Source organism: Streptomyces atratus (assembly GCF_014648655.1).
GTDB lineage: Bacteria > Actinomycetota > Actinomycetes > Streptomycetales > Streptomycetaceae > Streptomyces > Streptomyces atratus.
Map to the genome: position 1 here is coordinate 1 of NZ_BMRN01000043.1, position 57,671 is coordinate 57,671.

Sequence of the window (57,671 nt, forward strand, 5' to 3'; positions counted from 1 at the left end):
CCCGGTGAGTTGTATGTCTCCGGTCCCGGCCTGGCGCGTGGTTACACCGGCCGCCCTGCCCTGACGGCCGGGCGTTTCGTGGCCAGTCCCTTCGGTGCCCGTGGTGAGCGGATGTATCGGACGGGCGATGTGGTGCGGTGGAACGCCGACGGGCAGTTGGAGTACCTCGGCCGTGCCGACGACCAGGTCAAGATCCGTGGCTTCCGGATCGAACCCGGGGAGATCCAGGCGGTGTTGGAAGCCGAACCAGGGGTCTCCCAGGCCCTCGTCGTCGCCCGGCGCCACCACGACGACGACCTGCGCCTCGTTGCCTACATCGTCCCCGAGGACCGCCTCGGCCGCTCCCTCGGTGCCCTGCGCGAATCGCTGAGCCGTCAACTGCCCAGGTACATGGTGCCGTCGGCGATCGTCGCGCTGGACGAGTTCCCGCTCTCCGTGAGCGGGAAGCTCGACCGCCGCGCGCTGCCGGAGCCGGAGTACGGCGGTGTCGGCACGTTCCGCGCGCCGCGCACGCAGACCGAAGAGGTCGTGTGCGAGCTGTTCGCCGGGGTGCTGGGTGTTCCGGTGGTGGGTGTGGACGACGACTTCTTCGATCTGGGCGGTCATTCGCTGTTGGCGACGCGGTTGGTGAGCCGGATCCGCAGGGTGCTCGATGTGGAGGTGCCGTTGCGGGCGTTGTTCGATGCTCCGACGGTGGCGGGTGTGGTGCGGCATCTGTCGGTGGGGGGTTCGCGTCCGGTGCTGGAGCGGCGTGAGCGGCCCGATTCGTTGCCGTTGTCGTTCTCGCAACGGCGGTTGTGGTTCCTGTACAAGTTCGAGGGTGCATCGGCGACGTACAACATGCCGTTGGTCCTCAGGCTCACCGGGAAGCTGGACGCCGGTGCGCTGGACGCCGCGCTCAACGACGTGATCGCCCGGCACGAGCCGTTGCGCACCGTCTTCCCCGACGCCGACGGACAGCCCTATCAGCGGGTGCTCGGCCCGGAGCAGGCGCGGATCGACGTCGCGGTGGAGGAGATCGGCGAGGAGCAGGTGCCCGAGCGGGTGGCGCGGATCGTGCGGCACGGTTTCGAGCTGGACCGGGAGATACCGGTCCGGGCCGGGCTGCTCCAGACAGGACCCGACGCGTCCGTACTGGTCGTGATCATCCACCACATCGCCGCCGATGGCTGGTCGATGGGACCGCTGGCACGTGACCTGGTCGCCGCGTACACCGCGCGCCGCGACGGCGCACGGCCCGAGTGGGCGCCGCTGCCGCTGCAGTACGCCGACTTCACGCTCTGGCAGCACGACCTGCTCGGCGACGGGTCCGATCCGGACAGCCTCTTCGCCCGGCAGGCCGAGTACTGGTCCGCCCAGCTGGCCGGGCTGCCGGAGCTGGCCACGCTGCCCCCGGACCGGCCGCGGCCGGCGCTCCCCTCGTACCGCGGCGACGTCACGCCGTTCCACATCGGTGCCGACACGCATGCCGGGCTGCGGGAGCTGGCACGGTCGGCGGACGCCACGCTGTTCATGGTCCTGCAGACGGGCCTGGCGGCTCTGCTCTCGCGGCTCGGCGCCGGGGACGACATCCCCGTGGGTTCGCCCATCGCCGGTCGTGGCGACGAGGGGCTGGACGATCTGATCGGGTTCTTCGTCAGCACACTGGTGCTGCGCACGGACACCTCCGGGGACCCGACCTTCGCCGAGCTGCTGGCACGGGTGCGGGAGACCTGCCTGGCCGCGTACACCCACCAGGATCTGCCGTTCGAGTACCTGGTGGAGAAGCTCAACCCCCAGCGTTCGACCGCTCATCACCCGTTGTTCCAGGTGGTGTTGGTGCTGCAGAGTGACGACGGCGCCCGCTTCGAGCTGCCGGGACTGCTGGTGGGGGCCGAGAAGGCGGGCGCCGGGTCCGCCAAGTTCGATGTCTTCGTCAGCGTCACCGAGACGTTCGGCGAAGACGGTGAACCGGCCGGGATCACCGGCCTCGTCGAGTACGCCACCGACCTGTACGACGCGACGACCATCGACGCGTTCACGGCGCGCTGGGCGCGGCTGCTGGACTCGGCGGTCGGCGACCCCCGGCAGCCGGTCAGGTCGCTGGAGATCCTCGCACCGGGCGAGCGCGGAAGGCTGCTCGCATGGTCCGGAGCCGACCGGGCCGACCTGCCGCCGGTGACCCTGCCGGAGCTGTTCGCCGCGGCGACCCGGCGGGCACCGGACGCGGTGGCGACAATTTCGGGCGAGGGCGAGATGTCCTACGGCGAACTGGACCGCCGCTCGAACCGTGTGGCCCACCATCTGCTGCGCCTCGGCGTCGGCCCCGGGCAGCGGGTGGCGTTGCTGATGCGGCGCGGTCCGGAGCTTGCCGTCACCATCCTGGGAGTGATCAAGACCGGCGCCGCGTACGTGCCGGTGGACCCGGACTATCCGGCCGACCGGATCGCGTACATGCTCACCGACGCGGAGCCTGTCGCGGTCCTCGACGACGGCTGGGCGGACGGGGTGGACCAGGAGGCGGTCCCCGACACCGACCCGGGCGTGCCGATCCATCCCGCGCACACCGCGTACGTCATCTACACCTCCGGCTCCACCGGCCGCCCCAAGGGCGTCGAGGTGACCCACGCCGGGTTCGCCAACCTCGCGCGGGCTCAACTGGACGCGTTCGCGCTCACGCCGGACAGCCGGGTGCTGCAGTTCGCCTCGCCCAGCTTCGACGTGTCCGTGTGGGAGCTGGTGATGGCCTTCGCCTCGGGAGCGGCCCTCGTGGCGGCCTCCGCCGACGCACTGGCCGGCGAGGCGCTGGCCGGGACGCTGAGCGGGCGGCGGGTGACGCACGTGACGCTGCCGCCGTCGGTCCTGGCGACCCTCGACGCGCGGGGGCCCGGCGTACCGTTCCCGGACCTGGCGGTGCTGCTGGTGGCCGGTGAGGCGTGCTCGCCGGACCTGGTGGAACGCTGGGCGCCCGGCCGCCGCATGATCAACGCGTACGGGCCCACCGAGTCCACCGTCGGCGCGGCCATGAGTACCCCACTGACCGGCCGTGAGACCGGGGTGGTCCCCATGGGGCGGCCACTGTTCGGCCTCTCGGGCTACGTCCTGGACGCCGGCCTGAACCCGGTGCCGCAGGGAGTCATCGGTGAGCTGTACGTGGCCGGGGCGGGCCTGGCCCGCGGCTATCTGGGCCGGCCGGGGCTCACGGCCGAACGGTTCGTGGCCAACCCGTTCGGCGGCCCGGGCGAGCGGATGTACCGCACCGGTGACGTGGTCCGGTGGAACGCAGAGGGTCAGCTGGAGTACCTCGGCCGCGCCGACGACCAGGTCAAGATCCGCGGTTTCCGGGTCGAACCCGGCGAAGTGCAGGCCGAATTGCTGCGACAGCCCGGCATCGTCCAGGCCTATGTGATCGTCCACCGGCACCGCGGCACGGATCCGCGGTTGGTCGCCTACGTGGTGCCCGAGGAGCTCGACGGCTTCTCCGTGACCGCCGTACGCGAGGCGCTGCGCGATCGGCTGCCCGGCTACATGGTGCCCGCGGCGGTGACGGCCCTGCCCGAACTGCCGCTCAGCCCCAACGGCAAGGTGGACCGCAAGGCACTGCCCGCACCCGATTACGGCGGTCGGGCCGGCCGCCCGCCGCGCACTCCGCAGGAAGAGGTGCTGTGCACGCTCTTCGCCGAGGTGCTGGGCCTGCCCGGGGTGGGCGTGGACGACGGGTTCTTCGACCTCGGCGGCCACTCCCTGCTGGCCACCGGGCTGATCAGCCGGATCCAGACGGTTCTCGGCGTCGACCTGCCGCTGCGGATCCTCTTCGAGGCGTCCACCGTCGCGGAACTCGCCCAGCGGCTCGATCACGACGTGGACGAGGGGGCCGGCCGAAGCGCGAGCTCCAGGGGACCGTCCAGTGCCTTCGAGGTGCTGCTGCCGCTGCGCACCAAGGGCGACCGGGCGCCCCTGTTCTGTCTGCACTCGGGCGGCGGGATGAGCTGGAATTACGCGAGCCTGCTGCCGCACATCGGCGCCGACATCCCTGTATACGGCCTCCAGGCGCGTGGCCTGTCGGATCCGGACGACCTGCCGGGGTCGGTCGAGGAGGTGGCCGACGACTGCATCGAGGCGATGGTCCGGGTGCAGCCCGAAGGGCCGTACCGGCTGATGGGGCACTCCTTCGGGGGCATCGTCGCCCACGCGGTGGCGGCCCGGCTGGCCGAGCGCGGTCAGCAGGTCGAACTGATCGTCTGCCTCGACGCGAAGCCCGCCGAGGACGAGGAGGACATCCCCGAGCACGGGCACGAGGAGTACTACCGGGGGATCCTCGAACTGCTGGGCGTGAGCACCGCCGAACTACCGGTGGAGGACCTGACGTTCGAGGATTTCGCAGCGGTGGCCCGGACGACCAACACCGTCCTCGGCAGCATCGAGGAGAGCGAGTTCCTCACCGTCATGCGGGTGATGGAGAACAACATCGAGATCACCAAGGGCTATCGGCACCGACAGGTCGCAACCGAGATGATGCTGTTCGCGGCCACGCAGGAGACCGACACCGTCCTGGAGCCGGATGTGTGGCACGATTACCTTGCCGGGCCACTGGAGTACCGGCGCATGGACTGCTCCCACGCCGGCATGCTCAAGCCGGAGGTGCTGAGCCAGATCGGCACGTTGATCCAGGACCGCCTGCGGCGCGGACCCGCCGGTTCCCGGTAGGCCGGCGGTACGTCGCGCCTCCGGGCATCACTTCGGCCGCTCTGCCCAAGTCCTGGGCGGAGCGGCCGAGATCCCTGAGGAGCGGGAGTCCGCGAGGCGTGCAGCGGAAGAGCCGACCCTATCCGGCGCGCAGCCGGACGCGGTCCGGCGTGAGGTCCTTGACCGAGGTGGCGCCGAGCAACTGCATGGTCTGCCGGACCTCCGTCGAGAGGATGTCCAGCACCCGGCGCACGCCGGCCTCACCGCCCGCCATCAGGCCGTAGAGGTAGGCCCTGCCGACGAGGACGGCCGTGGCACCCAGGCAGACCGCCGCCACCGCGTCCGCGCCGGACCGCACGCCTCCGTCGAGGTACACCTCCACCGCGCCGTCGACCGCCCGCACCACGGCGGGCAGCTCCTCCAACGGCACGGGCGCCCGGTCCAGTTGGCGCCCGCCGTGGTTGCTGACGACGAGTGCGTCCACTCCGAGGCCGGCCATCACCCGCGCGTCCTCGGCCGTCTGGACGCCCTTGATGATGAGCCTGCCGGGCCAGACCTCCCTCAGCCAGGCCACGTCCTCGGCGGTCGCCCCGGGATCGAACATCAGGTTGCCGAGATCCGCTGCGGTGCCCTGCCACTGGCTGAGAGAGGCGAACTCCAGCGGCGGGGTGGTCAGCAGGTTCATCCACCACCACGGCCGCAGCGCCCCGTCCAGGAGAGTCCGCGCGGTCAGCGCCGGCGGAATGGTCATGCCATTGCGCACATCCCGCAGCCGGGGTCCCGCGACCGGTGTGTCCACGGTCAGCATCAGCGCCTCGTACCCCGCTTCCGCCGCGCTGAGCACCAGGTCCCGGCTGCGGGACCGGTCCCGCCACAGGTACAGCTGGAACCAGCGGCGAACGCCGGGCACGGCAGCGGCCAGCGGCCCGGCCGCCGTGGTGCCCATCGTGGACAGCGTGTACGGCACGCCGTGGTCCGCCGCGGCCCGGGCCACGGCCGTCTCGCCCTCATGGTGCATCATCCGGGTGAAGCCGGTCGGGGCCAGCGCGATCGGGAGCGCGGACACCTCGCCCAGCAGGGATGCCGAGGTGTCGACCGACGAGACGTCCCGCAACACGCTCGGCCGGAACTCGATCCGGCGGAAGGCGGCCTGGTTGCGGGCGAGCGAGAGTTCTTCGCCCGCGCCCCCGTCCGTGTAGTCGAACACGGCTCTGGGCGTACGCCGGCGGGCGACCGCTCGCAGGTCCGCCACGTCGGCGGCGGCGGCGAGTCGTCGTCGGGCGCCGGCGAGCTGCGGTCGTCGCGGCCGCAGCAGTGGAGCGAGTTCCGCCGGGCGCGGGATCCGGCGCCGGAGGCGGTCGCCCACCGGTGGTGACGGGTAGTTGTCCATGGCCCCTCCTTCTTCTCAGGGGCCCCTCGCGGCCGGCCACGGGCGGCGCCCGGGAAGACCCGGGGGCCGGTCCTGCCACGTCACGGGCACTGTACGTCCGTGATGCGGCACGCGACGACAACTGTTCGGCTGCGCAGGCCTGCCGGAATTCCGCGGGGCCCGCGTACTGCTCGGAGGACCCGCACTTCGTCGGAGGGCCCGGTGCGTTCCGGGGCGGGGGAGAGGCCCTGTTCGGCGCGATGTCCAGCCGGTCGGCCGGTCCGGGTTCCTGTTCCGCGAGATGTCCGGCCGGTCCCGGGCGGGGCCCCTGTTCAACTGCGCAGGGGCCCCGCGGACCCCGCGCCTATCGTGACGTCATGGTTCTTCCCGAGGTGATCCGGATCGTCTCCCGTGACTCGCCCATGGCACTGGCCCAGGTCGAGCGGGCCCGCGCCGAACTCGCCGCCGCGTACCCGGGAACGGCGACCGAGGTGGTCCCGGTGCGTACCACCGGCGACCGATGGCTGGGCGACCTGTCGCTGGTCGAGGGCAAGGGTGCCTTCACCAAGGAGGTGGACGCCGCTCTGCTGGCCGGAGCGGCCGATCTCGCCGTGCACTGTGTCAAGGACATCCCAGGCGACCGCCCGTTGGCGGCCGGCACGGTCTTCGCCGGCTTCCTGGCCCGCGACGACATCCGTGACGCCTTGGTGGACCCCGCTGGCCGCACGCTCGACCAACTGCCGCCCGGCACCCGTATCGGCACCTCCTCCGTTCGCCGCACGGCCCAACTCGCAGCTTCCCACCCGCATCTGGAATGCGTACCGATACGCGGCAACGCCAATCGGCGCCTGGCCCGCATGGCCGCGGGTGACGCCGATGCCCTGCTGCTGGCGGTGGCCGGCCTGGAGCGGATCGGCCGCCCCGACGTTGTCAGCGAGGTCATCGATCCGGACGTGATGGTGCCGGCGCTGGGTGCAGGGGCGCTGGCGCTTCAGTGCCGCGAGGGCGACACCGAGCTGATCGAGGCAGTGGGAGCCATCGGTGATGGTGACACGCTTCGGGAGGTGACCGCCGAACGGATGCTGCTGCACGTCCTCCAAGGTCGCTGCAACAGCCCGATCGCCGGATTCGCCCGGGTGGCCCGGGAGGGCGCCCTCTCCCTGCGGGCCTGCGTCTTCAGCGCTGACGGCAAGACGATCCTCCAGGCTCACGAGCGGGCCGAGCCCCACGCAGCCAAGGATCTGGGCGCTTCGGTCGGCGCGGCACTGCTCCGCCAGGGGGCCCGTGACCTGATCGACGGCATCGGGTGCGGGCAGAGCCTGTCGGGGCGCGGGCAGAGCCGGTAGGGAGACCCGACGCACCGACGACGGCCGACCGGAAGCGATCTTGTGGGTTCAGGGCCGGACGCTGGGACCGAACCCCGTCCAACGAAGCTCCGCCGGCAGATGGCTCATGTCGTTGTACAACAGCAGTGACGGGGCCGCGCCGGTGTAGTACTCGATCGCCGTCACCGCCGCGTTTCCACAGCTCAGCCCCAGCCATCGTTCCCGCGGCGCCTCCAGGGCGTGCCGGAGGAGCCACGCCACCTGGTAGGCGTGGGTGACCAGGACCTCGTGCGTCTCGACCTCGGCATCGCGCGCGAACCGGTCGGTCAGCGCGTCCGCGAGACGCTCTCCCTTGGCCGCTTCTGCGGGGTCGTACCCGTCGAAGACCCCTGCCCACGCCGCCGGCGGTTTCTCCGGCACGTGCGGGATGTGGTCGATCAGCTCAGGCGCTTCTTGCACAGGGACTCCGCGCAGCCGTTCGCCGATGAGCTGAGCCGACCGCACGGCCCGCGGCAACGGCGAGTGCCATACGGCACCGATCGGCAGGCGAGCCAGGCGCTCCGCGAGCAGCTCCGTCTGTCTCTGTCCGACATCGGTCAGCGCCCCGAACGCGTCCGCCGCGCCGTGCCTGACCACGTACAGACGCCGAGTCGCCATGAAAATCCCTCCACAGGGGGCAGTCGGATGCTCTGGGCATCTGGATGTTACTAACATTTCGGCTTCGGGTCATGGGAGAGAACGAGGCCTGAGCGAGATCACCCGTTTCGATGTGTTCCTTGAAGTCGAAGCAGACGATCCCGCCGCAGGTGAATTCAAAACCTGTGTCCGGGAGCATCACCACGGAATCCGCTCTGTCCGGGTGAGCGACCTACTTCAGAAGCGCGGCGCCGTCGTGGTCGTCGGCTCGTGCGGTGAGGGAGGCGGAGTAGCGGCGCAGGAGCAGGATGGCGGTGGTGGCGAGGCCGGTGAGCAGGCCGAGCCAGATGCCCACGGCTTCGAGGTCCAGGGCGTAGGCGAGGAGCCATGCCGCGGGCAGGCCGACGGCCCAGTAACCGATGAGCGTGATGCGAAATCCGCTCTTGGTGTCGTCGAGTCCACGCAGCAGGCCGACGCCGATGTTCTGGGCGCAGTCGAAGAACTGTAGGAACGCGGTCACGATCAGCAGGTGGCCGGCGATGGTGAGCGCCTTGTCCGAGCCGGACTCCAGGAAGGGGGCCAGGACGAGCTCGGGCAGGGTGAGGTAGAGGATGCCGACGACGATCATGACGACGCCGGCGCAGGCCAGCGCGGTGTTCTTGATGCGTCGGGCGTCGTCGTAGCGGCCCAGTGCCAGTTCGCGGCTGACGTTGATCGAGGCGGCGTGGGAGAGGCCGACGGCGACCTGGAAGACGATGTAGACGAGTTGGTTGACGGCTGTGTGCGCGGCCAGTGCGGCGGGCCCGAAGGACCCGGCCATCAGCGCGGTGAGGGAGAAGAACCCCGCTTCGGAGCCGTAGGTGGCGGCGATCGGAATGCCCAGGCGCAGCAAGCGCTTGAGGGCTTCCGGATCGGCCTCCATCAGGTTCAGGGACAGCAGCGGGGCGAGGGTGGTGTCCTTCTTCGCCGACAGATAGAGAGCGATGAAGGTCAGCAGGTAGACGCTGGAGGTGGCGATGCCGACGCCGGTCAGACCCATGCGGGGCAGGCCCCAGGTGCCGTGGATGAGGATCCAGTTGAGACCCGCGTTGACCGCGACCGAGGCGATGGTGATCTGCAGCAGGGCCTGGGGGCGCTGCATGCCGACGGTGAACTGGCGGATCACCTGGAACCAGAGGCAGGGCAGCAGGCCGGGGGCGAGCGCGAAGATCATGGTCTGCGCGCGGTCGGCGACTGCGGCGTCCTGTCCGAGCCAGGGCAGGGCCTGCCCGATCAGGATCATGAGGACGGCGCCGGCGATGCCCGCGAGGGTGGCCAGCGCCATGCTGGCGCGGACGATGCCCCGCACCTCCTCGCGGCCTTGTTCCTGCCCGTCCTGGTTGGCATCCTGAGCGGCTTGTTCGGCGCGGGCTCCGGCGGCGGCGATCTGGTTGCCCACGGAGGTGACCAGGCCGACGCCCATAGTGCGCAGCTGGTTGAAGATGACGATGGCCAGGCCGCCCGCTGCCAGTTCCTGTGTGCCGAGGAAGCCCATCATGACGGTGTCCGTCGTGGTCAGGGCGACCTGTGCGAGCTGGGTGAGGATCAGCGGGACCGCGAGGGTGGCGAGGGCCCGGCTGTCGCGGAGGAGGGTGGTGAGCATCGGGTTACCGGTTCCTGCGGAGCTTGGTGAGGAGTTCGTCGATTTCCCGTTCCGCGTCGGGATCGAGGAGGCCGCGGGCCTGCATCCAGTCGTCGTTGAACACGGTGTCCATGTACTTCTCCCCGCCGTCATTGACCAGGGCGACCATAGTCGTCCCCGGCGGCAGCGAAGGCAGGCGGGTCAGCGCCTCGTGGACCACGCCGCCGGCGGAGCCTCCGATGAGCAGGCCGGTACGGGCGACGGCCCGGCAGGTGGCGAACGCCTCGACGTCGCCCACCTTGACGCCCTCGTCGATCAGGTCGAAGTCCACCAGGGCGCCGAGCCCGGCGCCCTCGGGGGTGCCGGTGCCGGACTGGTAGTAGTCGTGGGCCGGTCCGCCGAAGGCGATGGAGCCCTTGGGTTCGACTCCGATGGTGGAGAAGCCGGGTATGAGGGTGCGCAGTTCGCGGGCGGTGCCGCACAGTCCGCCGCCGGTTCCGACGGCGCCGACGAGGAAGTCGAGGTTTCCGTCGAGGGCCGCGTTCAGTTCGTGGGCGACGGGGAAGTAGCCGACGCCGTTGGCAGGGTTGTTGTGCTGCTCGGTGAAGATGGTGTTGTCCTGGCCGCGGGCCATGTCCGCGGCGAGTTCCTCGCGGGCGGCGGTGGCGAGTTCCGCGGTGCCGTCGTCGACGACGTAGACCAGTTCGGTGCCCAGGGTCTTCATGGCGCGGAGCTTGTCGGCGGCGGCGTGGTGGTCGACGACGGCGGTGAAGGTGTAGCCGCGCTCGGCGGCGATCACGGCGAGGCCGAGTCCGGTGTTGCCGGAGGTGGATTCGATGATGCGGCCACCGGGCCGTAGTTCGCCGGACTGTTCTGCGGCGTCGATCATCGCGCGTGCCATGCGGATCTTCGCGGTGCCGGTGGGGTTGAACATTTCCAGCTTCAGCAGCAGGCGGCTGCCGGTCTCTGCGGTGGCGAGTTCCAGAAGGGGCGTGTAGCCGATGAGGTCGGATACCTGGGAAACCACGGCTGGGCGGGCGAGAGCCGCGTTCATGGAAGGACTCCTGGGTGGGTGGGGGACGTCAGTAGGCGGTTCGGCGGTCCAGGCGCCAGCGCGGGCGGTCGTCCAGCCGGTCGAGGACGACCTTGGGGGGCAGCGGCAGGTCGTGGAAGGGCGACTCGTTGGAGTCCATCTGGTAGCCCGCGGTGTTCGGGTACACGAGGAGGTCGCCCACCCTGGGGCGGGCGGGCAGGGGAATCTTGCGCCAGGTGACCATGTCCGACTCCAGGCATGAGGCTCCGCCGACGCACGTGGGGTGGATCCCGGTGCCGCGGGAGCGGCCCGTGGGGGTCACCAGTTCCGGGTCGGGCAGGTATTCGCTGTTGAACCACTGCTCGGACAGGCTCAGGCTGGTCCCGTCGACGGTGGCGATCCGGTACCCGTCGCGTTCCTTGAGGCCCTGGATGGAGAAGACCGTCGAGCCTGCGCCGGCCAGCAGGGCGCGTCCGGGCTCCATCAGCAGCAGTGTCCCCGTCTCCTGCAGTCGCTCGGCCAGGCTGGTCTGCCCGCCCTTGGGGACGGAAGCCAGGATGGTGCGCAGGGCGTCCGCTCCCGCGACCGGGGAGTGGTAAGGGTAGAAGTCGCCGCTGTGGAACGTCTTATGTGCGTGATAGTGCTCGGGATGCTGCTTGGCGAGGAAGGTGTACCACTGGTCGGCCGGGCTGTAGTCGACGGCGAAGCCTCCTCCGATACTGATCCGGTCGGCTTGCAGTCCAACGACCCGGGCCTTGAGACACCACTCGACCAGTTCCGCCGCGAGGTCGGCACGCGGCTGGGTGGCGTAGCCGGACAGGTGGAAGCTGAAGCCTTCCATCCGCACCGCGTCGCCTGCGCGCACGCACCGATCCAAGGCGGTCTCCAGCTCACCTGTGTTCATGCCGAAGCGGCTGTGTGGCTGCGTGGGAGGCAGGCGGCGCAGCAGCAGTCGGGCCTGTCGCACGGCGCCGGTCAGTGCCAGGGTGATGAGCATGTCCAGTTCGTCCAGTGCGTCGACGGCGACCAGACAGCCCTGCAACAGGGCAAGCCTCAGCAACTCGTCGCTCTTGGCGGGGCCGGTGACCACGATGTTCTCGCCGCGTACCCCGTGGCCGAGTGCTTCCCGCAGTTCACCGACGCCGGCCACGTCGACGCCGGCCTGGTGCACAGCGCAGCGCTCCATCCATATGGCTGCCTTGTTGGCCTTCTTCGCGTAGTACACGAGCCCCTCAACCCCGGCGTCGCCGAGCGCGGTGCGGAAGGCGGCGAGGTTGGCGTCGAAGCGGTGCGGCAGCAGGAAGTGGAAGGGGCCGCCGAAGGCGTAGGACAGCTCGTGGAGGAGTCCGCTGTCCAGCACCCGGTCGGTGTCCGGGTCCGGGTGGGCTGGCAAGGTCGGCACATTCGTCGTACGCGGGGCGGTCACTGCCACAGCGGCACCTCGGTGCCCAGGCCCTGCGCGAGGGCGAGCTGCGCGAATCGGTGCCCGAGCGCGATGTCGGTGACGACGAGTCCGCTGTTGTAGGCGAAGATCCTTTCTTCGGCGCAAGAGCGGCCTGCCGTGAGGCCGGCGATCACAGGGGGCAACTCGGTGTCGACCGGGGGGAGTTTGCCGTCGGCGTCGGCCATGTCGGTGCCCGTGACGTTCATCTGGGCCTCGCTGGTGGCGATCACCCGGTCGGCGCGGTGCAGGGTTGAGGGGGCCAGGCCGTGGCCGACCAGGATCGAGAGAGCGCCCTCCTTGAGCCAGCCCGCTTCGACGGCGGCTGGGGTGTGGCCGCCGGCCGTGGCCACGATGACATCGGCGTCCGCGGCGGCAGCCCGTACATCCGTGACGATCTCCACGTCGCGTTCGGGGTGGTGCGTACGGAGTTGTTCACGCACCGCGGCGATGCCGTCGGCGTGCGTGCCGAAGACCATCAGCCGGTCCAGACCGGGCAGCGTCGTCAGCAGGAACGGCAGTGCCAGGCGGCCCTGGGTGCCGGTGCCGATGACCAGGGCACTGCGGGCGCCGGGGGCTGCGCATTCGCGGGCCAGCAGAGCGGAGACTGCCGGGGTGCGCAGGGAGCCGATGCGGGAGCAGTCCATCATGGCCACCGGCAGGCCGGTGACGTCGTCGTAGAGGGTGAGCGTCGTGTAGTAGTGCTGCTCCTCGCGGCCGACGTGGAGGCCGTGCTTGTAGGAGGTTTTGATGGCGACGACATCTCGGGAGCCGTCGCGGCCCAGCATCGCGTAGGCGACCGAGTGCTCGTCCTGCGGTTTGACGGTGAGTTTGCGGGGATTGTCGGACTGTCCGGCGTGCAGCGTGCGGTAGGCACCCTCCACTGTGGCAACCACGTCGGCCAGCGTGATGTCGATTCCGGCCAGGTCGCTCTTGGACAGGATCCGCAGGCGTGTGTCGTCGCCGGATATCGCGCCGTCGGTCTTGAGGGTCCGGGTGTCGGTCATGTGTCGAAATCCTTTATTGACGGGGGCGGTTCAGCCGGCGTGGGCTTCGATCGAGGCCTGACCGTAGCCGTGCTCCTCGGCCTCGGACAGAGGGCGTGTGCGGCGCCCGGGGACTCGGACGGAGGCGCGCTTGAGCCAGCGGTCGGTGCCGTCGTAGCGGGCCTGGAAGGGAACGCGGCCGTGAACGACCATGTCGTTGTCGACGACGAGGATCTCGCCGGGGCTGAGGCTGACCGCGACGGAGACGCGGGCCAGTTCCTCCTCCAGTCGCCCATAGGCTGCGCGGTAGGTGCCGTCGGCCTGGTCGAGGGGCGTGCAAGCGGGGTCGAAGCGCAGCGTCGTCCCGTCCTCGCCCGCGAACAGGGCGGGCACGGCGGGAGGTTCAGCGCCTGCGTAGCCCTGGGCCTCGGCGTAGGCGTCGTCGGGCAGGATCGGCACGACGGGCCGGGACAGGGTCTCCACGTGGGCGTCCGACAGGGCCGTCTTGCGGATGCTGGCCGCGGTGGTGGCGATGTTGTCGTGGTTGCGCATGCAGCCGAGCATCAGCAGGTGGGCGCGGCCCGGGTGGAAGGCGTCCTCGGTGTGCGGGCTGAGCAGCACGCTGCTGCTCGCGCCGGTCTGCTCGCTCTCATGGCCGGGCGAGGGCACGATGTTGTGGACGAAGCGGCCGTCCTGCTGCCCTTCCCAGGCGATCGGGTTTCCCATCACGCTGGCCAGCAGCAGAAGCATGATGTCGTAGAGGGCGCCGCTGTTGCCGGCGGCGGCCCAACTGTCCGGCGTGGCGCCGATGGCGGAGTCATCGACGTCCAGGCTCCGCAGCACGAACAGGCCGTCCACGGTATCGACGGGCCGGCAGGCATGTCGCAGGGCGTCACTGAAGCCGCTCGCGGCCTTCGCGACATGCTCCAGGAGTGCGGGAGATGTCGCCGAGGTATCGAATTCTTCGAGTATCTGCTCCGCTGCCGTGCGGAGTTCACCCACGGTGTGGGGGGCGAGCTGGCGGACAGGTGTGGCTGCCGTGCTCATGGCAAGAAGATCCGTTCCGTGCGGGGATGGCAGACGGTGCCGGCGGTGCGCAGCAGGGGGCGGTCGTCAACTGGCGGTAGCGCAGGGAAATTTAGCCAGCCACTGCGGGCGCTACGGCTCCCGGCGGCGATCGAACGCTAGCATCGAACTTAGGTAAGGCATACCTTGTTTTCGAGCTAGGATGGCTGGAACCCTTCAAGGCGGGATCGGCCGATGAGTGAGTGTGCAATCTCCTGCGCGTGAGCCATCCCGCCCCTTCTTGCGGAATTGATTGTCATTAGGGTAGGCAAACCTTAGACATTTTTAGGCTGCCCGGAACATGGAGCGAGGACGTACGTGGACATCAACAGACGCCAGGTGCTGTTGGCCGGCGGGGCGATAGGGGCGGCCGCGCTGCTGGCTGCGTGCTCCTCGGGTAGCGGTGACACCGCGGCCGACTCCTCCGGCAAGGGCGGCAAGCCCCGAAAGGGTGGCACCCTGCGCATCGGCGCGCTCGGCCGGGCCGGCGCCATCACCCGCGACCCGCATGGCACGCAGGCCAATGAGAGCGACTACCTGATTCTCGCGCTTACCTTCGACACGCTCGCCGTTCCGGGCGCCAAGTCCAACACCGTGCCCCGGCTGGCCTCGTGGGAGCCCTCGGCGGACCTGAAGACGTGGCGCTTCAAGGTGGCCAAGGGCGCTGTCTTCCATGACGGCACCCCGGCCACCGCCGACGACGTGGTCTGGTCGCTGCGTCGACTGCGCAACACGCCGGCCGGTGCAGCCCGCCTGCCCGGAGTGAAGAACGCCGACAGCATCACGGCCGAGGGCGCCGACACTGTGGTGGTCGTCTCCGAGTACGCCAACGCCGACTTCCCTCTCATGACGCGCTTTGCCACGTTCGTCATGAAGAAGGACACGCCGGACAAGGCAGTGGCGAAGGCGCCGGGCACCGGCCCGTTCAAGCTGGACTGGTACCGCAACGGCAACGCCCGTCTGGTGCGCAACGACAAATGGTACGGCGGCACCGTCTACCTCGACGCGATCGAGGTGACCATGTTCGAGACGCCGCAGGCCATGGCCAACGCCCTGTTCGCCGGGCAGATCGACGTCGCCTCCAACGCCGGCCCCATCGCCGCGCGCACCGCGGAGTCCCGCAAGGACATCCAGGTCGTCCGCCGCCCCGACGACATGTCGATGCCCATCGTCATGCGCACCGCCGACGGCCCATTCGCCGACCCGCGGGTGCGGGAAGCCATGCGCCTGGTCGTGGACCGCGAGGCAATGGTCAAGCAGGCCCTCTCCGGATACGGGAACGTCGCCAACGACATCATGGGCACCGGCGACCCCGACTACGCCAAGGACATCCCGCAGCGCAAGCGCGACCTGGCCAAGGCCAAACAGCTCCTCGAAGACGCCAAGTTCGACCTGTCCAAGACCTATGAGCTGTACACCACCGAAGACGTCTCCGGAATCGCCGACTCCGCGACCCTGTTCGCCTCGCAGGCGCGTGAGGCCGGGATCAAGATCAAGGTGGTCAAGCAGGAGTCGGGAACGTTCTACGAGAAGACCTGGCTCAAGGGCGACCTCTACACGAACTACTGGGGCACCAACGACTCGGTGCTGTTCTTCGCGTCCAAGACCCTGCTCAGCGGCGCCGGTCAGAACGAATCGGGCTTCGACGACAAGGAGTTCGACGCCACCTACCGCAAGGCCATCGGCACCACGGACAAACAGGCGCGGGCCAAGGCCCTGCACGAACTGCAGCAGATCGAGTACGACCGCTCCGGCTACCTGCTGTGGGGCATGGCCGACGGTGTCGACCTGGCCGCTGCGAAAGTCCAGGACCTGCCGAAGCTGCCCGGCTACGGCCGCGTCCAGCTGGAGAACGTGTGGCTGAGTTGAGCCACGCGCCCAAGGGCAGCGCGGTGGCAGCTCCTGCCGGCACAGGGGCGGCCACCGCGCGACGCCGCCCGCTGCCGATTCCGCACCTCGGCCGCTTCGCCGCGGCCGTGGGGCGGCGGGTCCTCATGCTGGCCATCCTGCTCGCCCTGGTGTTCGCCGCCGTCGAGCTGCTTCCCGGGGACGCCGCGACCGCGACTTCCGAACGCGGCGAGAGCGCCGCCGACATCGCGGCCCGCCGCCACCTGCTGGGACTTGACCGGCCGGTGTGGGAACGCTTCTGGGACTGGATGGCGGGGCTGTTCACCGGGGACCTGGGTGTCAGCGCCCGAGGCGAGAAGATCACGCAGATGCTGGCCGACCCGTTTCCGAACACGCTGCTGCTCGCGGCCCTCGCCTTCGTCCTGACCGCGGTGGCGTCCGTGGCCCTGGGGTGCTGGGCCGCCGCCCGCCCCGGCCGGCTCATCGACCGGGTCATCGGCCATGCCTCGACCTCGGCATTCGCCATCCCTGAATTCGTCGTCTCCGTCGGCCTGCTGATGTTGCTCTCGCTGTGGACCGGCTGGCTGCCCGCAGTGACCGTGGCCGGGGCCGACGGCAGGCCGGCCACATGGACCATGCTGATCACGCCGGTCCTCGCCCTGGTCATCCCGCAGACCGGATGGAACACCACCATCGTGCGCGGCGCTCTCGCCGACCAGGCGGCCACACCGCACGTCGAGGCCGCCCACCTGGACGGCCTGCCGGTGCGCCGCGTCATCTGGCGCCACGCCCTGCCCGGCGCCGTCCCGGCCATCGCCACCGGCCTCGCCACCTCCACCGGCATGCTCCTGGGCGGCACCGTGGTCGTGGAAACGCTCTTCAACTACCCCGGTATCGGAAGCGTGCTCGCCAGCGCCGTATCCACCCGCGACACCCCGCTCATCGCCGGAGTCGTCGTCTGTGCCGGTACTGCCATCAGCCTGGTCCTGCTGACCGCCGACCTCGTCCGCGCCCGAGTTCTGGGGAGTCACGCATGAGCACCGCCCTCACCACAGCCCGTGCACCGAGGGGCTCCGCGGGCCGAGGACGGGTGATCCGCCGTCTGGTCCCGGGCGTCCTGCTGGTTTTGCTCGCCCTCATCGGCCCGTTCCTTGCCGCGCACCCCCTCGACAAACCGGTCACCGCCCCCTTCGCCACCGCCGGCGACGGCGCACCGCTGGGTGGGGACCAGCTCGGCCGCGACGTCCTCAGCAGGCTCCTTCACGGCGGAACCGCCCTGATCGGCAGCGCCCTCCTGGTCGCCGCCGTCGTCACCGCGCTCGCCGCGTTGGCGGGCTGCTTCGCCGTCCTGCACCCGGCCGTGGGGAGGGCCGTGGAACGCACCGCCGACGTCTTCATCCTGCTCCCGCCGATCCTCGGCATCATGCTCATCGCGCTGGCCTGGCCCGGCGGCGGACGATGGGCCGTCATCAGCGCCGCCATCATCCTGGGCACCCCTTACGCCGTCCGCATCGTCGCCGGCGCAGCCGCTCCCCTCGCCGACGCCGGGTACGTCGAAGCAGCCCTCGCCGGCGGCGAATCCCTCATCTACACCGCCACCCGTGAACTCCTGCCGAACCTGCGCTCCACCATCCTCGCGCTGTTCGGCCTGCGTTTCGTCGAAGCCGTCTACGTCATCTCCATGGCCGGTTTCCTGCAGATCGGCCCCCAGCCACCTGCCGCGGACTGGGCTTTGATGATCCGGGAGAACTCCTCGGGCATCCTCCTCAACCCATGGGCGGTCGTAGCCCCCAGCCTGGCCATCGCCGCCCTCGCCATCAGCGTCAACCTCGCCGCCACCTCCCTCGCCCCCCGCTCCGCACGCAAGGCGGTGATCACTCCGTGAACAACCCCCTACCGTCGCCCACCACCAACGAGACCCCCGACCCTGCGTCAGCCGGCAAGGACAGCGCATCCGCGACAGTGGTGACGGTGACCGATCTCAGCATCCGGATCCCCGACGGACCCGTTCTGCTTCGGCCCACCAGCCTGACCGTCCGGGCCGGGGAGATCACCGCCCTGACCGGGGCCTCCGGATCCGGCAAGACCACCCTGCTGCGCACCCTGATCGGCCACCTTCCCGCTCAAGCCACCACCCACTGCACCGCGTTCGACGTCCTGGGCCACCACGTCCCCAGCCTTGACCCGACGGCACTGCGCACCATGCGCCGCACCCAGGTCGCCTACGTCGGCCAGGACCCCGGCTCAGCGCTCAACCCCCGGATGAAGATCCGCCACCTCGTCGCAGAAACCGCCCCCGCTGCGAGCGAACAGGCCGTGCTTGACCTGCTCCGCGAATGCAAGCTGCCCACGGACGGCGGATTCCCCGACCGCAGACCCACCGCGATCTCCGGCGGCCAGCAGCGCCGCGTCGCCCTCGCCCGCGCCCTCGCCCGCACGCCCGACCTACTGCTCCTCGACGAACCGACCGCGGGACTCGACAAAGCGCTGCGCGACGACATCGCCAGTCTGCTGCGCCACCTGGCCACCTCGCGCGGTCTGGCCATCGTCATGGCCTGCCACGACCCCGAACTCGTCGATGCCTGCGCCGACCACGTCGTACAGCTCACCACCGCGCAACCACGCCTCCCTCGACAACGCACACCGCTGACACAGCAGAAGGCCGAATCCGCGGACTCTCCCGTGGACGGGATCACGGCACAGTCCGTCAGCGTGACCTTCCGCGGCCGAGGCACAGCCCAACTGGCGCTCGACAAGGTCGACTTCGTAGCGGCCTCCGGCTCGGCGACCGCGATCATCGGGCCCTCCGGATCCGGCAAGACCACCCTGCTGCGCGTCCTCGCCGGCCTGCAGCGGCCCGACGCCGGATCCCTCGTCCTTGACGGGCACCCGCTGGCCCATGCAGCCCGCAAGCGTCGTCGCGAACACCACCGGCGCATCCAGCTGGTTCCGCAAAACCCACTGGGCGCGCTCAATCCGTCCCGCACCATAGGCGCGGCCCTGGCCCGGCCCCTGCGCCGGCACACCGAGCTGACCAAGGCGCAGATCGCAGCCCGGATCACCGAACTGCTCGACCAGGTCGACCTGCCGGCCGACTTCGTCCATCGCTACCCGCACGAACTCTCCGGCGGGCAGCGCCAGCGCGTCTCCATCGCCCGAGCCCTCACCGCCAACCCCGACTTCCTGCTCTGCGACGAGATCACCTCCGCGCTCGATCCCGACACCGCCATCGCCATCATGGAGCTCCTGCAACGCCTGCGCACCGAACACGACATGGCCATCACCCACGTCAGCCACGAGACCCACCTGGTCGCCGCCTACACCGACACCGTGCACATCCTGGAAACGGGACGACTCACCGCGCACGGACCCACCACGGCACTCATGCCAACCTGACCACCTGCGGTGCCTGCGGCACGCCGCAATCGCACCGGGGCACCGGCGTACTGATTGCGCCACTGCGTGCCATCGGCCCAGGTGGGGTGGCCGCCTGGGGCCAAAGTCCCAGAGAAGTCCCACAGATGCCGCCGCACCTCCTCTTGGCCTGCATTCGCGCAGGTCAGGAGAGGCGGCGGCCTCCGCCGGTCAGTTGTCCCGCAAGAGCCAGCCCGATGGGCGCTTGCGGAGCGCTGACCAGCATGGAGGGGCACCGACAGGGTGCGGGGGAGTGGCCTGACGGGTAGTGCCGTGCGTGCTCCCCAGACTTCCGCCAGCCGGCGCAGTTTCTTGAGGCCGTCACATCAGGGACTCTCGTTCGGATCAGGTCGGACCGGGGAGCGGGGCCTGAATCACGTGCCGGAGACCGCGCCGCAGCAGGCAGGACCGTGACGCCATTGCTGCGGGCTCCGGCGTACCGTCGCCCTGGCAGAGATCGCCGACCGAACCGGACCCGTGGCCGACTGCGGAACTCCGCTCGGCGGACCGCGTACTCGATGTCAGTGCTCTGCGATAGAAACTCCGGCAGCAGCGTGAACGCGACCGCGGAAGAGGGACCCACCATGGCAGACAACGCAATGTCAGACACCGCACCGGGAGAAAATGTGACGGATCCGGATCCGGTACACGGGCTGACCGGTCGCATCGGCGTCGTCGGTGGTATCGAGTCGCTGGCCCTCGACGGCCGCCGCCTGTGGTTCGGCTTCGATTTCACCTCCGACCAGGTGCTCTCCCCCCTGATCGACGACGCGGGGGCCATGGCGCGGTACGCCGCACGGCACATGCGCCAGCGCACAGGTGCCCACGACGAGTCCTACTGGGCCCAGCTCGTCCAGGCTGCCGTGGAAAACTCAGATCTGGTGCGGTATGACGAGCAGCGCACCTTCACCACGCAATCACTGGAAGCAGGGGACGCCGGCCCCGCACACGGGCACCTGCTCTACCTCCTCGACGCGGCAACGGAGGACTCTGCTGACGGCGACCCCGTCCACACCGGGACCGGATCCCAGGAGCCGGCCACCCAGTCCGGCCTCCGGCCCGACGAAGTGACCCCCGATGACGAGGACGGGGAGCTGGGGACGGCACTGGGCCGGACCACGGTCGGCAACTGGTCGCTGCTGTTCGCGCCGTACGCCCGCAGCGCACAAACCGCCTGACCGCCGGCTCGGACCCGCCGCGGTGTCGGCCCGCGGATCTCCGTAGAGGCAGTTTCGGCGTTCGACGCGCCGCCGCCAGCCGGCCGCCCGGCGCGCAACTGGCGCCGGGCGGCCCGGCCGGGCCGATGGCTGGACGGAACGGCCGCGTGCTCGTCCCAGTCGGCGAAGTTCAGCAACCGCTGGAACCGTCCGGGCGACGCCGGCCGGCCTGCTCAGCCGGCGTCCACCCATTCTTCCTTTCCCACCCCGACCCCGAGCAGAGGTCGCATAGCGTCGAGGAACTCCGAGAACTGATCAACCGTGAGCTCACTGAACCAGCAAAACCGCCGTGCACATCGTGCGGGCGACCTCGTCGAGCAGGTACCAGTCGTCCCTTAAGCTCTCTGTTGGGACAGTCAGCGCATCTTGTAGCAGCGGTTCTACGTGATTACCCCCGCTCTGGCGGCACTTCTCCGGCTTGGCCCAAGACGGGGCCGTGGACCTGTGGATCCGCCGGGCGATTCGTGAGGCCACGGCGAATCAATACTGCAACGGTGTCTGCCGTGACGGGTGGCCGCCGGCAGCGAGGTCACCGAAGTCCCAATAGCGCGAGTGGTACGGCGACGGCATCGGCCGACAGGCGGCTGTGCCGTCGCCGGTCGCCTCACCGAGTGTCGTCGGACGTCACGGAGGGCAGGTACCGCGGTGCCCGCCAGGCGTCCAGCCGCTGCTCCACCGCCGCCCCCAGCGACAGCAACTCGGCGTCTTGGTGGTCGCCGGCCATCAGGAGCAGGCCGACCGGCAACTCGCCCACGAACCCGGCGGGCACGGACAGCGAGGGGTAACCGGCGACGGCGGCCGGAGTGGAGGACGGGATCACGTCGTTGTCGCCCCGCGCGCAGTCGGTCGTCCAGGCGGGCGGGTTCGCCGGGGAGGCGATGGCGTCCAGGTCATGGGCGGCCATGGTCTCGTCGATGGACCGCCGGGACAGGTCCTTCAGTTCGGCGCGCATGGCCCGGTAGCGCGGGTCTGTGGTCGACGGCGCGACCAGGGCCTGCTCGAACAGCTCCTGGCCGGCGAAGCAGGTCCTCTCGGCCGGGTGCGTGCGGTTGAACTCGATCAGCTCGGCGAGGTCGTGAGGCCCGTTGCGTGTGGACAGGTAGGCGTCGATGTCCCGGTGGAACTCGCTCAGCAGGGCCGGGAACTCGAGTTCGGCGAGCCTGTCCTGGTAAGGCGGCGTCACCTCGACGACCTGGGCCCCGGCGGCACGTAGTTGTGCCGCGGTCCGGGTCATCAGGGCGTCCACCTCGGCGCCGAGCGAGGGGAGCCGCCACAGGCCGATCCGTTTGCCGCGCAGGCCGCCGGGGCGCGTGGCCGCGTCCGTGAGGCCGAAGGCACCGTCGGCGCGCGCGGCGTCGTGACCGCTGAGCACCGAGAGGGTGATCGCGGTGTCGATGACGTTGCGTGCCATGGGGCCGGCCGTGTCCTGCTCGGCGGAGATCGGGACGACGCCGGACTGGCTGACCAGTCCGAGGCTGGGCTTGTGGCCGACGACCCCGTTCATCCCGGCCGGGCACACGATGGAGCCGTCCGTCTCGGTGCCGATCGCCACCTGCGCCAACGACGCGGCGAGCGCGGCGGCCGAACCGGAGGACGATCCGCACGGATTCCGGTCCAGGACGTACGGGTTGTTTGTCTGGCCGCCCACCGCCGACCAGCCCGACGTCGGCTTCGCCGCGCGGAAGTTGGCCCATTCGGACATGTTGGCCTTGCCGAGGATCACGGCGCCTGCCGCGCGCAGCCGTCTGACCAGGTCCGCGTCCGTGTCCGGCGGACTTCCGGCCAGCGCCAGCGACCCGGCCGTCGTCGGCATGTCGCTGGTGTTCACATTGTCCTTCAGCAGGACGGGGATGCCGTCGAGCGGACCGCGGACGTTTCCGAGGCGATGCCTGACATCGCTGGCGACTGCCTGGCGCAGGGCCGTCGGGCTGGTGCGCAGCACCGCGTTGATCTTCGGGTCGATGGCTTTGATCCGCCGGAGGTACGACAGGGTCAGCTCCGACGAGGTCAGGGAACCGTGCTGCATGCGCGCCTGTAACTCGGGGATCGTCACCGTCTCCAGGTCCACTCCGCGCAGGAGCGTCGACTCGGTGGGGGGCGAGGAATCGTCGGCGCCGGAGTCGGCGGCCACCGCACGCTGCCCTGGCACACCCGCTGCCAGAAGGGGTGCCACGGCCAGGGCCGCGGTCAGTGTCGCAATGCTTCTCTTCTTCATGGGGGACAGCCCACTCCAGGAGGATCGCCGGGCGCAAGAAACTTCTGCGCCTCCCTCCGCCGCCGGGGAGACACGCTCGTCCGTCCGTCCGTCCGTCCGTCCGACCGACCGGCCGACCGGCCGACCAGGCGCGGCCGGCCGTGACCGGGATCGTCTCCTCCGATGCCATCACGGGTCCTGCAGCGGTTCCTCGGCGCGCGGCAGAGGAAGCAGGCCGGCAGGCGCCGAAGCCCGTTCCGGCCGCATGTCCGCCGTCGACCGCCGTGGCCCGGGCGGCGAACGTTACTGGCCGCGAGGACGGCGGGTGCGGGGGTGCGTGGGACGGAGCCGTTCCCTACCCACCCCCGTACCCGCGCCTCTCCCAGGACGTCCTCAGAGCCGGCTGCCGAGCCACCGGTGGACGGCGAGTGCGGTGGTACGGGCATGTTCCTCCAACACGGTGAAGTGGTCCCCGGGCACGGTGACCTCGGCGTGCGGCAGGCTCCAGTTCGGGGCGGGTTCGGTGCCGGGCAGCGGGTCGCGGGCTCGTACGTACAGGGTGGGACAGGCGAGCGGCACGGGTTTCCAGTCACTGAAGAGCTCGAAGTACCGGGCCATGGCGGTGAGCCGGTCGGGGTCGGCAGAGGCGAACTCCGCCGCCCGGCGCAGCATGTCCGAGGTCATCGCGGAGAGCGCCTGACCCCGGTCTCCGTGAACGGGGGGATAGGTGTCCACCAGGACGACGGCCACCGGGGCGGCACCCTCGGACTCCAGACGCTCGGCCACGGCATGGGCCACCCAGCCACCGGCCGACCGCCCCAGCAGTACCAAGGCGCCTTCGGCCGCGGCCACGCGGACGGCTGTGGCCTGGGCGGTGACGAGGGCGTCCAGTGTGGCGGGCAGAGCCTCTCGGGGACCGAACCCCGGGTGCCGCACCGCGGAAACCGGCCGCAGCCCTCGCAACCCGGCACCGAGGCGCGCGTACTCCTGCGGTCCGGAGAGCGCGCTGAGCGCGGGGGAGCAGACCAGCCGGGCCCCCGTGCCGCCCGCCGCGAGCGTGACGGGTTCGTGCGTCGCAATGGGCGCCCCGCTCCTGTCGAAGACCGGGCGCAGGCGCGCGGCGACGGTGAGAAGCGCCATGCCGTCCCAGCTCTGTCCCCGGGCGCATGCGGTACGAAAGAGCGCGCCCAGGGAATCCGTAGCTCCCCCGGCGTGCGGTGCGTCGGCGGCCCGCACCCGCGCGTCCGGCCGAGCGCCCGCCTCCGGACCGCCCTCCGCGCAGTCGCCCGCCGGTCGCCCCGGGGAGCCCGGAGGTCCGGCGGCCTCGGGCCGTACCGGGCCATCGGACGCGGCGCCCACAGGAGGTGCCTCGGTGGCATACCGCCGCGTCAGTTCGGCGGCGAGCGCGCGCGGCGTCGGGAAGTCGAACAGCAGCGTGGACGGCAGTGCCAGCCCCGTCCACGCCGCGAGCTCATTGCGCAGATCGACCGCGGCCAGGGAGTCCAGCCCCAGGTCCGCCAGCAGGGTGTCCTCGTCGATCTCGCCGGCCTCCTCCCCATGGCCCAGGACGCGGGCTGCCAGGATCCGGACCTTTGTGAGCAGCACCCCGCCCTGCTCGCCGGGGGGAGCAGCCGCCGGCGCCCGGCCGAGTCGGTCGCCGCCCGCGTCCGCAGCAGGGGTTCGGAGCCTGTTCGCCGCCGGGTCGCCGCCGCGGAGAGCGGCCGGGGCGAGGCGGGCCGCCACCACCACAGGTTCGTCACCGGCCACGGCGGCGTCGAAGAGGACCAGGCCTTCTTCCGGCCCGAGCGGGACGAACCCGGAGCGGGCCATCCGCTGCCGATCCGCGTCGCCGAGGCGCGCCATCATGCCGTCGTTCTGCCGCCAGGGGCCCCAGACGATCGACGTGCCGGGCAGTCCGAGCCGTCCGCGGTGTCGTGCCAAGGCATCGAGCACGCAGTTGGCCGCGGCGTAGTTGGCCTGGCCGGCGGAGCCGAAGGTACCCGCCACCGAGGAGAACAGCGCGAACACGGCCAAGTCGTGTCCCCGGGTCAGTTCGTGCAGAGCGAGAGCGGCATCCGCCTTGGGGTGCAGCACCCGCCTCAGACGGTCGGTGGTGAGCGCCGCGACGACGCCGTCGTCCAGCACTCCCGCGGTGTGCACCACACCGGTCAGCGGGTGGGCCGCCGGCACCGCGTCGAGCAGGGCGGCGAGCGCGGTCCGGTCCGCGACGTCACAGGCGTGAACGGTCACCTGGGCGCCCGCCTCACGCAGCTCCGTGACGAGTTCCCGGGCCCCTGGAGCGTCTGGCCCGCGTCGGCCGGCGAGCAGCAGATGCCGGACGCCGTGGGCGGTGACCAGGTGCCGCGCCACCAGCATGCCCAGGGAACCGGTGCCGCCGGTGACCAGGACGGTGCCCTCCGGGCCGAGCGGCCGCCGCTTCCCCGGCATCGGTGCCGCCGTGGCCAGTGGCACCAGCTTCGGCACGTACACCGTCCCCCGACGTACGGCTGCCTCCGGTTCCGAGGCGGCCGGCAGGGCGGGCAGGGCACTCCAGGAGTCGGGGTGTTCGTCCACGTCGATCAGGGCGAAGCGGCCCGGGTTCTCCCGCAGGGCCGAGCGGACCAGCCCCCACACCGGTGTGTGCAACGGTACGGACGCTGTTTCGCCGGATCGGCCGTCATTCCCGCGACCGGCGCCATCCACAGGGAAACCGTCGTCGGCCGAAGTGATGGCGCCGGACGTCACGAGGACGAGACGGGAGCGGGACAGGTGCGGTTCGGCGAGCCACTCCTGCACGAGCCTCAGCGCCCAGTCCGCTGCCCGCAGCAACCCGGCAGCTTGGTCCTGCGCGCCGCCGGTGGTGTCAGGCGGCGGCGGGCACGGTGCCACGACGACGGCCGACGACGCGTCGCACGCCGCCGGGCCGGGGTACACCGGGATACCGGAACCCGGGGGCGCGAGGACGTCCACCAGCCGTGTGCCCGCCGTGCCCAGAACCCCCCAGCGGGGCATCGCCGCAGGTGCGGGCGGCTCGGTCAGCGGCACCCAGTCCGTCCGGTGGAGGGCGCCGTTGACCGCGTCCGCCATCGCCGAGCCGGTACGCGGAAGGGGCCGGAGCGTCAGCGAACGGATCGTCGCCACCGGTGAGCCCGTGTCGTCGGTCAGCTCCACTCCGGCCTGCCCGTCGGGCCCGGGGGTCACCCGTACCCGCAAGCGCTGTACGCGGGTGGTGTGCACGCGCACTCCGCTGAAAGCGAACGGCAGGGACAACCCGTCGGCCGCCGGACCGGCTGTCCCGGAACCGTTCGAGACAAGGCTTTCCAGGGCCAGGGCGTGCAGCGCCGCGTCGAGCAGCGCGGGATGCAGGACGAACCCCGGGCCGCCCACCTCCGGGCGCGGGGCCCGGGCCGCTTCGGGCAGCGCGACGTCGGCGTACAGCTCCTCCCCGTGCCTCCAGGCGGCGTGCATGCCCTGGAAGGCGGGGCCGTAACGCAGCCCGTCGGCGGCCAGACGCTCGTACGGTCCGGTCCCCGGACCGTCGGCATGCAGCGGCGTCGCCGCCTCCGGCGGCCAGGACGCGTGCGGCCGGGGCGCGCCGCCGGTCTCGGTGGCGGCCGCTTTCCGGTTCGCGGGCGGCTGCGCCGGCGAAAGAGTGCCGGAGGCGTTGCGGAGCCAGGGCTGGTCACCTGCCGGAGTGTGCGGCCGGGAGTGGAAGAGCACGGTCCGCCGTCCCGCGTCGTCCGCCCCCGCCACCTTCACCTGCAAGGCGGCGGCACCGTCCGAGGGCAAGGGCAGCGGCGCGGTCAGAACGAGCTCGTCCAGGACGGCCGCGCCCACCAACTCACCGGCGTGGAGTGCCATTTCGACGAAGGCGGTCGCCGGCAGCAAGATCTCCCCAGCCACCACATGGTCGGCAAGCCACGGCTGGTCGCGCACCGAGAGCACCCCGCTCAGCAGCAACCCGTCGTCGTCGGCCGTGCGGGTGTCCGACCGCAGGAACGGATGAGTGGGCTCGGCCTTCGGGGACATGGGCGGAAGTCCCGGGGCGGGCTCCAGCCAGTACCGGCGGCGCTGGAAGGCGTACATGGGCAGGCCGACGCGTCGCCCGCCGCGCGCGGCGAAGACGGCCCGCCAGTCGACGGGCACGCCGTGGGCGTGCAGCGCGGCCAGCGTGTCGAGCAGGGCGTCCGCTTCCGGCCGCGTCCCGCGCAGTGTCGGCAGGACCAGCGGTGCCGGGCCCCGCTTGCCGCCCGCTTCGCCCGTGTCCGGGTCCGCCGGGGCCGGTCCGGACGAGGCGAGGCAATCGCGCACCAGGCCGGTGAGCACCCCGTCCGGCCCCAGTTCGACGTAGTGTGCCGCGCCTCGCTCACCCAGGTGCGCCACCGAATCGGCGAAGCGGACCGGACGGCGGACATGGTCCACCCAGAACTCCGGTGTGCACAGCTCCTCGTCGGTGGCCGCCCGGCCCTGCACGGCGCTGATCAGGGGCAGCTTCGGCGCGGTGAAGGACAGCCGCCGGACGACGTCCGCGAATTCGGCCAGCACGGGCTCCATCCGAGCGGAGTGGAAGGCATGGCCGACCCGCAGTGGTGTCACCGAACGGCCCCGCTCCCGGAAGTGCGCGGCGGCCTCCCGCACCGCGGCCTCGTCGCCGGAGACGACCACCGAGGCGGGCCCGTTGACCGCGGCGATCTCCACCGCGCCCCCGGTCCCGGCGAGGTGGGCGGCCACCTCGTCCGCGCCGACGGCCACAGCCGCCATCGCGCCGCCCGGAGGCAGCGCGTCCATCAGCCGGCCCCGGACCGCCACCAGTGTGCACGCATCCGCGAGGGACAACACCCCGGCGACATGTGCCGCCGTCACCTCACCCACCGAGTGCCCGGCCACCAGGCCGGGGCGCACCCCCCAGGCCTCGAACTGCCGGAACAGGGCCGCCTCCAGGGCGAAGAGCGCCGGCTGCGCGAACCGGGTCGTGTGCAGCAGCGCGCCCGTCTCCGTACCGGGTCCGGCGAACATGACGTCCCGCAGCGGCACCGGCAGCAGCGTGTCGAGCAGGGCACAGCACTCGTCCAACGAACGGGCGAAGGCCGGATGCAGATCCCGCGACTCGTACAGTTCACGGCCCATACCGGCGCGCTGGCTGCCCTGGCCGGTGAACAGCAGGGCCGGCGGGCCGTGGTGGCGGGACGTACCGGTGCGCACTCCGGGCCGGCCGTCGTCCTCCGCCACGGCCCGTAGGGAGCCGAGCAGTTCGGCACGGTCCCGGGCCACCACCACGGCCCGGTGCTCGAAGGCGGTACGCGTGGTGGCGAGCGAGTACCCGATGTCCACCAGGGACGCGTCAGGGGCGGCGACCACATGGTCGTGCAGGCGTAGAGCCTGGGCCCGCAGCCCCGGCACGCTCCTGGCCGACACCGGAAAGGCCACCGCGGCCGGTCCGGGATGTGCCGCACCTTCCAGCACCGCCCCGGGCCCGACGCGGCCGCTCGCGGTCCCATCGTCCGCCACGGCAGGCGGCGGTGCGGCCTCCCCAACGCGCGGAGCCTCTTCGAGCACCACATGGGCGTTGGTGCCGCTGATCCCGAACGAGGACACCCCCAACCGGCGCTGACGGTCCGTCGCAGGCCACTCCACCGCCCGGGTCAGCAGCGCGATCCGCCCCGTCGACCAGTCGACACGGGGGGTCGGCTCGTCGGCGTGCAGCGTACGCGGCAGCACGCCGTGCCGCATCGCCTGCACCATTTTGATCACGCCGGCCACTCCGGCGGCGGCCTGGGTGTGACCGATGTTCGACTTCACCGAGCCCAGCCGGAGGGGACGTTGCCGCGCCTGGCGCCCGTACGTCGCGAAGAAGGCCTCCGCCTCGATGACGTCCCCCAGCCGGGTGCCGGTGCCGTGCGCCTCCACCGCGTCGATGTCCCCGGCATTCAGCCCCGCGTCCACGAGTGCCTGCCGGATCACCCGCTGCTGCGCCGGTCCGTGCGGTGCGGTCAGCCCGTTGCTCGCCCCGTCCTGGTTCACCGCCGAGCCGCGTACCACAGCCAGTACCGGAAGTCCGGCGCGGCGCGCCTCGGACAACCGGCTCAGCAGCAGCATTCCAGCGCCCTCGGCCCACCCCGTGCCGTCGGCCGATGCGCCGAACGCCTTGCAGCGGCCGTCCGGAGCCAGCGCCCGCTGGCGACTGAACTCCACGAACGACGAGGGCCCCGACATCACCGTGGCGCCGCCGGCCAACGCGAAGGCACACTCACCCCGGCGCAGCGCCTGGGCCGCCAGGTGAAGGGCCACCAGGGACGAGGAACACGCCGTGTCCACGGTGATGGCCGGGCCTTCGAGGCCGAAGGTGTAGGCGATACGACCCGAGGCGATGCTTCCGGCGTTGCCGAGGCCGAGGTACCCCTCGACATGCTCGGGCGTCCTTGTCAGGTGGCGGGCGTAGTCGCTGTACATCAGCCCGACGTACACCCCGGTCGCCGAGCCGCGCAGGGTGCCGGGGACGAGACCGGCGTGCTCGAAGGCCTCCCACGCCACTTCGAGCAGCAGCCGGTGCTGCGGGTCCATGGCCAGCGCCTCGCGGGGAGAGATGCCGAAGAAGCCGGGGTCGAAGCGGTCCGCACCGGAGAGGAAACCGCCTTCGCGCACATACGTCCGTCCGGGCCGCCCGGGATCCGGGTCGTACAACGCCCGGGTGTCCCAGCCCCGGTCGGTGGGGAAGGGACCGATGGCGTCCCTCCCGTCGGCCACCAGCCGCCACAGTTCCTCGGGAGAGGTCACGTCTCCGGGATAGCGGCATGCCATCCCCACGATCACCACGGGGTCGTCGTCCGACCGGGCCGCACTCCGGTTCACAGGCCCGGCGGCGGCCGGCGCGGCGGCGTTCCGTGCCCCGAGGTGGGCGGCGAGCGCGGCGGCCGTGGGAAAGTCGAAGGCGACGGCTTCGGAGAGCGGCAGGCCGGTGACCGCCGACAACCGCTCCCGCAGCACCGTCGCCGTCAGGGAGTCCATACCCAGGTCCCGCAGTGCCGTGCCCGGTTCCACCGCCTCAGCGGTACAGCCGAGCACGGCCGCCACCTCGTTCCGCACCAGGGTCAGCAGGTCCTCCGGCGGCTTCCCGGTGGCCTCCGCGCCCAGCGCCCGCGCCGGCCGGCCGGCGAGGTTCCGCCGCAGGATCTTCCCGGAGGCGGTACGGGGAATCTCCTCCACCTCGAACAGCTCGACGGGTACCTTGAAGCCGGACAGTTCCGCACGGCAGGTGGCGAGGATGCGCCCCCTGTCCAGCCCGCCGCCACCGGGCTCGGGGACCAGATAGCCGACCGGCACCTCGCCGAAGACGGGGTGCGGGCGTCCGGCCACGGCGGCGTCCGCCACCCCCGGCAGCCGACGCAGCACCGCCTCCACTTCCGAAGGGTGGATGTTCACCCCGCCGCGAATGATCAGATCACTGGCCCGGCCGGTGATCGACAGTCCACCGAAGGCATCGATCCTGGCCAGGTCACCGGTGCGGAACCAGCCGTCGCGCAGCACTTCCGCGGTGGCTTCCGGCCTGCCGTGGTAACCGGCCATGACCCCGGGCCCGTTGACCCACAACTCGCCCTCGCCCGTGTCCCGGCCGTCGGGGCCCCCGCCGACCCGGACCCGGGTGCCGGGCAGCACCCGGCCGCACGTCCCGGACGCCGCCGCCCCGTCCGGCGCCGGCATGGTGACCGGGCCCGCCTCCGTGCTGCCGTAGTGCTCCAGATAGGGGACACGGCAGAGCGCCTCGAAGGACTCGCGGAACCCGGGCCCCGCCGCGGCACCACCGCTGACGCAAGCCCGCAGCTCGGGGGCGCCGAGACCGGTGCCGTCGTTGCCGCCCCCCTCGCCCCGGACCGCGTCGAGCAGCGCCGAATACGTGGTCGGGACCCCGCCGAGCAGAGTGAACGAGGCTTCCTCGCACCGAAGTTCGCCGAGCACGCCCGCCACCGAGAACCGGGGCAGCAGCATCGCGCTCGCCCCCACCGCGGTCACCCCGAGGAAGCATACGATCTGACTCATCGCGTGATGGAGGGGCAACGGCCACAGCACGCGGTCCCGTTCGGACAGGCCCAGGACACCGACGAGCCCCGCTGCGACGGGCGCGAGGCGGTTGCGCTGGGTGGACAGGACGCCCTTGGGCGTGCCGGAGGAGCCCGAGGTGTAGAGCAGCCAGGCCACTTCGTCCAGGGCGAGATCGTCCCGCGCCGGCGTCCGCGGCTCCGTACCCGCCAACTCCTCGTACCGCAGAACGCCGCCCGCGACCGCGATCGCGGCGGGCCGGCCCCCGGTTCCGCCGGCCTCGTCCGCCGGCTCCTCGAAGTCCGCGCACCAAGGCGAGTTCCCGTCCCCGTCCTCGGCGCCGCCCTGGGCCACCACCACGGTCAGCCCGGGGCGCAACGGCAGCGTTCGCCGCCGCGTCAGGCAGGCGCTATCGGTGATGAGCACCCGTGCCCCGCTGTCGTCCAGCAAGCGGGTCAGCTCCTCCTCCGAGTTCCCGGGGTCCAGAGGTACGCCCACGCCGCTCGCCCGGGTGACGGCGAGCAGGCTCTCGACCGCCTCGACACGGTTGCCGAGCAGTACGGCCACCCGGTCACCGCGCGCCAGGCCGAGTCCTGCCAGGTGACCGGCCAGCCGTGCGGTTCTCCTTTCCAGCTCCTGGTAGGTCACCCGCCTGAGCCGGTCCTGGAAACAGACCTTGTCCCCGAGGCGCCGGGCGTGGTACCCGAGCAGTTCCGGCAGTGTTTTGACGATGTCGGCGTGCGTACCCACCGCATGACCTCCTTGAGACGACCCGTCGTTGAGGATGACGGCACGGTTCACCGGGTTGCCTCCCGGCGATGGGTGGACCGCGTCGGGACCCTCCTTGCGCCTTTCTCAAGGTCCGCGGCCGCCACGACTACCCGACCGCCACTTGTCTGCTGATCAACGCCGACGCGGGCGGCTCCAACGGCTACCGCACCCGCGCCTGAAAGACGGGAACTCGCCGCTCCAGCCACCGAGGCAGGCCTGGACATCACGGTCTGCTCCAGGCAGGTGTGTCTCTGCGTCGGGAATCTCAGCCCACGCGGCTGGCGCCGGAACGGCCTCGCTCGGCTCCACACACCAGGCATCGTCCGGCAAGGCGTACTGGAACCGGAGGGCGTAGTGACGGCCTGCATGAACACGCAGCTCCGGCATGTCCGCAGGCTGCCACAGCTGCCGTGTCGGAGTCTCGCGAGTATCGCGAGTATCGCGCTCGGCACCCGGTGCAGGACCCAGTCAGCGTTTGCGGGACACCCTTGGACAAGTCCCATCGTTACTGGGAGCACTCTTCGTGTTTTCGATCCCACCTCGGACACCCGCCCATTGAAAGATCGAGGTTGCACCCCCTTTTTTCAATTGATCAGCCGGACTTCGGAACAGTTCTGGTCAGGAGACCTTCCACAGCCAGCAGCCGTCGTCATAAGGAACGCCGAAATGCGTGTTCTTGCTGCTTTCTTTGGAAGTTGCGCCTGCGAGGGTTCCACCGTCAGGGCTGAATGCAAGAGAGTGGGTTGTGTTGCCCGTGAGAGTGCCGGTGGTCCGGCGGGTGGCCAGGTCCCACAGCCGTACGCCGTCCGGTCCTCCAGTGGCAAGCGTCTTGCCATCGGAGGTGACTGCCATCGTGTACGTCTCTCCCGTGGCAAGAGTGGCGATGATGCGCCTCGTGGTCGTGTCCCACAGCCGGCTTCCACCCGAACCGCTGGTCATGAGTTTGCTGTGGGAGATGAACGCCACCGCGTGTGTCCACTCGCTGACGGGGAGAGCGGTGAAGTGCTGGCCAGCCACGTCCCAGAGCCAGCACCCGTGGTCGTTGGCGCATGCGACCATCTTGCCGTCCGGGCTGAATGCCACAGCCTGCACGTCGTGTTTTGTCGATGTTGCGATGACGTTTCCCGTGGTCACGTCCAGCAATCGGAAGGCGTCCTTCCTGTCCTCGGCATTGCCGGAGTCGTCGACCATGCCCGCCTTGGCGCCGCCGCATGCGAGCATTTTGCTGTCGGGGCTGAATGCCACCGGCCGTATGTCGAACTGCTGGGGGGCGCTCAGTTCGGTGACGGTGACGCCGGTGACCGAGTCCCGCAGTCGCACGTCAAAGTATCCGCCGGTGGCAAAGATTTTTCCATCGGGGCTGAACGCCACAGATCCTATGGAGTTCTGATCGCTGGGGAGATCGGCGATGCTTTCTCCGGTGGCTGCGTCCCTGAGTTGTGAGTCAGATCCAACGCGGACAAGGGTCTTGCCGTCGGGGCTGAACGCCACCTCGGCGGTGCCCGAACCGGTGAGCTTTTTCGTTCCGCTGGTTTCGGCGGTGAACTTGGGCCATAGCTTCACCCCGGCCCCTACCCCCGGGCCGGCAACCGCAAGCATCCCGAGGACAAGGGTGCGCCGGCGGACGCCTTTGCGGGTCCTCGGCGTCTCCGGCTGATGGGTCGGTTCTGCACGGTCAGGCGCACTGGGCTGGGATGGGGGTGTCGCCTGCCTGGCAGTCGGCTCGTGCGGCCGTGTTTCGGTCGGCGGATCCGCCATGGCCGATGCTGGTCCAGGGGGCCGGGCCGTTTTGGCGGCCGCACGATTGTGGAAGCGGATTTGCTGGGCGACGGTGTTCTGCGCGAACTGCTGAGGCTCGGGACTTCCCTGTTCGCGTAGCCGGGCGCGGATCCGGCGCCAGACCCGGTCCATACTCAGCGAAGGCCCAGCGCCAGGGATGCCCTCGTTCAGGACATTGATCAGCTCACCCGTGAACTCCGGGTAGTCCGCACCCGGTTGGACGAACGAGCGCTGTGTGGGCGGTGCGGAGGTCAATACCAGATTGCCGTAATCATCCGCATCACCATCTGCGTCGTGTGCCGGGATGTGTGGCTCGTTGAGGGCTCGCGCGAGGTCGGAGCGGCTTGGCACGGTGCTGGCGTCCATGCCGCCGGCCAGGCCGCTGTAGCAGCAGTCCAGCACAAGCAGCCGGTAACGCGCTCTGTAGCCGGCCTGTCGCATGACATCACGCAGGGTCAGATAGGACAGGGTCCCGATCTGCGGGTGATCGGCATCCGCGTCCGGCAGGGCCAGGTAGAGACGCTCGTCGCGGTCACGGAGTCCGTGTCCGGCGAAATAGACCACCAATGTTCCGGTCGCTGCTCTGGCGGCGTCGCGAACAGCGCCCAGGATATCTTCCGCAGAAATGTTCGTGTCGAGCACGGCGACATGGTCGTCGGGTAGACCCCACACCGTGGGGTCCTGAAGCAACGTGGCTAGGCGCTTTGCCGCAGCAGCCGCCGCGGGCAGAGGCGCCAGATCCGGGTGAGTGTAGGCATTGACGCCGACGAGTACGGCCCGGCTGGCGCTGGGATCAGGAACCGTCATCGGGCTCGCCGCCGGGCGGTGTACCGCCTCCGGCAGGGGACGACGAAATCGTAGGTGGGGTCCCGAGGTCAGGGGCGGCCAGCGCGCGGGCGATCCGGGCCGCGTCTTCCGGTGAGCCGTCCTCGATGACGATGCGGGAGTTGCCATGTTCGACGACCAGTCGCGCGGCCGACCGCTGTCGAGGTGGAAGCGAGGCACGGAAAGTCTGATGCGCATAGACAAGTGACGCCACTGAGAATCCGGAGGACAGGGCCAGGTCGAGCCATCCGATCAGGTCTCCTGACATCCCGCCGTCACCAGTGGCCGTGCGGACCCGCCGGATTTCCGTATACGGACCCACGCTGCGGTCCTGGGCAAGCCAATCCGCGAACAACGCAGTCAAGCCCACCCCTGCGTCGGCATCACGGTCCATGCCGCTGCCCTCGATACGGATACGCACATCCACCCCCAACTAGCCGGCGCACCTTGCGCTCACCCTACGCCGCCACTGTTCACACCAGCCAAGTCTCGGCGAACGAGGAGCATACGTTCCAGACAACTACGCGGTGCACCAACTCGGATCAGCGGCGATCCGGCCATTCCAGGACCCGGTAGTCGCGAGTTCGACTGCTGCGTCGAGGCCGGGTGGCCGGCTCCGGTCTCCAGCATTCGGCGCACCGTGTGGCACTACAGCAAGACAGTCGACGTGCCGCTGTACCGGGCGGGTGACCTCGGCATGGTGCTGCAGATCGAGGACGTCGACCGGGAGAAGGTCGGGGCCCTCCTGTTGCGGCAGGCCTCTCCGTTGCGGAAGTTCGTGACGCTCGCGCCGAAGCGCGCGGACGCAGTGCACGTGTTCGCGGCCCGGCTGAGAAAGGAGCACGGGTTGGCGTCCTGGTCCCGGTACGCCAACCTGGCCAACCACTGGTTCGTCGACCGGGAACCGCGTGAGGACGGCACGCCCCGCTAGGACATAAAGGGTTCCCGTTGGGGAGCCCGATAAGAGGGTTGTAACACGCGTTGTGAGTGAACTTCGATCCCCAATGTGAGCGAACTTGGGAAAAATGACGTCCGGGGGCGTTGAGATCGTGTAAGGGGAGAGTTCCCGGGAGGTACCGGCGGATCGCCGGACGCTGACTGCGCCGCTGTAGGCCCCGCGAGGGGCAGGGGATTAGGTTGGCGGAGAAAAGTCTTCGGGCAGTCGGACTCGCGATGGGGGCGGGCATGACCATGCTAAAGGGAGCCAATGTTCCGGTGGCGGCTCACGCCGTGCGGGTCGAATTGGGGTGGCGCACCTCCCCGGGCGCACCGGACGTCGATGGCTCGGCGCTCCTTGTCGTGTCGGGAAAGGTGCGCAACGACGCCGACTTCGTCTTTTACAACCAGCCCTCCCACGCATCCGGCGCGGTGCGCCACGAGGGCAAGCGGACCGCCGGTGACGGGGTGACGGACAGCCTCGCGGTCGACCTGGCGCGCATCGAGCCGGCCATCGAGCGCGTGGTCCTGGCAGCCTCCGCGGACGGCGGCACCTTCGGGCAGGTGACGGGGCTGTACGTACGGATCACGGACGCGGCGGACGGCTCGGAGATCGCGCGCTTCGACAGTGCGGATGCGACGGTCGAGACCGCATTCATTCTCGGCGAGCTCTACCGACGCCAGGGCGCCTGGAAATTCCGTGCCGTCGGTCAGGGATACAGCACCGGCCTCGAAGGTCTCGCGACGGACTTCGGTATCTCCGTCGATCAACCACAGCAGCCCCAGCCGTATCAACAACCCCAATCGCCTCAACAGCCCCAGCGAGGGGCGCGGGTTGACCGTCTGCGGCCACCGCCGCCGGTCCTTCCGCCCGCACCGCCGACGGCGCCACCGGCACCTCCCGCACCCCCGGCCACCCCGCCGGTCCGTCTGTCGAAGGTGACTCTCACCAAGGACGTGCCATCGGTCTCCCTCGCCAAACAGGGCGGCACTTCGGGAGCACTCCGGGTCAATCTCAACTGGGAAGTGCGCAAACAGTTCAAGGGCTGGGGAAGCAAACTGGGCAGAGCGGTCGCCAACCACGCGGACCTCGACCTCGACCTCTGCGCCCTCTACGAACTCACCGACGGCCGCAAGGGAGTCGTGCAGGCGCTCGGAAACGCGTTCGGCGCACTCCGGCAGCCCCCTTATATCCATCTCGACGGAGACGACCGCACCGGCGCCGTCTCCACCGGCGAGAACCTCACCGTCAACCTCGACCAGAAGGACAAGTTCCGCCGCATCCTGATCTTCGTCACCATCTATGAAGGCGCCCGGAGTTTCGCCGATCTCCATGCGACCGTCACCCTCCGGCCCCAGCATGGCGCCCCGATCGACTTCTCCCTCGACGAATGCACCGTCCCGTCCACCGTCTGCGCGCTCGCGCTCCTCACCAACAACGGGGGAGACCTCACGGTGCAGCGCGAGGCCCGCTATCTCGTACCCGAGCGCGGAGTGAGCCCGCAGCGCACCATCGACTACGCCTATGGGTGGGGCATGAACTGGACACCCGGCCGTAAATGACCCCCCGAGGGTCCGGCCGGCACTGCGACAATCGGCCCACGGACGGCTCCGCTCAACGGTCCGGCGCGGCCTCGGGACGGGCGTACGTACGCCCCTTCCAGGCCGCGCCCCGCCCCCGGTGGTGCTGAACCGCCGAATCGACCGTCATCAGCAGATAGAGCACAGCGGTGAACGGCAGCAGCGGCGCCAGCCACAGCGACTGCCGGTAGTAGCCCAGCATCGGCATGTACGTCCCGGCCATCACCGCCCACGCCACCCCGCCTGCCCACGCCGCCACCGGAGCACCGCTCAGCAGCCCGGCGACGAGCGTGACCGGCGGCGCGAGATAGACCAGTGCGAGCCCCAGCACCGTCCCGAGGAGCAGCGGCGGACTGTGCCGCAACTGGGCGTATGCGCTCCGTGACACCATCCGCCACAGATCCGCCAGCCACGGATACGGCCGGACGCTGTCCACCCGCTCCGCGAGCCCCAGCCAGATCCGGCCGCCGCTGCGCTGCACCGCCCGCGCCAGCGACACATCGTCGATCACCGCCTGCCGGATCGACTCCGGCACCCGCGCCCGGTCCGCCGCCCCGGTCCGCAGCAGCACACATCCACCTGCCGCCGCAGCCGTCCGCGCCCCTGCCCGGTTCACCCACCGGAACGGATAGAGCTGCGAGAAGAAGTACACGAAGGCCGGTACGACCAGCCGCTCCCAGACACTCGACACCCGCAGCCGGGCCATCTGCGAGACCAGATCGAACCCGCCCGTGACGGCAGCGGCGACCAGCCCCCGCAGGCTGTCCGGCTCATGCGCGATGTCCGCATCCGTCAGCAGCAGAAACTCCGGCTCCCGGGCCCGGGCCAGCGAGATCCCGTGCCGCACGGCCCAGAGCTTGCCCGTCCAGCCCGGCTCCGGCTCACCGGGCGACACCACCGTCACCGGCAGGCCCCCGTACCGTACGGACAGCGCACGGGCGACGTCCCCGGTGCCGTCCTTGCTGCAGTCGTCGACGAGGAAGATCTCCGCGGATCCCGGATAGTCCTGCGCCAGCAGCGACGGCAGACTCACCGGCAGCATGTCGGCCTCATCACGTGCGGGCACGACGATCGCCACGGACGGCCAGTGCTCCGGGGCCTCCCGGCGCGGCAGCCGCTGATCGGTCCGCCAGAAGAACCCTTGTCCCAGCAGCAGCCACACCCATGCGGCCAGCGAACCCACGGCGATCCAGGCAACGGCACTCATTTGCCGCAGTCTGCCCCACTGTGACGGAACCGCAAGGGCGGTCGACTAAGGTGACCGGGTGAAGATCGCGCTCATGGATTCCGGAATCGGCCTGCTCGCGGCCGCCGCAGCGGTACGCCGGATCAGGCCCGACGCCGATCTGGTGCTCTCCTCGGACCCCGACAACATGCCCTGGGGGCCGCGTACCCCCGAGGACGTGACCGCTCGCGCGCTGGACGTGGCCCGCGCGGCCGCCGCCCACCGGCCCGACGCACTGATCGTCGCCTGCAACACGGCCTCCGTCCACGCCCTGCCGGCGCTCCGCGCCGAGCTGGAACCCGCACTGCCGGTCATCGGCACCGTGCCGGCCATCAAGCCGTCCGTCGCCGGTGGCGGCCCCGTCGCGATCTGGGCCACGCCCGCCACCACGGGCAGCCCCTACCAGCGCGGACTCATCCGGGAATTCGCCGGCTCCGTCGCCGTCACCGAGGTCCCGTGCCCGGGTCTCGCCGACGCCGTGGAGCACGCCGACGAACCGGCGATCGACCGGGCCATCGCCGCAGCCGCCGCACTCACCCCGCGCGATGTGCGGGCCGTGGTCCTGGGCTGCACCCATTACGAACTGGTCGCCGAACGCATCCGTGCCGCCGTGCGGCAGCCCGGTCTGCCTCCGGTGGCGCTGCACGGCTCCGCCGGTGCCGTCGCCGCCCAGGCACTGCGCCGAATCGGGGCCGAACCCGCTCCGTCGGCCGAATCGGCCGGCGGCCTCACCGTCCTCCTCAGCGGGCGCACCGCCGAGCTGCCGGAAACCGCTCTGGCCTACGCCGAGGGGCAGCTGCTGGGGGCCGTCAGCCCCGCCCGCTGACCCGGCGCAGGCCATCGGACCCATCCCCGGCGTGCGGAATCTTAAGTACGCTGCTTGACATGAGGGACCACCCCCGAAAACCGAGACACACCGGAGCCGACCCCCACTCCGACGTCTGGATCGGCCGGGCCACCAACCGGGCCCAGTGGGTACTCGCCGCCGCGGGCGCGGCCTGTCTGGCGCTCGGCATCCAGCTGGCCGTCACCTCCGACTGGGCCTCCGGAATCGCCCCGCTGCTGATGTCGGTGATCGGCTGCGTCGCCGCCGGACTGCTCATGCTGTTCGGCACACTTGCCTTTGTGAACGTGGCCGTCAGGGTCGACGGGGACGCTCTCGAAGTGCGCTGCGGCCACATGGGCCTGCCGCGCCGCCGGATTCTGCTCACCCATGTGGTGGGCGCGGAGTTCGCACCCCAGGTCACCCCGCGCCAGTGGGGCGGCTGGGGCTACCGCTGGCGCCCCGAGCAGGGTACGGCCGTGGTGGTCCGCAGGGGCGAGGGCCTGGTGCTCCGGCTCGGTGACGGCAGGACGTTCACCATCACGGTCGACGACGCCGAAGCGGGCGTACGGTTCATCCGCGAACGCCTGCACCTGTCGGCGACCGGCACACCGGCCGGGGCCTGATCGCGGCCCGATGCGTTGCCCTCGGGGCTCGCGACCGGCTCAGAGCGGGGTGGAGCGGTCCGCTCGCCGTGTGCGGCGGGCTGCGTCGCCAGGACGGTTGGCCGCTCCGTCCGCGCCCTCCGGATCACGTACCTGATGTACGTCGTCCGCACCACGTGCCTGATCCGCACCATCCGGTCCACGTGTCCCGTCCGTACCGTCCGCCCCTGTCGTACCGTCGCCGATGGGCCGCCGGGCCGACGCCAGCCCCGCGAGCAGCCCAGCGCCCGCGGTCACCGGAGTGAAGCTCAGCGCATTGCCGACGCTCGCCAGCACCGCGAGCGCGGTGAGCGCGGCGCCCGCCGTCAGGACGACGGCCGTGGTGCGGGGCGACCGCCACAGCACGTACAGCAGCCAGCCGAAGGCCGACCCCAGCAGCCCCACCCCCACCACCCCCTGCTCGGCCGCCTGCTGCAGAGGCGCCGAGTGCGGCTTGCCGTCGGAGTGGACGGTCTGCTCCACGGCGGGGCTCAGCTCGGCGAACCGTCCGGGGCCGACGCCCAGCACCGGATGTTCGCCCGCCAGCTCCAACGCGTCCTGCCACAGCAGCACCCGGTGCGCGGTGAGTGGACCTTCCAGGGAAACCATGAGGCCCTGGGGCAGCGCGTCCGCGGCGACCGCCCAGGACGTAGCGACGACGAGACCGGTGGCCAGGGCGAGCCCGGCAAGACCGAGCAGCCGTTGTCGCATCCTGGCGGCGGCCAGCGAACACAGCAGCACCCCGAGTGCCGCGGCGAACCCGGCCACCGAGCGCAGCGCCAGCGCGGCGCAGGCTGTGCCGAGCGCCAGCAGCCGCAGGGAGAACCGCAGTGGTGCCTGCCGGGACGCCGCGGCCGCGCAGCAGGCGGCGCCCGCGGCGAGCACCAGCAGCGCGGCGGCAGCCCCGGCGTGACCGGGCGCCGTGTCCGCCGTGGCCGTGGCGCCAGGCATGCCATGACGCGAGAGGAGCCCCATGAGGAGCGCCCCCACGGCGGCAACCGTGGCCGTCGCCACCGGGAGCAGAGTTCCGCAGATCCGTCCACAGGCGAAGCCCGCGGCGACGGCGAGCAGAGCCAGCAGGACACCCTCCGGACCGCTCTCCCGCCCGGCGGCGCTGATCAACGACCAGATCGCGCAGGCGGCGAGGATCACGGCCCCGGCTCCGTCGGAAGCGTTGCCGCGTTCCCGCGCCCGGCCCCGCCCCGCTGGTGCAATCGTCACGTTCGCCCCCGACCTGTGACCGTCCCGTTTGCGATCGGCCGGATCCGGCCGATCGGTGGGGGGCTGGCGGACACGGTAGTGCCAGCGGCCCGGATCTGTGCGGGAAAGTGGCGAAACGATCCGGCGCGAGAGGTTCCATCACGCGAGCGGGGCTGTCTGACATACAGCTGATCACCGTAGACTCCGCCGGGTGAGCGCCACCATCACCCCAGTCGACGACCCGCAGCGGCCCGCATCCACCCCCACGTCCCGGGGGAGACGGGCGATGCCGCGGCTCGTACGGCCTGCAGCCGCCGTGATCTCGGGAGTGCTGCTGTACCTGAGCTTCCCGCCCCGGCCTCTGTGGTGGCTGGTTCTGCCCGGCTTCGCCCTGCTCGGCTGGGTGCTGCACGAACGCAGACTGCGCGCAGCGTTCGGACTCGGCCTGCTCGCCGGACTGGGCTTCATGCTGCCGCTGCTGCACTGGACGGGCGAAGAAGTCGGTCCGGTGCCCTGGCTGGCACTCGCAGCGGCCGAGGCGTTGTTCATCGCGGTCGGCTGCATCGGGATCGCCGCGGTCTCCCGCCTCGCCTGCTGGCCGGTCTGGGCCGCCGCTGTCTGGATCCTCGACGAGGGGATTCGGGCCAGGGCGCCGTTCGGCGGCTTTCCCTGGGGGAAGATCGCCTTCGGGCAGGCGGACAGCGTGTTCCTGCCGCTCGCGGCCGTGGGCGGTACGCCGCTGCTCTCCTTCGCGGTGGTGCTGTGCGGCTTCGGTCTCTATGAAGCGGTACGTCAGTTCCGTGCCTGCCGCGGCACGCGCGAGGTGCCCCGGGCCGCCGTCGCCGCAGCCGCCGCGACCGTGCTCGTACCGGTCGCCGCCGCATTCGCCGCCCTGCCGCTCGTGGACGACTCGGCCGAGGACGGCACCGCGACCGTCGCCGCGATCCAGGGCAATGTGCCGCAGCTCGGACTCGACTTCAACGCCCAGCGCCGCGCCGTCCTCGACAACCATGTGCGCCGCACGGAACAGCTCGCCCAGGACGTGAAGGCGGGCAAGGTTCCCCAGCCCGACTTCGTCCTGTGGCCGGAGAACTCCTCCGACCTCGACCCCTACCGGAACGCCGACGCCCGGATCGTGATCGACGACGCGGTGAAGGCGATCGGCGTACCCACCGTGATCGGGGCGGTGGTCGAGCCCGATGCCGGCAAGCTGCGCAACACCCTCATCCAGTGGGATCCGAAGAAGGGGCCTGTCAGCACATACGACAAGCGCCACATCCAGCCGTTCGGCGAGTACATCCCGATGCGTTCTTTCGTACGCCTCTTCAGCTCCGATGTGGACCGTGTGCAGCGGGACTTCGGCCCCGGAAAGCAGGTCGGCGTCTTCGATCTGGCGGGTACGAACGTGGGGCTCGTGACCTGTTACGAGGCGGCGTTCGACGACGCCGTACGGGACACGGTCGAGCACGGCAGCCAACTGATCGCCGTACCCAGCAACAACGCCACCTTCGGGCGCAGTGAGATGACCTATCAGCAGCTGGCCATGTCCAGGGTGCGGGCGGTCGAGCACAGCAGGTCCGTCGTCGTCCCCGTCACCAGTGGGGTCAGCGCGGTCATCCGTCCGGACGGGACGATCGTCCGGCAGACGAAGCTGTTCACCGCGGACGCGCTGGTGGACGAGGTGCCGTTGAGGTCCTCGCTCACGCCCGCGACCCGGATGGGCACGCTCCCCGAAGGAGTCCTCGCACTGATCGCCGTGGCGGGGCTCGGCTGGGTCACCGTCCGTTCGGTGCGGCTCCGGCGGAGCCGCTGATCCACTCGCGCGCCACGTAGGGTCGGGCCCATGGCTACTCCTGATTTCATCCGCGAGATCCGCGCCACCGCGGGCCAACAACTGCTCCTGCTGCCGGGCGTCACTGCCGTGGTCTTCGACGACGAGGGCCGAGTGCTGCTCGGACGCCGTTCCGACACCGGCAAGTGGTCGGTCATCGGCGGCATCTGCGAGCCGGGTGAGCAGCCGGCGGCGACGGCGGAGCGCGAGGTGTACGAAGAGACCGCCGTGCGCTGTGTGGCGGAGCGGGTGGTGCTCACCCAGGCCCTGGAGCCGGTGCAGTACGCCAACGGCGACCGCTGCCAGTTTCTGGACGTCACCTTCCGCTGCCGGGCGATCGGTGGCGAGGCACGCGTCAACGACGACGAGTCGCTCGAGGTGGGCTGGTTCCCGGTGGACGCGCTGCCGCCGTTGAACGAGTTCGGGCTCTTCAGGATCAAGCAGTCCCTGACCGACGAACCCGCCTGGTTCGAGCCCACTGCGCAGCCGTGACATCCGGCGCTCGCCGGGCGGGCCCGGTTCTCGGGCCCGCCCGGCGAGCAGGGCTCAGACGGTTCGGGCGTCGGCCGGCAGCGCCGTGGATGCGTCCGGCTCCGCGGCAGCCCCGTCGATGTCCGCGAGATCCCGGTTCCTGGTCTCCTTGGCGCAGGCGACCGCCAGCACGGTGATGAGTGCCGCGGCGATGACATACAGCGAGATGGGGGTCGAGCTGTGGAAGTCCGCGAGCAGCGCGGTGGCGATGAGCGGCGCCGGGGCGCCGGCCGCGACCGACGAGAACTGGGCACCGATCGACGCACCCGAGTACCGCATCCGGGTCGCGAACATCTCCGAGAAGAAGGCCGCCTGCGGCGCGTACATCGCCCCGTGGAAGATGAGCCCGACAGTGACGGCGAGCAGTAGATTCCCGAAGCTGCGGCTGTCGATCAGCGCGAAGAACGGGAACATCCACAGCGCCACGCCGATCGCACCGACGAGATAGACGGGCTTGCGCCCGACCCGGTCCGACAGCGCACCCCACATCGGGATGACCGCGAAGTGGACGGCCGAGGCGATGAGCACCGCGTTGAGCGCCGTCTGCTTGCTCAGGTCCGCTGCCGTGGTCGCGTAGACGAGGATGAACGCCGTGATGACGTAATAGCTGATGTTCTCCGCCATCCGGGCTCCCATGGCGATCAGCACATCGCGCCAGTGGTGTCGCAGCACGGCGACGAGCGGCATCTTCTCGGCCGCCGCGGCGACCGCCTTGCGCTCCTCGGCCTGTGCCAGCGCCGCCTTGAACACCGGTGATTCATCGACAGAGAGCCGAATCCACAAGCCGATGACCACCAGCACACCGGAGAGCAGGAACGGTATCCGCCAGCCCCATGCCCCGAAGGCCGAGTCCGACATCAGCGCGGTGAGCGCGGAGAGCACCCCGGTGGCGAGCAACTGCCCGGCCGGAGCACCCGTCTGCGGCCACGAGGCCCAGAACCCGCGCCGCTTGGCGTCCCCGTGCTCCGATACGAGCAGCACGGCCCCGCCCCACTCACCACCGAGGGCGAAGCCCTGCACCAGCCGCAGGACGGTGAGCAGCACGGGGGCGGCGGCCCCGACCGTGGCATGCGTCGGCAACAGGCCGATGGCGAACGTCGCTCCACCCATCATCAACAGACTGAGCACCAGCAGCTTCTTGCGGCCGAGCCGGTCGCCGTAGTGCCCGAACACCAGGGCACCGAGCGGCCGGGCGGCGAATCCGACCGCGTAGGTGAGGAAGGAGAGGAGCGTGCCGACGAGCGGTTCGGACTCGGGGAAGAACAGCTTGTTGAAGACCAGCGCGGCAGCTGACCCGTACAGGAAGAAGTCGTACCACTCGATGGTGGTGCCGATGAGGCTCGCGGCGACGATGCGCTTGAGTGAGCGGGTGGTAGGCGGGGCGGATGCCGAGGCAGCCATGAACACCACTTCCGGGCGGTTGGCGGGGACGGTTTCGTGTCGCCACACCGTAGGAATGGGCAGGTCAGAGGCACATGTGGCGGGACACCATAGTTCTCGGGCCGGGTGTGCGCGGGGCCACCATGACAGGCATGTTGAGACTGCTTCGAGGACCGTATTGAAGGCTGACAGGCACCTGTCCGAGTTGCGTTGTTCGGCATGGTTTAGTGCCCTGGTGCTGACTCCCGTGCTGGTTTGGTGCTGACTAAAATCGCATGTCAGCACCCCTGATCACCTATCCCGTGCTGGTTTGGTGCTGACTACGCAGCGTTGAACTTCGGCATTCGGGGCGGATCGGACGGGTAGTGCAGTGCTCCTCACCTCCGCGCGACTGCCGTCAGGCCCGGCGGGTCCCTGCGGAACCGTTGCCGGATGACGTCCGCCAGGAGAGCGGGTGTTGACGCGTCGGTGTTCCAATGAGGAACGAGGGCATCGGTTTCGGGTTTGCTCGCCTCAAGGTCGAGGCAGGTTGCCGTGTTCAACACCACCGAGAAGGGGTCTCGGCCTGCGGGTCGAACGCGGCTGGCTCGGGCTGATCCTGACAGGCGTGTGTCTGGCGGCCGTTGCGACGCCGAGCCGATCACGATGAGTTGTTGCGGCGACTGTCCAAGCGCAACAACGACCCGGAGTATGGGGTGATTTCGCCGGAGATGCTGGCCTGGATATCCGCATCTCGGATCCCAGCCGCTGAACGGCGTCGGCACGGAAACGCTGCGCAGCTGGAAGAAGCGACTTGAGAAGGACCTCGGCCCGACCTCGATCCGCCTCGTCTGGGCGACGCTGTCCAGCGTCCTACAGGCCGCCGTCGAGGACCGCCGACTCGCACGCAATCCGTGCCGCTCAAGCACCGTCGGTCCGCCGGCCGCGGCACCCGGCAGAGTTGAGGCGTGGGCTCCCGAGCGTGTGCTGGCCGTATGTGCGGCAATGCCGGACCGGTACCGAGTCCTCGTCGAGGTCGGAGCGGGCCTGGGCCTCCGGCAAGGAGAGGCGCTGGGACTGAGTGCCGATGACTTCGACTTTGCCAAGGAAGTCGTCCATGTCCGGCGCCAGGTGAAGGTGGTGCGGACGAAGTTGTGCTTCGCGCTTCCCAAGGGCCGCAAGGTGCGAGACGTGCCTCTGCCCAAGAGTGTGGTCCTGGCCGTCCAGCGGCACATGGAGGTCTTCGCGCCAGTGCCGGTCACGCTGCCCTGGGACGATCCTCGTCCCCCTGAGACGCCTGTGGAAGCCAAGCACCGGCGGGCCGAGGACGTACAGCCCCTTGGTGACGGGACGCGAGCGGAAGGCGGTCAACCGGAACTTCTTCAACCCCTATGTCTGGAAGTCGGCCCTGGCCGGAGCAGGCGTCATCGCTCCACTACAGGAGAGCAGTCGGAGCGGATCCAGAGTGTGGGAGCCGTCCCGTGAGCACGCCCTACTATCGGCTACGTGCCCGGAACCAGGCACCCGCGTGATCAAACTTCCGAACGGTGAGCTCCGTTGCCGTCGGTCCGACCTGGATGCCTGGTGACAGGCGTGCGAAAGGGATACGCCTGAATGGCGATGAGTTACAAGGTCCGCTTCTGGGACATCCGCGAGCGGCCTCAGCGTCGCAAGCCGTTCGAGGTCCGTTGGACGGTCAACGGCCGTGAGCGGTCGGAGTCCTTCATTACCAAGGGGCTGGCCGAGAGCCGGCGCGCGAAGCTCATGACGGCTGCCCGTGAAGGTGAGGCGTTCGACGAGCAGACCGGTCTGCCGGCTTCCGAAATCCGCGCCATCAGGCAGCGCACCACCTGGTACGACCTGGCCCATGCCTACATTAACGAGCGATGGGACCGAACGCCGGGCAACACCCGCCGTACTCTCGCTGATGCACTCGCCACCGTCACGCCCGCGCTGGTGCGGCCCGAAGCGCGCTACTCGGAGCCTAGGGTTCTCAGGCGCTCACGAACACCGTCCGCGGGTTCTTCCGCTCGGTCGTCCCGGGCATGTCCAGCCCGGAGAAGAAGCAGTACTTCGTGCCGGGTTCGTCGGGGTGCATGAATAAGCCGTCACGGATTCTTCGGCCTGGACCAACAGCGGTGCCTGATCTCCCTCCTAGGGTCGCACTGGAGGCCAGCAGGTGCTCCAGTGCGTCCTCGACGAGGAGACGAAAGCATGCAGACACTTTTGCGTGGCGGCCGTGTCATTGATCCGGGAACAGGGTTCGACGGCATCGCCGACGTCCTCGTGTCCGACGGCGTGGTCAGCGCCGTCGCCGCAGGGCTCGACGTGCCACCGGGATGCGCGGTCGTCGACGTCACGGGTTTGGTCGTCGGTCCGGGGTTCGTCGACCTGCACAGCCATGTGCACTCCATCGCGGGGCAGCGGCTGCAGGCCATGGACGGCGTGACGACGGCCCTCGACCTGGAAGCGGGCCTCATGCCCATCGGACGTGCGTACGCCGAGGCCGCCGCGGACGGACGCCCGCTGCACTACGGCTTCTCCGCCTCGTGGGGTGGTGCCCGGGCCCAGGTGCTCGCCGGCATCCAGCCCGACGCACAGATCGGGAGCGGTCTCGCGGTGCTGGGAAACCGCGCATGGCAGCGCTCCTCCACCGATCGTGAACTCGCCGAGTGGCTGGCCCTGATCGAGGGTGAGCTGAGCGCCGGAGCGCTCGGCATCGGAGTCCTCCTCGGGTACGCGCCCCACAGTGAGCCTGCCGAGTTCCTTGCTGTCGCCCGGCTTGCCGCGAAGGCCGGCGTGCCGACGTACACCCACGTCCGCGAGCTGGTCGAGGTGGATCCCGGAACTCCCGCAGACGGCTCCGAGGAGATCGTCATCGCCGCGGCCGAGACCGGAGCAGCGATGCACCATTGCCACGTCAACAGCACTTCGGGCCACCACATCGACCGGGTACTCGGTGCGTTGGACGGTTCACGGCGGTCGGGATCTCGGGTGACGGTCGAGGCCTACCCGTACGGGGCCGGCAGCACGGCAATCGGAGCGGCCTTCCTCGACGCCGAACGCCTGCGTATGAAGGGCCTGTCCCCGTCGAGTGTCGTGATGCTCGAATCGGGGGAGCGCATCGCCGACGAGGGGCGCCTGCGGCAGTTGCGGAACAGCGACCCCGGGGCGCCCTGCATTCTGGAGTTCCTCGACGAGGGCAACCCGCGCGAGCTCGCGATGCTGCACCAGGCGCTGGCCTTCCCGGACGCGATTGTCGCCAGTGACGCGATGCCCGTCTTCTGGCCCGACGGCAGCAACGACAGCACCGAGTGGCCACTGCCGCCCGGGGGAACGACGCACCCGCGCACCGCGGGAACGTTCACCAAGACGCTGCGCGTGATGGTGCGGGAGAGCGGTGCCTGGGACTGGCCGGAGGCGTTCCGGCGGTGTGCCCACCTGCCGGCGCGGGTCCTCGACGAGGTGGCGCCGGGCGCTCGGGCGAAGGGACACCTCGGGGTCGGCGCGGACGCCGACATCGTAGTAATCGACCCCGTAGCGATCACCGATTGCGCGACCTACTTCGCGCCCACGCGGCCGTCTGTGGGCGTGCGGCACTTGTTTGTCGGTGGTGTCCCAGTGGTCAGCGCGGGGGAGCTGCAGGTCGACGCGCTTCCCGGACAGCCGCTGCGAGGTGAGCCGCGATGACGGCGACGCGCGCGGAGGTGGCGGTGGAGGTTCTCGTCGCGGACATCGAGACCCTGGTGCGGTGCGAGTCGCCGTCGTCCGATCACGAAGCCGTCGCCCGCAGCGCAGACGTCGTGGCGGCACTGGGGCGCAGGCTGCTGGACACGGAACCGGATCGCGTGGTGATCGACGGGTGCACGCACCTGAGGTGGCGGTTCGGCGAGGCGCCGCGTGTGCTGCTGCTCGGACACCACGACACGGTGTGGCCCACCGGATCGCTGGAGACACACCCGTATTCCGTCCGGGACGGAGTGCTGCGCGGGCCGGGCTGCTTCGACATGAAGGCAGGTGTCGTGATGGCGCTGCACGCCGCTGCTGCCGCCGGGAACCGGTCGGGTCTTTCGATCCTGGTCACCGGTGACGAGGAGATCGGCTCGCCGTCGTCGCGGCGGCTGATCGAGGAAGAGGCTCGCGGCTGCGACGCGGTGTTCGTGTTGGAGGCGTCGGCAGGCGGCGGAGCGTTGAAGTGCCGCCGCAAAGGCGCCTCCCTGTACCGGATCGAAGTGGACGGCCGGGCCGCGCACGCCGGGCTCGAACCGGAGAAGGGGGTGAACGCCGGGGTGGAGGCGGCGCACCAGATCCTCGCAGTCGCGGCACTGGCCGACGCCGAGCGGGGCACGACCGTCGTGCCGACGGCCCTCTCCGCCGGCACCACGACCAACACGGTTCCCGCAGGCGCCAGCGTGGCGGTCGACGTACGTGTGTGGGACGAGACGGAGCAGCGGCGGGTCGACCGGGCCGTGCGGGACCTCCGCCCCGTACTCGAGGGCTCGCGGATCCGCATCTCGGGTGGCATCAACCGACCGCCGCTGCAGGCGGTCGCGTCGTCGAGGCTGTTCGACCTCGCTGCAACGATCGCTGCCGAACTCGGCCTCGGAGCTCTTACCGCCGCCGCTGTCGGCGGCGCCTCGGACGGGAACTTCACCGCCGGCCTCGGGATCCCCACCCTCGACGGCCTCGGCGGCGTGGGCGGCGGTGCGCACGCGGACGACGAACACGTCGTCGTAGCCGAACTGCCACGGCGCACCGCCCTGCTCACCGCCCTGATCGACGCCGTGCTGGCGAAGTGAACTCTGTGCGCTACGACGAACGCGGCGGACAACCCTGGTGCGGCACCACGGTGACCCGCCCGGTAAGCCCGGAAAGGAAAGTCCCGTGAGAGATCTTGCGACATATGAGTCAGGTCTGGTTTCCCCGGCCGTGAGCGCAGCCGCGCTGGCCGCCGCGACCGCTGCTGCCGCCGCCTCACGTGTGGAAATCCGGGACCTGACCGAGGTGTCCGACCTGACCGATGTCTGCCAGCTCTTCGCATCGATCTGGCAGCCGGGCACCGGTGCCCAACCGGCGACGACAGAGCTGTTGCGGGCGATGGCCGCGGTGGGGAACTATGTCGCGGGCGCGTAAGAAGGGGAGGAACTGCTGGGAGCCTGCCTCGGCTTCTTCGGCAGCCCGGCCAAGGCGAGCCTGCACAGCCACATCGCCGGCGTGGCGCCGCAAGGGCTCGGGAGGGGGATCGGATTCGCCCTCAAACTGCACCAGCGCGCCTGGGCGTTGCGCCAGGACGTCTCGCTGGTCACCTGGACGTTCGATCCCCTGGTGCGGCGGAACGCGTATTTCAACCTGGCCAAACTCGGCGCCGGCCCGGCGCGCTACCTGCCCGACTTCTACGGGCCGATGCGCGACGGCATCAACGGCGCCGGCGACACCGACCGGCTGATGGTCCGTTGGGAGCTTTCCGCCCCGGCGGCGTCCACCGCTTCGCTTGGTGAGGCTGCCCGAGTCGAAGTAGCCGCGCTGCGAGAGCGCGGTGCGGCCCCTGCCCTGTCGGTCGCACCTGACGGGGGACCGCTGACCGCAGTGGCCGACGGGCCGGTCGTGCTGGTCGCCGTGCCGCCCGACATCGAGACACTCCGGCGCACGGACCCGGATCAGGGCCAAGCGTGGCGCGTCGCGCTGCGGGAGGTGTTGGGAGGCCTGATGGCGGAGGAAGCCAGGGTCATCGGATTCGATCGTGCCGGCTGGTACGTGGTCTCAAGGGAGAAGTCGTCATGAAGCCCAATGGTGTGGAACTTCTGCGTGTCCAGATGCCTTTGGCGGCACCGTTCCGGACGTCGTTCGGTACGCAGGACGTACGGGAACTGCTGCTCATACGAGTCGTGACAACGAACGGCGAGGGTTGGGGCGAGTGCGTCACGATGGAAGAGCCGCTCTACTCCTCGGAGTACGTCGACGGGGCCGAGCACGTGCTGCGGAACTTTCTGGTCCCGGCCCTGATGGAGGGCGAGGTCACCGCGAGCCGAGTCGCGCCCCGCCTGGGCAGGTTCAAGGGTCACCGGATGGCGAAGGCCGCACTCGAAATGGCCGTGCTCGACGCTGAACTCCGATCACACGACCTGTCCTTCGCCACCGCGCTCGGGTCCACCCGGGACTCCGTGCCCTGCGGGGTCTCGGTCGGCATCATGGACTCCGTCCCACAGCTCCTGGACGCCGTAGGCGGCTATCTCGACGCCGGCTACGTGCGGATCAAGCTGAAGATCGAACCCGGTTGGGACGTCGAGCCGGTGCGAGCGGTGAGGGAGCGCTTCGGCGACGATGTGCTGCTGCAGGTCGACGCCAACACGGCGTACACGCTGTCCGACGTGTCCCAGCTCGCCCGACTGGATCCCTTCGAGCTCCTCCTCATCGAGCAGCCCCTGGACGAGGAGGACCTCCTGGGCCACGCCGAGCTGGCCCGTCGTATCCGCACGCCGATCCGCCTCGACGAGTCGATCGTGTCCGCCCGTTCCGCTGCCGACGCGATCACGCTGGGTGCCTGTCGCATCGTGAACATCAAGCCCGGCCGGGTCGGTGGTTACCTTGAGGCACGGCGGGTGCACGATGTCTGCGCCGCCCACGGGATCCCCGTGTGGTGCGGTGGCATGATCGAGACCGGGCTTGGGCGGGCGGCCAACGTCGCGCTCGCCTCGCTGCCCGGGTTCACCCTGCCCGGCGACACCTCGGCGTCGGACCGGTTCTACCGGACCGACATCACGGAACCGTTCGTCCTGAAGGACGGACACCTGAGCGTGCCCCAGGGGCCGGGCCTCGGCGTCACCCTGATTCCCGACCTGCTGGCGGAGGTCACGACCTCGACGGTGTGGCTCGGTTCGTAGCACGCGACGAACTCGCCGTGAAATCCCGTCGGATCGGACCAACAGGTTCCGGTGCGGCCGGAGTTACCTTTGGGCGGTGCTGACACCGACGTCTGGCAAGCCACACACAAGCCTGGCGCGCGTTCTCGAGGACCTGGGGGACGTGTTGCTGGAGTCGATAGCCGGCGGCGGGGGCACGCGCCGGCAGTTGAGCGGCGTAGTCATCCACGACCCGCTCGACGAGGCGCAGTTCCCCGCCCAGGCCGTCGTCCTGGGGGTGGGCGTCCACGAACCGGACGACGTGGTCCGTCTCCTGTACGAACTCGGCCGCAAGGGCGCTGCGGCGCTCGTCGTCCGGTCACCCTTCACCGCGACCGTGAAAATCCGGCGGGCCGCTGACGAGTCCGGCGTCGCACTGCTCGGACTCACCCGAGGCGCCTCGTGGGCGCAGGTCGCCGCCATGCTCCGCACCCTGCTCGTCGAGGGAGACATCGGCGACATCTCGCCGCAGACGCTGGGCGGCATGCCGTCGGGCGACCTGTTCGCGTTGGCCAACGCCGTGGCCGCGCTGTTGGACGCGCCGGTCACCATCGAGGACCGCAGCTCACGGGTGCTTGCCTTCTCCGGCCGCCAGGACGAGGCCGACCAGTCCCGAGTGGAGACGATCCTGGGCCGTCAGGTACCGGAACGGTTCACGCTTGGCCTGGCGCGCAACGGCGTCTTCGAGCGTCTCCATCGCGGCCATACACCTGTGTACGTCGATCCGCTCCACGACGAGACGATGACCGTTCCCCGGGTGGCGCTGGCGGTGCGGGCCGGCGACGAGATCCTCGGCTCGATCTGGGCGGCGGTGCCCGGGCCCTTGTCCGAAGAGCGGACGCAGGCGCTGATCGACGCCGGCAAGCTCGTCGCGCTCCACATGTTGCGTCTGCGTGCGGGCGCCGATGTCGAACGCCGCCTGCGCGCCGACCTGGTGAGCACCGCCCTCGAAGGCGGCGCGGGGGCACCGGAGGCGATTGCGCGGCTCGGGCTGGTGGCGCAGCCCGCGGTCGTGCTGGCACTGGGTCTGTTCGGTGGTGGGGACGCCGATCCGTCGACGGAGGACGGTCTGCGCCGGGTCGCGGATCGCCAGCGGGTCGCGGACGCGCTGGCCATGCACCTGAGTGCGGTCCAGGCGCGCTCGGCCGTGGCGCTGGTGGGCGACGTGGCCTACGGCATCGTGCCGATGCCGGGAGGCCGGGCGGACTGCCAGGAGCGGTCGATCCGCGTCGCGTCGACCTTCCTGGAGCGCACCGGGCAGCGCGTGGACGCGGCGATCGGCATCGGCCCGCCCGCACTCGACGGCTCCGGACTCAGCCGCTCGCGCGACGGCGCGGACCGGGCGCTGCGGGTACTGCTCGCCAACGAGGGCGCCCGGCGGGTGGCCACGGCGGAGGACGTCCACGTCGACGCGCTCATGCTGGACCTCGCCGATCTGGCCGCCGCGCGCGGGGACGTGGCGACCGGGCCCGTCGCCCGCCTGCTCGACTACGACGCCCGGCACCAGTCGCAACTCGTCCACACGCTGTCGTGCTGGCTGGACGCCTTCGGCGACGTGGCCGCCGCGTCCGCCGCGGCGTACGTGCACCCCAACACCTTCCGGTACCGACTGCGACGGGTCGCAGAGGTCGGTGAGATCAACCTCGACGACCCTGGCGAGCGGTTCGCGGCGATGCTGCAACTGCGGCTCCACACGCCCGGCACCATGAGCAGAAGCCGGACGCCGCAACGAGTCAACATTCGTCCGCACCGCCCGAACACCACCTGAAGGTTTGTGGAACTCCACGAATCCGCTGCGTCACCTGATGTCCAGGATGGGCCATCACCCCCGACGCAGCGGTACGGAGGCAACCATGACCGCGGTGGTCACCGAGGACACCTGGACACCTGAGCGGGTCAACCGGACAGCAACGATCACGATGGTGGTCATGCTGTGCGCCTGGTCGATCGACTACATCGACCGGTTCTCCATCAGCATGGCTCTGCCGTCGATCGGAGAGGAGTTCCATCTCGGCAAGACCGCGCAGGGCTCGCTGGTCACCGTCTTCGCGCTGGTCTACATGATCTGCCAGATACCGGCTGGCTACCTGGCCGATCGGTATGGCTCCCGCAAACCAATGCTGATCACGCTCGTGCTGTGGTCGCTGTTCACCGCTTTGACCGGAATGGCCGGCACCTTCGGTCTGCTCCTGCTGTTCCGTGGCCTGTTCGGTGCTTGTCAGGGCGCCTTCCCGGCGGCGTCGTTCAAAGCCATCGCGGAACGGACGACACCGCAGAGACGGGGAACCGCCACCAGCGTGATGTTGTCCGCCAGTGGGATCGCCGGCCTTGCACCCCTGCTCGTCGCCCCACTGCTGACAGCCATCGGCTGGAGGCACACCTTCCTCTGGATGGCGGGTTGTGGCGCGGCCATCGGCATCGGGCTGTGGGCGCTCCTGCCCAAGGCGTTGCCGGACCGGCTCAGCCGGCTCCCGCAAACGGCGGTGACGACGCCCGAAGTCTCGCGTGCGCAAGTGCTGAAGTCCCCGGCCGTGTGGAAGTTCGCGGTGCTGTTCTGCGCGATGAACATGCTCAGCTACGGCCTGGTCACCTGGGTGCCCAGCTATCTGCTCGAGGCCAGACACCTGTCGCTGAACGCGACCGGCGTGCTGTCGGCGATCCCGAGTCTGGTGGGCTTCGCGACGACCATCTTCGGCGGCTGGCTGTTCGACCGGTACTTCCATGACAAGGCCAGGTGGTACCTGGTGTCCATCGCGACGGTGACCTCGGTCCTGCTCGCCCTGATGGTGTCGGCGGGCAGCGCGGCGACATTCACGGTCTACGAGACATTGGCCGTCGGAGTGTTCGGGATGGCGACGATGTGCGTCTTCGGCCTTCCGCTGCGGGTGCTTCCCACGGCGGTGGCCGGACTCGGTTCCGGAATGACGAACTTCGGCGGCCAGGTCGCCGGAGTAATCGCGCCTCTGGCGATGGGCTGGCTGGCGGACGCGTTCTCCTACACCGCGGCGTTCGGCTTCCTGATCGGCACCACGCTGCTCACCGCGGTGCTCGCGTTCTGGGTCCCGCAGCGCGCCGAACAGTTCAACTTCCCGCCGACCGGCACCAAGTAGCCGGCCGGCGCACCAGCAAACAGATCCGGTCCGGACAGACAGTCCGCACCGGACAGACAGAAGGGATCACCCCATGGTCACCGAATCGGAACTGGTCGCGACAATCACCGCCCGAGCGGCGGAAGTCGGCGTCCGCGTCTGGCTGCACGCGGCCGATCTGGACGGCCCGCGACAGATGGGCATCGACGCCGAGGAACCGGTGGTCACCGCGTCCGTGTTCAAGGTTCCCGTGGCAGTGGAACTTGCCCGGCAAGCGGCCGACGGCGAAGTCGACCTCGCCGAGCGGATCACGGTGGCACCGGGACATCCGACCGCCAGCCCGTACGGCCTCGCGACGTTCCGCCACGACGTCACGATGTCCTGGTACGACCTGGCCGTCCTGATGATCGGCATCAGCGACAACGTCGCCACAGACCTGATCCTCGGGAAGGTGGGAAAGGCCGCGATCGCCAAGACGCTGCGGCGGCTCGACCTCCCGCACACGGCCGTCCCCCACGACTGCGGGGAGCTGTTGCGCACGATCGGCGAGGACCTCGGGATCGACTACCAGGACGACGAACGCATCCTGGCCGCGTTGCCGGCCGAACAACTCGCCAGGCTACGTGCGTTGACACCCGAAGAGACCTGCCGGACCACCGCCGCGGAAAGCACCCGGCTGCTGGGCCTGATCTGGCGAGACGAAGCAGCGCCCGCGACGGCGTGCGCCGACGTCCGGCGCTGGCTGGAACTGCAGCTGTGGCCGCACCGGCTGCGCTCCGGCTTCGCGGACGACGACGTCAGGATCAGCGGCAAGACTGGAACGCTGCCCTCGCTGCGCAACGAGATCGGGGTGGTGGAGTACCCGGACGGCGGCCGGTACGCAGTCGGCGTCTTCACCAGGGCCGCCGACGCCCGATCGAGAGTTCCCGAGCGTGACGCCTTCATCGGGTTCGCCGCCGCCCGGGCGGTGGACTGGCTTCGGCGGTAACCCATACCGGCGGCCGGGTGTTTCGTCGGCCGCGATGAAGGAATCGCCAGTTCTCGTCGTTTCTCACGAATCGGCCACGAGCGCGTAGGTCGTACCCTCCCGGAATCACCCGTTCTCCCTCGCAGAGACAAGAGGTGCACATGTCCGAACTCAATGAACTCTGTAGCTGGTTGGAAAGTCGCCTTCCCGAGTTGCTGGCCGAGTACAAGGTGCCGGCCGCATCGATCGCCGTATACGCACACGGCGAGGTCATCGACCGCGCGGCCGGGGTACTGAACAAGGACACCGGCGTCGAGGCCACTGCGGACTCCGTCTTCCAGATCGGTTCGATCACCAAGGTCTGGACGACCACGCTGGCGATGCAGCTCGTCGACGAGGGCGCGCTCGACATCGACGCCCCGGTCCGGGCGTACCTGCCCGAATTCGCCGTCGGTGACGAGACAGCATCCGCGAAGATCACCGTCCGCCAGCTGATGTGCCACACCTCCGGTTTCGAGGGCGACATCTTCCTCGACACCGGACGCGGCGACGACGCGGTGCACAAGCTCGTCTCCCTCCTCGCCGGCCTGCCCCAGTTGTTCGCGCCGGGCGAGATGTTCTCGTACAACAACGCCGCCTTCTGTGTGCTCGGACGCATCGTCGAGGTGCTGCGCGGCAAGTCCTACGACGACAGCCTGCGCGACCACCTGTTCACGCCACTGGGGCTGACCCACGCCGCCCCCAGCCCATACGAGGCTGTCAGGTTCCGTGCCGCGTCGGGGCACCTCTCGCCGGAGCAGGATGCCGAGCCGCAGCCCGCGCAGGCCTGGGCACTGCCCCGGTCGAACGCGCCCGCAGGATCGATGCTGGCGATGCGAGCGCGGGACCTGCTGACGTTCGCGCGGATGCATCTCGACGGGGGCAGGGGGCCCGATGGGACGGCGGTGCTCACGCCGGAGAGCGCGCTCGCCATGCGGCACCGCGAGGTGGACCTGATGGATCTCGGTCTGATGGGCGACGCCTGGGGACTCGGCTGGTCGCTCTTCGACTGGCCGGGCGGCGCGGTGGTCGGCCACGACGGCGGCACGCTCGGCCAGTCCGCCTTCCTGCGAGTGGTTCCCGACCGCGACATCGCGGTGGCACTGCTGACCAACGGCGGCAACTCGCACCCGCTGTACGTCGAACTCGTCGGCCGAGTGCTGCGCGAGCTGGCCGGAGTGGAAATGCCGGCGCTCCCGGTGCCGGACGCCAACGCCCCACGCGTCGAGACGGCGAGGTTCGTGGGCGAGTACTCGTCGTCCGTCAGTGACACCGTGGTCAGCGAGGACGCCGACGGCCGGCTGTGGGTACAGCGGAACCCGAAGGGGGTGTTTGTCGAGCTCGACGGCGGCCCGTCGGAAAGGATCGAACTGGTCGTGTACGACGGCGACAAGCTGATCCCGGCCGAGCCGCAGCACGGCATGCACACGGTGCACGCGTTCGTCGGTGACGACGGGAACGGGCGGGCGCAGTTCCTGCACACCGGCCGGGCCGATCGGCGGGTGAGCCGGTGAACGCCATCGCTCGAAGAGATCGAAGCCGCCCGCACGCCCGCTGGCGGCCGGAAGCGTGACCAGCTTGCCGCCTGGGGCGTTCCGTGGCCCCCGCCGAAGGCCTGGAAGGACAAGCTGACTGAGCGGTTTCACCCTGGACATCGCGGGCGGCGGGGTTGGGGTACTTCCCCGAGCACCCCGCCCCCGTCCCACGCCAGCCCCGAGTTTTGGCACCACTTGGGGGCTGGCTGTCCCATCGGGCTGTATCTTGGCTGCCCTCTGTCCCTGTGTCTCATACACTGAGCCGATGGAGACAGCACTGATACTCGGCGGCAGCGGGGTCGCGCTGCTCTTCTTGAGCATCTTCGCCGTGGTGCTGCTGTGCGGGCGCCGAGTGCGGCGCGGCCGGAAACTCGGCCGCTACCCATACCGTGCCAAGCCCAACGGCACCTACGACAACTGGTGGTAGATGGGTTTTCGACCAAGCGAACTGTCTCCACCAGAGGCTTCGCATGCTTGTTTACCCGTCCGGCGTCGACGTGTCCGGCTCCGCCCTGCGCTTCCTCGCCGCCCGCCTGAAGGAACACCGCCGCGCTCTCGGCACCCGATGGCGGCGCCTGAGCGCCGGCCGACAGGCCCTGCTCACCCTCGCCCGTGATCAGACAGCCTCCCGGGTCCTTGCCCGGCATCAACGCCTTAGCGATCGCACCGGCCAGCAAGCCGATCAAGATCCACGCAATGACACCCATACGCACGCACCTTTCACCCAAGCGCCGTTGCCCACCGTCCCTCGTGTCCCACTTCGGCCACAACGAACGGTTGGCCCCTACC

At 70.2% G+C, this 57,671-nt stretch carries 37 protein-coding genes and 3 pseudogenes; 25 read left to right on the forward strand and 15 right to left on the reverse strand.

Translation table 11 applies throughout. The features are described from left to right. Nucleotides 1-4,686 (forward strand): non-ribosomal peptide synthetase (locus tag IEZ15_RS36035; protein WP_189281095.1); only part of this gene is annotated, 4,686 nt, incomplete at its 5' end. A gap of 118 nt (nucleotides 4,687-4,804) precedes the next feature. Here the strand turns inward: IEZ15_RS36035 and IEZ15_RS36040 are convergent. After that, entirely contained in the window at nucleotides 4,805-6,055 is a 1,251-nt protein-coding gene (locus tag IEZ15_RS36040) for an alpha-hydroxy acid oxidase (RefSeq protein ID WP_189281096.1), read from the reverse strand. Between the two features lie 356 nt (nucleotides 6,056-6,411). Between IEZ15_RS36040 and hemC the strand changes: the two genes are divergently transcribed. Further along, nucleotides 6,412-7,380 (forward strand): hydroxymethylbilane synthase, encoded by a 969-nt coding sequence (gene hemC / locus IEZ15_RS36045; protein ID WP_189281097.1) that lies wholly within the window; start codon nucleotides 6,412-6,414, stop codon nucleotides 7,378-7,380. 48 nt (nucleotides 7,381-7,428) lie between these two features. Here hemC and IEZ15_RS36050 read toward each other — a convergent pair whose 3' ends face one another. The 6 genes from IEZ15_RS36050 to IEZ15_RS36080 all read right to left on the reverse strand — a co-directional run bounded on the left by IEZ15_RS36050 (nucleotide 7,429) and on the right by IEZ15_RS36080 (nucleotide 14,123). After that, nucleotides 7,429-8,016, reverse strand: coding sequence for a histidine phosphatase family protein (locus IEZ15_RS36050; protein ID WP_189281098.1), 588 nt, complete (start codon nucleotides 8,014-8,016; stop codon nucleotides 7,429-7,431). 211 nt (nucleotides 8,017-8,227) lie between these two features. Then, complete coding sequence (locus IEZ15_RS36060; protein ID WP_229846344.1) at nucleotides 8,228-9,637, reverse strand: MATE family efflux transporter; 1,410 nt, start codon at nucleotides 9,635-9,637, stop codon at nucleotides 8,228-8,230. Nucleotides 9,638-9,641: 4 nt separating this feature from the next. Further along, entirely contained in the window at nucleotides 9,642-10,670 is a 1,029-nt protein-coding gene (locus IEZ15_RS36065; RefSeq protein WP_189281099.1) for a cysteine synthase family protein, read from the reverse strand. Between the two features lie 28 nt (nucleotides 10,671-10,698). Next, nucleotides 10,699-12,081, reverse strand: coding sequence for a type III PLP-dependent enzyme domain-containing protein (locus tag IEZ15_RS36070; protein WP_189281100.1), 1,383 nt, complete (start codon nucleotides 12,079-12,081; stop codon nucleotides 10,699-10,701). Next, nucleotides 12,072-13,097, reverse strand: coding sequence for an ornithine cyclodeaminase family protein (locus tag IEZ15_RS36075; protein ID WP_189281101.1), 1,026 nt, complete (start codon nucleotides 13,095-13,097; stop codon nucleotides 12,072-12,074). The genes IEZ15_RS36070 and IEZ15_RS36075 overlap by 10 nt, the downstream gene beginning before the upstream one ends. Nucleotides 13,098-13,127: 30 nt before the next feature. Then, nucleotides 13,128-14,123 (reverse strand): TauD/TfdA family dioxygenase, encoded by a 996-nt coding sequence (locus IEZ15_RS36080; protein WP_189281102.1) that lies wholly within the window; start codon nucleotides 14,121-14,123, stop codon nucleotides 13,128-13,130. A 336-nt stretch (nucleotides 14,124-14,459) separates the two neighbouring features. Here IEZ15_RS36080 and IEZ15_RS36085 point away from each other — a divergent pair, with 336 nt between their 5' ends. From IEZ15_RS36085 to IEZ15_RS36105, 5 genes are all read left to right on the forward strand, one after another. After that, on the forward strand, nucleotides 14,460-16,010 hold the full coding sequence (locus IEZ15_RS36085; protein WP_189281103.1) for an ABC transporter substrate-binding protein: 1,551 nt from the start codon (nucleotides 14,460-14,462) through the stop codon (nucleotides 16,008-16,010). A gap of 125 nt (nucleotides 16,011-16,135) precedes the next feature. Further along, nucleotides 16,136-17,026, forward strand: a complete 891-nt coding sequence (locus IEZ15_RS36090; RefSeq protein WP_189281123.1) for an ABC transporter permease — start codon at nucleotides 16,136-16,138, stop codon at nucleotides 17,024-17,026. Further along, a complete protein-coding gene (locus IEZ15_RS36095) occupies nucleotides 17,023-17,874 on the forward strand; it encodes an ABC transporter permease (RefSeq protein WP_189281104.1) in 852 nt (283 codons plus the stop codon). The genes IEZ15_RS36090 and IEZ15_RS36095 overlap by 4 nt, the downstream gene beginning before the upstream one ends. Continuing rightward, a complete protein-coding gene (locus tag IEZ15_RS36100) occupies nucleotides 17,871-19,385 on the forward strand; it encodes an ABC transporter ATP-binding protein (RefSeq protein WP_229846345.1) in 1,515 nt (504 codons plus the stop codon). The genes IEZ15_RS36095 and IEZ15_RS36100 overlap by 4 nt, the downstream gene beginning before the upstream one ends. 602 nt (nucleotides 19,386-19,987) lie before the next feature. Then, entirely contained in the window at nucleotides 19,988-20,581 is a 594-nt protein-coding gene (locus tag IEZ15_RS36105; protein WP_189281106.1) for a hypothetical protein, read from the forward strand. Between the two features lie 643 nt (nucleotides 20,582-21,224). Here IEZ15_RS36105 and IEZ15_RS36110 read toward each other — a convergent pair. Both IEZ15_RS36110 and IEZ15_RS36115 read right to left on the reverse strand, forming a co-directional pair. Then, nucleotides 21,225-22,835, reverse strand: a complete 1,611-nt coding sequence (locus IEZ15_RS36110; RefSeq protein ID WP_189281107.1) for an amidase — start codon at nucleotides 22,833-22,835, stop codon at nucleotides 21,225-21,227. Nucleotides 22,836-23,207: 372 nt separating this feature from the next. Further along, entirely contained in the window at nucleotides 23,208-31,598 is an 8,391-nt protein-coding gene (locus tag IEZ15_RS36115) for a type I polyketide synthase (protein ID WP_189281108.1), read from the reverse strand. Between the two features lie 113 nt (nucleotides 31,599-31,711). Between IEZ15_RS36115 and IEZ15_RS47375 the strand changes: the two are divergent. Next, nucleotides 31,712-31,853, forward strand: a pseudogene (locus IEZ15_RS47375) (ISAzo13-like element transposase-related protein); the annotation flags it as partial. Nucleotides 31,854-32,237: 384 nt separating this feature from the next. On the opposite strand, the gene IEZ15_RS36125 reads toward IEZ15_RS47375, so the two are convergent. Both IEZ15_RS36125 and IEZ15_RS36130 read right to left on the reverse strand, forming a co-directional pair. Continuing rightward, nucleotides 32,238-34,205 (reverse strand): caspase, EACC1-associated type, encoded by a 1,968-nt coding sequence (locus IEZ15_RS36125; RefSeq protein WP_189281109.1) that lies wholly within the window; start codon nucleotides 34,203-34,205, stop codon nucleotides 32,238-32,240. Beyond that, nucleotides 34,192-34,644 carry an effector-associated constant component EACC1 gene (locus tag IEZ15_RS36130; RefSeq protein ID WP_189281110.1) on the reverse strand — a complete coding sequence of 151 codons (453 nt, stop codon included), beginning with the start codon at nucleotides 34,642-34,644 and terminating at the stop codon, nucleotides 34,192-34,194. The genes IEZ15_RS36125 and IEZ15_RS36130 overlap by 14 nt, the downstream gene beginning before the upstream one ends. A gap of 219 nt (nucleotides 34,645-34,863) precedes the next feature. Here IEZ15_RS36130 and IEZ15_RS36135 point away from each other — a divergent pair, with 219 nt between their 5' ends. Next, a complete protein-coding gene (locus tag IEZ15_RS36135; protein ID WP_189281111.1) occupies nucleotides 34,864-35,154 on the forward strand; it encodes a hypothetical protein in 291 nt (96 codons plus the stop codon). A gap of 242 nt (nucleotides 35,155-35,396) precedes the next feature. Further along, nucleotides 35,397-36,722 carry a TerD family protein gene (locus tag IEZ15_RS36140; protein WP_189281124.1) on the forward strand — a complete coding sequence of 442 codons (1,326 nt, stop codon included), beginning with the start codon at nucleotides 35,397-35,399 and terminating at the stop codon, nucleotides 36,720-36,722. A gap of 52 nt (nucleotides 36,723-36,774) precedes the next feature. Here IEZ15_RS36140 and IEZ15_RS36145 read toward each other — a convergent pair whose 3' ends face one another. After that, nucleotides 36,775-37,947, reverse strand: a complete 1,173-nt coding sequence (locus tag IEZ15_RS36145) for a glycosyltransferase (protein ID WP_189281112.1) — start codon at nucleotides 37,945-37,947, stop codon at nucleotides 36,775-36,777. A 58-nt stretch (nucleotides 37,948-38,005) separates the two neighbouring features. Between IEZ15_RS36145 and IEZ15_RS36150 the strand changes: the two genes are divergently transcribed. After that, nucleotides 38,006-38,791: a glutamate racemase gene (locus IEZ15_RS36150; protein WP_114243063.1), complete on the forward strand. Its 786-nt coding sequence runs from the start codon at nucleotides 38,006-38,008 to the stop codon at nucleotides 38,789-38,791. 59 nt (nucleotides 38,792-38,850) lie between these two features. Next, nucleotides 38,851-39,414: a hypothetical protein gene (locus IEZ15_RS36155; protein WP_093900612.1), complete on the forward strand. Its 564-nt coding sequence runs from the start codon at nucleotides 38,851-38,853 to the stop codon at nucleotides 39,412-39,414. A gap of 39 nt (nucleotides 39,415-39,453) precedes the next feature. Here IEZ15_RS36155 and IEZ15_RS36160 read toward each other — a convergent pair whose 3' ends face one another. Then, entirely contained in the window at nucleotides 39,454-40,653 is a 1,200-nt protein-coding gene (locus IEZ15_RS36160; protein WP_373302697.1) for an O-antigen ligase family protein, read from the reverse strand. Between the two features lie 190 nt (nucleotides 40,654-40,843). Between IEZ15_RS36160 and lnt the strand changes: the two genes are divergently transcribed. Together lnt and IEZ15_RS36170 are read left to right on the forward strand one after the other, a co-directional pair. Continuing rightward, nucleotides 40,844-42,445 carry an apolipoprotein N-acyltransferase gene (gene lnt, locus IEZ15_RS36165; RefSeq protein ID WP_189281113.1) on the forward strand — a complete coding sequence of 534 codons (1,602 nt, stop codon included), beginning with the start codon at nucleotides 40,844-40,846 and terminating at the stop codon, nucleotides 42,443-42,445. Between the two features lie 30 nt (nucleotides 42,446-42,475). Beyond that, on the forward strand, nucleotides 42,476-42,955 hold the full coding sequence (locus IEZ15_RS36170) for an NUDIX hydrolase (protein ID WP_114243060.1): 480 nt from the start codon (nucleotides 42,476-42,478) through the stop codon (nucleotides 42,953-42,955). 54 nt (nucleotides 42,956-43,009) lie between these two features. On the opposite strand, the gene IEZ15_RS36175 is transcribed toward IEZ15_RS36170, so the two are convergent. After that, entirely contained in the window at nucleotides 43,010-44,395 is a 1,386-nt protein-coding gene (locus IEZ15_RS36175; protein WP_189281114.1) for an MFS transporter, read from the reverse strand. Between the two features lie 2,172 nt (nucleotides 44,396-46,567). Here IEZ15_RS36175 and IEZ15_RS36185 point away from each other — a divergent pair. From IEZ15_RS36185 to IEZ15_RS36230, 11 genes and pseudogenes are all read left to right on the forward strand, one after another. Then, nucleotides 46,568-48,043, forward strand: a complete 1,476-nt coding sequence (locus IEZ15_RS36185; RefSeq protein ID WP_189281115.1) for an amidohydrolase family protein — start codon at nucleotides 46,568-46,570, stop codon at nucleotides 48,041-48,043. Further along, nucleotides 48,040-49,152, forward strand: coding sequence for a M20 family metallopeptidase (locus IEZ15_RS36190; RefSeq protein ID WP_189281116.1), 1,113 nt, complete (start codon nucleotides 48,040-48,042; stop codon nucleotides 49,150-49,152). Before IEZ15_RS36185 ends, IEZ15_RS36190 begins: the two co-directional genes overlap by 4 nt. 85 nt (nucleotides 49,153-49,237) lie before the next feature. After that, complete coding sequence (locus IEZ15_RS45590) at nucleotides 49,238-49,486, forward strand: hypothetical protein (RefSeq protein ID WP_229846347.1); 249 nt, start codon at nucleotides 49,238-49,240, stop codon at nucleotides 49,484-49,486. Between the two features lie 81 nt (nucleotides 49,487-49,567). Beyond that, nucleotides 49,568-50,134: a hypothetical protein gene (locus IEZ15_RS36195; RefSeq protein WP_229846348.1), complete on the forward strand. Its 567-nt coding sequence runs from the start codon at nucleotides 49,568-49,570 to the stop codon at nucleotides 50,132-50,134. Further along, nucleotides 50,131-51,234 carry an o-succinylbenzoate synthase gene (gene menC, locus IEZ15_RS36200; protein WP_189281117.1) on the forward strand — a complete coding sequence of 368 codons (1,104 nt, stop codon included), beginning with the start codon at nucleotides 50,131-50,133 and terminating at the stop codon, nucleotides 51,232-51,234. Before IEZ15_RS36195 ends, menC begins: the two co-directional genes overlap by 4 nt. Before the next feature lie 142 nt (nucleotides 51,235-51,376). After that, complete coding sequence (locus tag IEZ15_RS36205; RefSeq protein ID WP_229846349.1) at nucleotides 51,377-53,020, forward strand: PucR family transcriptional regulator; 1,644 nt, start codon at nucleotides 51,377-51,379, stop codon at nucleotides 53,018-53,020. A gap of 85 nt (nucleotides 53,021-53,105) precedes the next feature. Next, entirely contained in the window at nucleotides 53,106-54,362 is a 1,257-nt protein-coding gene (locus IEZ15_RS36210; protein WP_189281119.1) for an MFS transporter, read from the forward strand. 73 nt (nucleotides 54,363-54,435) lie between these two features. Continuing rightward, nucleotides 54,436-55,329 (forward strand): serine hydrolase, encoded by an 894-nt coding sequence (locus IEZ15_RS36215; RefSeq protein WP_189281120.1) that lies wholly within the window; start codon nucleotides 54,436-54,438, stop codon nucleotides 55,327-55,329. A 140-nt stretch (nucleotides 55,330-55,469) separates the two neighbouring features. After that, nucleotides 55,470-56,861 carry a serine hydrolase domain-containing protein gene (locus IEZ15_RS36220; protein ID WP_189281121.1) on the forward strand — a complete coding sequence of 464 codons (1,392 nt, stop codon included), beginning with the start codon at nucleotides 55,470-55,472 and terminating at the stop codon, nucleotides 56,859-56,861. A gap of 286 nt (nucleotides 56,862-57,147) precedes the next feature. Continuing rightward, the gene (locus IEZ15_RS36225; RefSeq protein ID WP_189281122.1) at nucleotides 57,148-57,309 is read left to right on the forward strand and encodes a hypothetical protein; all 162 of its coding nucleotides are present in this window, start codon (nucleotides 57,148-57,150) and stop codon (nucleotides 57,307-57,309) included. A 43-nt stretch (nucleotides 57,310-57,352) separates the two neighbouring features. Continuing rightward, nucleotides 57,353-57,493: pseudogene (locus IEZ15_RS36230) on the forward strand (IS5/IS1182 family transposase); the annotation flags it as partial. Here the strand turns inward: IEZ15_RS36230 and IEZ15_RS45595 are convergent. Beyond that, nucleotides 57,494-57,589, reverse strand: a pseudogene (locus IEZ15_RS45595) (GlsB/YeaQ/YmgE family stress response membrane protein); the annotation flags it as partial. Nucleotides 57,590-57,671 lie beyond the last annotated feature (82 nt).

What these genes read in the sequence shown, in the direction of transcription:
- IEZ15_RS36040 (WP_189281096.1), bottom strand. Translation starts at nt 6,055, where the DNA reads ATGGACAACTACCCGTCACCACCGGTGGGCGACCGCCTCCGGCGCCGG.
- hemC (WP_189281097.1), top strand. Translation starts at nt 6,412, where the DNA reads ATGGTTCTTCCCGAGGTGATCCGGATCGTCTCCCGTGACTCGCCCATG.
- IEZ15_RS36050 (WP_189281098.1), bottom strand. Translation starts at nt 8,016, where the DNA reads ATGGCGACTCGGCGTCTGTACGTGGTCAGGCACGGCGCGGCGGACGCG.
- IEZ15_RS36060 (WP_229846344.1), bottom strand. Translation starts at nt 9,637, where the DNA reads ATGCTCACCACCCTCCTCCGCGACAGCCGGGCCCTCGCCACCCTCGCG.
- IEZ15_RS36065 (WP_189281099.1), bottom strand. Translation starts at nt 10,670, where the DNA reads ATGAACGCGGCTCTCGCCCGCCCAGCCGTGGTTTCCCAGGTATCCGAC.
- IEZ15_RS36075 (WP_189281101.1), bottom strand. Translation starts at nt 13,097, where the DNA reads ATGACCGACACCCGGACCCTCAAGACCGACGGCGCGATATCCGGCGAC.
- IEZ15_RS36080 (WP_189281102.1), bottom strand. Translation starts at nt 14,123, where the DNA reads ATGAGCACGGCAGCCACACCTGTCCGCCAGCTCGCCCCCCACACCGTG.
- IEZ15_RS36090 (WP_189281123.1), top strand. Translation starts at nt 16,136, where the DNA reads ATGCTGGCCATCCTGCTCGCCCTGGTGTTCGCCGCCGTCGAGCTGCTT.
- IEZ15_RS36095 (WP_189281104.1), top strand. Translation starts at nt 17,023, where the DNA reads ATGAGCACCGCCCTCACCACAGCCCGTGCACCGAGGGGCTCCGCGGGC.
- IEZ15_RS36105 (WP_189281106.1), top strand. Translation starts at nt 19,988, where the DNA reads ATGGCAGACAACGCAATGTCAGACACCGCACCGGGAGAAAATGTGACG.
- IEZ15_RS36110 (WP_189281107.1), bottom strand. Translation starts at nt 22,835, where the DNA reads ATGAAGAAGAGAAGCATTGCGACACTGACCGCGGCCCTGGCCGTGGCA.
- IEZ15_RS36125 (WP_189281109.1), bottom strand. Translation starts at nt 34,205, where the DNA reads ATGACGGTTCCTGATCCCAGCGCCAGCCGGGCCGTACTCGTCGGCGTC.
- IEZ15_RS36140 (WP_189281124.1), top strand. Translation starts at nt 35,397, where the DNA reads ATGGGGGCGGGCATGACCATGCTAAAGGGAGCCAATGTTCCGGTGGCG.
- IEZ15_RS36145 (WP_189281112.1), bottom strand. Translation starts at nt 37,947, where the DNA reads ATGAGTGCCGTTGCCTGGATCGCCGTGGGTTCGCTGGCCGCATGGGTG.
- IEZ15_RS36155 (WP_093900612.1), top strand. Translation starts at nt 38,851, where the DNA reads ATGAGGGACCACCCCCGAAAACCGAGACACACCGGAGCCGACCCCCAC.
- IEZ15_RS36170 (WP_114243060.1), top strand. Translation starts at nt 42,476, where the DNA reads ATGGCTACTCCTGATTTCATCCGCGAGATCCGCGCCACCGCGGGCCAA.
- IEZ15_RS36175 (WP_189281114.1), bottom strand. Translation starts at nt 44,395, where the DNA reads ATGGCTGCCTCGGCATCCGCCCCGCCTACCACCCGCTCACTCAAGCGC.
- IEZ15_RS36185 (WP_189281115.1), top strand. Translation starts at nt 46,568, where the DNA reads ATGCAGACACTTTTGCGTGGCGGCCGTGTCATTGATCCGGGAACAGGG.
- IEZ15_RS36190 (WP_189281116.1), top strand. Translation starts at nt 48,040, where the DNA reads ATGACGGCGACGCGCGCGGAGGTGGCGGTGGAGGTTCTCGTCGCGGAC.
- menC (WP_189281117.1), top strand. Translation starts at nt 50,131, where the DNA reads ATGAAGCCCAATGGTGTGGAACTTCTGCGTGTCCAGATGCCTTTGGCG.
- IEZ15_RS36210 (WP_189281119.1), top strand. Translation starts at nt 53,106, where the DNA reads ATGACCGCGGTGGTCACCGAGGACACCTGGACACCTGAGCGGGTCAAC.
- IEZ15_RS36215 (WP_189281120.1), top strand. Translation starts at nt 54,436, where the DNA reads ATGGTCACCGAATCGGAACTGGTCGCGACAATCACCGCCCGAGCGGCG.
- IEZ15_RS36220 (WP_189281121.1), top strand. Translation starts at nt 55,470, where the DNA reads ATGTCCGAACTCAATGAACTCTGTAGCTGGTTGGAAAGTCGCCTTCCC.
- IEZ15_RS36225 (WP_189281122.1), top strand. Translation starts at nt 57,148, where the DNA reads ATGGAGACAGCACTGATACTCGGCGGCAGCGGGGTCGCGCTGCTCTTC.